The organism is Pseudomonas sp. 300 (assembly GCF_055803035.1).
In genome coordinates this window covers 150,445-204,630 of the sequence record NZ_JAVLRV010000002.1, presented here as the reverse complement: position 1 = coordinate 204,630, position 54,186 = coordinate 150,445, and the positions used below count along the sequence as shown (strand labels likewise).

44 protein-coding genes are annotated in these 54,186 nt (G+C 60.7%); 24 read left to right on the top strand and 20 right to left on the bottom strand.

From position 1 onward, the window contains the following. Nucleotides 1-204: 204 nt before the first annotated feature. The 5 genes from Q7W83_RS06975 to Q7W83_RS06955 form a co-directional block, all read right to left on the bottom strand. Nucleotides 205-429, bottom strand: coding sequence for an MbtH family protein (locus Q7W83_RS06975; RefSeq protein ID WP_150632186.1), 225 nt, complete (start codon nucleotides 427-429; stop codon nucleotides 205-207). 81 nt (nucleotides 430-510) lie between these two features. Further along, nucleotides 511-1,923, bottom strand: coding sequence for a diaminobutyrate--2-oxoglutarate transaminase (locus Q7W83_RS06970; RefSeq protein ID WP_473655831.1), 1,413 nt, complete (start codon nucleotides 1,921-1,923; stop codon nucleotides 511-513). A gap of 76 nt (nucleotides 1,924-1,999) precedes the next feature. After that, nucleotides 2,000-2,485, bottom strand: coding sequence for a GNAT family N-acetyltransferase (locus Q7W83_RS06965; protein WP_150635809.1), 486 nt, complete (start codon nucleotides 2,483-2,485; stop codon nucleotides 2,000-2,002). Nucleotides 2,486-2,604: 119 nt separating this feature from the next. After that, on the bottom strand, nucleotides 2,605-3,930 hold the full coding sequence (locus tag Q7W83_RS06960) for an ATP-binding protein (RefSeq protein ID WP_150635811.1): 1,326 nt from the start codon (nucleotides 3,928-3,930) through the stop codon (nucleotides 2,605-2,607). Beyond that, a complete protein-coding gene (locus tag Q7W83_RS06955) occupies nucleotides 3,927-4,610 on the bottom strand; it encodes a response regulator (RefSeq protein ID WP_017339966.1) in 684 nt (227 codons plus the stop codon). Before Q7W83_RS06955 ends, Q7W83_RS06960 begins: the two co-directional genes overlap by 4 nt. 153 nt (nucleotides 4,611-4,763) lie before the next feature. Here Q7W83_RS06955 and dsbD point away from each other — a divergent pair, with 153 nt between their 5' ends. The 3 genes from dsbD to dsbG are packed head-to-tail and all read left to right on the top strand — an operon-like array spanning nucleotide 4,764 to nucleotide 8,112. Beyond that, nucleotides 4,764-6,500: a protein-disulfide reductase DsbD gene (gene dsbD, locus Q7W83_RS06950; protein WP_473655830.1), complete on the top strand. Its 1,737-nt coding sequence runs from the start codon at nucleotides 4,764-4,766 to the stop codon at nucleotides 6,498-6,500. Further along, nucleotides 6,500-7,366: a TlpA disulfide reductase family protein gene (locus tag Q7W83_RS06945; RefSeq protein ID WP_150632191.1), complete on the top strand. Its 867-nt coding sequence runs from the start codon at nucleotides 6,500-6,502 to the stop codon at nucleotides 7,364-7,366. Before dsbD ends, Q7W83_RS06945 begins: the two co-directional genes overlap by 1 nt. Beyond that, complete coding sequence (gene dsbG, locus Q7W83_RS06940) at nucleotides 7,342-8,112, top strand: thiol:disulfide interchange protein DsbG (protein ID WP_150632192.1); 771 nt, start codon at nucleotides 7,342-7,344, stop codon at nucleotides 8,110-8,112. Before Q7W83_RS06945 ends, dsbG begins: the two co-directional genes overlap by 25 nt. A gap of 115 nt (nucleotides 8,113-8,227) precedes the next feature. Here dsbG and Q7W83_RS06935 read toward each other — a convergent pair whose 3' ends face one another. Further along, nucleotides 8,228-9,040, bottom strand: a complete 813-nt coding sequence (locus Q7W83_RS06935; RefSeq protein ID WP_150632193.1) for an alpha/beta fold hydrolase — start codon at nucleotides 9,038-9,040, stop codon at nucleotides 8,228-8,230. A gap of 181 nt (nucleotides 9,041-9,221) precedes the next feature. Next, the gene (locus Q7W83_RS06930) at nucleotides 9,222-22,220 is read right to left on the bottom strand and encodes a non-ribosomal peptide synthetase (RefSeq protein WP_473655829.1); all 12,999 of its coding nucleotides are present in this window, start codon (nucleotides 22,218-22,220) and stop codon (nucleotides 9,222-9,224) included. A gap of 386 nt (nucleotides 22,221-22,606) precedes the next feature. On the opposite strand from Q7W83_RS06930, the gene Q7W83_RS06925 reads away from it, so the two are divergent. Next, nucleotides 22,607-23,155, top strand: a complete 549-nt coding sequence (locus Q7W83_RS06925; protein ID WP_150632195.1) for an RNA polymerase factor sigma-70 — start codon at nucleotides 22,607-22,609, stop codon at nucleotides 23,153-23,155. A gap of 159 nt (nucleotides 23,156-23,314) precedes the next feature. Here Q7W83_RS06925 and Q7W83_RS06920 read toward each other — a convergent pair whose 3' ends face one another. The 3 genes from Q7W83_RS06920 to Q7W83_RS06910 all read right to left on the bottom strand — a co-directional run bounded on the left by Q7W83_RS06920 (nucleotide 23,315) and on the right by Q7W83_RS06910 (nucleotide 25,935). Next, nucleotides 23,315-24,319 carry a GNAT family N-acetyltransferase gene (locus tag Q7W83_RS06920; protein WP_473655828.1) on the bottom strand — a complete coding sequence of 335 codons (1,005 nt, stop codon included), beginning with the start codon at nucleotides 24,317-24,319 and terminating at the stop codon, nucleotides 23,315-23,317. 101 nt (nucleotides 24,320-24,420) lie between these two features. Beyond that, nucleotides 24,421-25,215, bottom strand: coding sequence for a substrate-binding periplasmic protein (locus Q7W83_RS06915; RefSeq protein WP_191623699.1), 795 nt, complete (start codon nucleotides 25,213-25,215; stop codon nucleotides 24,421-24,423). A gap of 93 nt (nucleotides 25,216-25,308) precedes the next feature. Continuing rightward, entirely contained in the window at nucleotides 25,309-25,935 is a 627-nt protein-coding gene (locus Q7W83_RS06910; RefSeq protein WP_150632198.1) for a TetR/AcrR family transcriptional regulator, read from the bottom strand. 190 nt (nucleotides 25,936-26,125) lie between these two features. Here Q7W83_RS06910 and Q7W83_RS06905 point away from each other — a divergent pair, with 190 nt between their 5' ends. From Q7W83_RS06905 to ppnP, 8 genes are all read left to right on the top strand, one after another. Continuing rightward, nucleotides 26,126-27,916 carry an acyclic terpene utilization AtuA family protein gene (locus tag Q7W83_RS06905; RefSeq protein WP_473655827.1) on the top strand — a complete coding sequence of 597 codons (1,791 nt, stop codon included), beginning with the start codon at nucleotides 26,126-26,128 and terminating at the stop codon, nucleotides 27,914-27,916. Nucleotides 27,917-27,928: 12 nt separating this feature from the next. Continuing rightward, nucleotides 27,929-28,798, top strand: coding sequence for an SDR family oxidoreductase (locus tag Q7W83_RS06900; RefSeq protein WP_473655826.1), 870 nt, complete (start codon nucleotides 27,929-27,931; stop codon nucleotides 28,796-28,798). A 3-nt stretch (nucleotides 28,799-28,801) separates the two neighbouring features. Next, nucleotides 28,802-30,418: a geranyl-CoA carboxylase subunit beta gene (atuC, locus tag Q7W83_RS06895; RefSeq protein ID WP_150632201.1), complete on the top strand. Its 1,617-nt coding sequence runs from the start codon at nucleotides 28,802-28,804 to the stop codon at nucleotides 30,416-30,418. Between the two features lie 24 nt (nucleotides 30,419-30,442). Continuing rightward, nucleotides 30,443-31,600 (top strand): citronellyl-CoA dehydrogenase, encoded by a 1,158-nt coding sequence (gene atuD, locus Q7W83_RS06890; RefSeq protein WP_150632202.1) that lies wholly within the window; start codon nucleotides 30,443-30,445, stop codon nucleotides 31,598-31,600. Continuing rightward, a complete protein-coding gene (locus Q7W83_RS06885; RefSeq protein ID WP_150654648.1) occupies nucleotides 31,597-32,394 on the top strand; it encodes an enoyl-CoA hydratase/isomerase family protein in 798 nt (265 codons plus the stop codon). Before atuD ends, Q7W83_RS06885 begins: the two co-directional genes overlap by 4 nt. A gap of 63 nt (nucleotides 32,395-32,457) precedes the next feature. Then, nucleotides 32,458-34,419, top strand: a complete 1,962-nt coding sequence (locus Q7W83_RS06880) for an acetyl/propionyl/methylcrotonyl-CoA carboxylase subunit alpha (protein WP_458377165.1) — start codon at nucleotides 32,458-32,460, stop codon at nucleotides 34,417-34,419. 71 nt (nucleotides 34,420-34,490) lie between these two features. After that, entirely contained in the window at nucleotides 34,491-35,033 is a 543-nt protein-coding gene (locus Q7W83_RS06875) for a 3'-5' exonuclease (RefSeq protein WP_150632205.1), read from the top strand. Between the two features lie 69 nt (nucleotides 35,034-35,102). Next, nucleotides 35,103-35,387: a pyrimidine/purine nucleoside phosphorylase gene (ppnP, locus tag Q7W83_RS06870; protein ID WP_010461229.1), complete on the top strand. Its 285-nt coding sequence runs from the start codon at nucleotides 35,103-35,105 to the stop codon at nucleotides 35,385-35,387. A 72-nt stretch (nucleotides 35,388-35,459) separates the two neighbouring features. On the opposite strand, the gene Q7W83_RS06865 is transcribed toward ppnP, so the two are convergent. Both Q7W83_RS06865 and Q7W83_RS06860 read right to left on the bottom strand, forming a co-directional pair. Beyond that, nucleotides 35,460-36,266, bottom strand: a complete 807-nt coding sequence (locus tag Q7W83_RS06865) for an MOSC domain-containing protein (protein WP_150635831.1) — start codon at nucleotides 36,264-36,266, stop codon at nucleotides 35,460-35,462. Nucleotides 36,267-36,468: 202 nt separating this feature from the next. After that, nucleotides 36,469-37,404, bottom strand: coding sequence for a chemotaxis protein CheV (locus tag Q7W83_RS06860; protein WP_150632207.1), 936 nt, complete (start codon nucleotides 37,402-37,404; stop codon nucleotides 36,469-36,471). Between the two features lie 462 nt (nucleotides 37,405-37,866). Here Q7W83_RS06860 and Q7W83_RS06855 point away from each other — a divergent pair, with 462 nt between their 5' ends. From Q7W83_RS06855 to Q7W83_RS06845, 3 genes are all read left to right on the top strand, one after another. Next, on the top strand, nucleotides 37,867-38,337 hold the full coding sequence (locus Q7W83_RS06855; RefSeq protein WP_473655825.1) for a hypothetical protein: 471 nt from the start codon (nucleotides 37,867-37,869) through the stop codon (nucleotides 38,335-38,337). Between the two features lie 337 nt (nucleotides 38,338-38,674). Beyond that, nucleotides 38,675-39,568: a sensor histidine kinase gene (locus Q7W83_RS06850; protein WP_150632245.1), complete on the top strand. Its 894-nt coding sequence runs from the start codon at nucleotides 38,675-38,677 to the stop codon at nucleotides 39,566-39,568. Beyond that, nucleotides 39,565-40,224 (top strand): response regulator, encoded by a 660-nt coding sequence (locus tag Q7W83_RS06845; protein WP_473655824.1) that lies wholly within the window; start codon nucleotides 39,565-39,567, stop codon nucleotides 40,222-40,224. The genes Q7W83_RS06850 and Q7W83_RS06845 overlap by 4 nt, the downstream gene beginning before the upstream one ends. On the opposite strand, the gene yegS is transcribed toward Q7W83_RS06845, so the two are convergent. Continuing rightward, nucleotides 40,208-41,125 carry a lipid kinase YegS gene (gene yegS, locus Q7W83_RS06840; protein WP_150636413.1) on the bottom strand — a complete coding sequence of 306 codons (918 nt, stop codon included), beginning with the start codon at nucleotides 41,123-41,125 and terminating at the stop codon, nucleotides 40,208-40,210. The genes Q7W83_RS06845 and yegS overlap by 17 nt on opposite strands. A gap of 232 nt (nucleotides 41,126-41,357) precedes the next feature. On the opposite strand from yegS, the gene Q7W83_RS06835 reads away from it, so the two are divergent. Then, nucleotides 41,358-41,666, top strand: coding sequence for a hypothetical protein (locus Q7W83_RS06835; protein WP_150632210.1), 309 nt, complete (start codon nucleotides 41,358-41,360; stop codon nucleotides 41,664-41,666). A gap of 66 nt (nucleotides 41,667-41,732) precedes the next feature. On the opposite strand, the gene Q7W83_RS06830 is transcribed toward Q7W83_RS06835, so the two are convergent. Further along, on the bottom strand, nucleotides 41,733-42,959 hold the full coding sequence (locus Q7W83_RS06830; RefSeq protein WP_473655823.1) for a molybdopterin molybdotransferase MoeA: 1,227 nt from the start codon (nucleotides 42,957-42,959) through the stop codon (nucleotides 41,733-41,735). Next, nucleotides 42,943-43,482: a molybdenum cofactor biosynthesis protein B gene (gene moaB / locus Q7W83_RS06825; protein ID WP_150632212.1), complete on the bottom strand. Its 540-nt coding sequence runs from the start codon at nucleotides 43,480-43,482 to the stop codon at nucleotides 42,943-42,945. The genes Q7W83_RS06830 and moaB overlap by 17 nt, the downstream gene beginning before the upstream one ends. An 81-nt stretch (nucleotides 43,483-43,563) precedes the next feature. Between moaB and mobA the strand changes: the two genes are divergently transcribed. Together mobA and Q7W83_RS06815 are read left to right on the top strand one after the other, a co-directional pair. Beyond that, nucleotides 43,564-44,166, top strand: a complete 603-nt coding sequence (mobA, locus tag Q7W83_RS06820) for a molybdenum cofactor guanylyltransferase MobA (RefSeq protein ID WP_150632213.1) — start codon at nucleotides 43,564-43,566, stop codon at nucleotides 44,164-44,166. Between the two features lie 76 nt (nucleotides 44,167-44,242). Beyond that, complete coding sequence (locus Q7W83_RS06815) at nucleotides 44,243-44,464, top strand: YgdI/YgdR family lipoprotein (RefSeq protein ID WP_150632214.1); 222 nt, start codon at nucleotides 44,243-44,245, stop codon at nucleotides 44,462-44,464. Between the two features lie 70 nt (nucleotides 44,465-44,534). On the opposite strand, the gene Q7W83_RS06810 is transcribed toward Q7W83_RS06815, so the two are convergent. The 3 genes from Q7W83_RS06810 to Q7W83_RS06800 all read right to left on the bottom strand — a co-directional run bounded on the left by Q7W83_RS06810 (nucleotide 44,535) and on the right by Q7W83_RS06800 (nucleotide 46,219). Further along, on the bottom strand, nucleotides 44,535-45,425 hold the full coding sequence (locus tag Q7W83_RS06810; RefSeq protein WP_473655822.1) for a pseudouridine synthase: 891 nt from the start codon (nucleotides 45,423-45,425) through the stop codon (nucleotides 44,535-44,537). Between the two features lie 71 nt (nucleotides 45,426-45,496). Further along, nucleotides 45,497-45,817 (bottom strand): transcriptional regulator, encoded by a 321-nt coding sequence (locus Q7W83_RS06805; RefSeq protein ID WP_150632216.1) that lies wholly within the window; start codon nucleotides 45,815-45,817, stop codon nucleotides 45,497-45,499. A 165-nt stretch (nucleotides 45,818-45,982) separates the two neighbouring features. Further along, a complete protein-coding gene (locus Q7W83_RS06800; RefSeq protein ID WP_150632217.1) occupies nucleotides 45,983-46,219 on the bottom strand; it encodes a glutaredoxin family protein in 237 nt (78 codons plus the stop codon). 210 nt (nucleotides 46,220-46,429) lie between these two features. Here Q7W83_RS06800 and Q7W83_RS06795 point away from each other — a divergent pair, with 210 nt between their 5' ends. Next, nucleotides 46,430-48,142, top strand: coding sequence for a cation:proton antiporter (locus Q7W83_RS06795; RefSeq protein ID WP_150635838.1), 1,713 nt, complete (start codon nucleotides 46,430-46,432; stop codon nucleotides 48,140-48,142). A 1-nt stretch (nucleotide 48,143) separates the two neighbouring features. Here the strand turns inward: Q7W83_RS06795 and Q7W83_RS06790 are convergent, their stop codons facing one another. After that, entirely contained in the window at nucleotides 48,144-49,352 is a 1,209-nt protein-coding gene (locus tag Q7W83_RS06790; protein ID WP_150632219.1) for an ammonium transporter, read from the bottom strand. 306 nt (nucleotides 49,353-49,658) lie between these two features. Between Q7W83_RS06790 and Q7W83_RS06785 the strand changes: the two genes are divergently transcribed. The 5 genes from Q7W83_RS06785 to Q7W83_RS06765 all read left to right on the top strand — a co-directional run bounded on the left by Q7W83_RS06785 (nucleotide 49,659) and on the right by Q7W83_RS06765 (nucleotide 53,489). Further along, a complete protein-coding gene (locus Q7W83_RS06785; RefSeq protein ID WP_008030332.1) occupies nucleotides 49,659-49,973 on the top strand; it encodes an ElaB/YgaM/YqjD family protein in 315 nt (104 codons plus the stop codon). 2 nt (nucleotides 49,974-49,975) lie between these two features. Continuing rightward, nucleotides 49,976-50,365 (top strand): phage holin family protein, encoded by a 390-nt coding sequence (locus Q7W83_RS06780; RefSeq protein WP_150632220.1) that lies wholly within the window; start codon nucleotides 49,976-49,978, stop codon nucleotides 50,363-50,365. Continuing rightward, nucleotides 50,362-50,703, top strand: coding sequence for a hypothetical protein (locus Q7W83_RS06775; protein ID WP_150635841.1), 342 nt, complete (start codon nucleotides 50,362-50,364; stop codon nucleotides 50,701-50,703). The genes Q7W83_RS06780 and Q7W83_RS06775 overlap by 4 nt, the downstream gene beginning before the upstream one ends. Before the next feature lie 124 nt (nucleotides 50,704-50,827). Beyond that, nucleotides 50,828-51,991: an EAL domain-containing protein gene (locus tag Q7W83_RS06770; RefSeq protein WP_150632222.1), complete on the top strand. Its 1,164-nt coding sequence runs from the start codon at nucleotides 50,828-50,830 to the stop codon at nucleotides 51,989-51,991. 169 nt (nucleotides 51,992-52,160) lie between these two features. Next, nucleotides 52,161-53,489 carry a deoxyguanosinetriphosphate triphosphohydrolase gene (locus Q7W83_RS06765; protein ID WP_150632223.1) on the top strand — a complete coding sequence of 443 codons (1,329 nt, stop codon included), beginning with the start codon at nucleotides 52,161-52,163 and terminating at the stop codon, nucleotides 53,487-53,489. Between the two features lie 248 nt (nucleotides 53,490-53,737). On the opposite strand, the gene Q7W83_RS06760 is transcribed toward Q7W83_RS06765, so the two are convergent. Then, nucleotides 53,738-54,186: calcium-binding protein (locus Q7W83_RS06760; RefSeq protein ID WP_473655821.1), on the bottom strand; the 449-nt coding region annotated here is incomplete at its 5' end.

Below are 54,186 nucleotides of genomic sequence, written 5' to 3'. Positions count from 1 at the left end.
GCCAGCTCCCACAGGGGGTCCGGGTACATCCGCAAGAACATGTCGGCTGTCAGGCCGCCATCGCGGGCAAGTCGGATCGCCGCACCGCCGCTCCCACAGGGATCGAGGCTTGCTCAGAAAACACGCCTCCAGCCAACACAACGTACAAAGCAAAAAAAGCCCGCTGACCTTACCGGTCCAGCGGGCTTTTCTTTGCGCGAATCTTTAGTGAGCCGCAGCCTGCTCTTCCATCTTCTTGCGCAAGCTCAACGGACGCATGTCCGTCCAGGTTTCTTCGATGTAAGCCAGGCATTCCTTCTTCAGCCCGCTCTTGCCCACGGTGCGCCAGCCTTCAGGTACCGCTTTGTAGTCGGGCCAGATCGAGTATTGCTCTTCGTGGTTGACCACGACCTGAAAGAGGATGTCCTCGCGGTCGAATACTGACGTCATGGTGTCTCTCCATCGCTGTTAGGTTCGCTGCACTGCGTGCGCAGCCGTTATGTAGAAAGAACGTTCCGGGACCCGGAAAATTTAGAGGCTGGCGGTGGCGGCGGCCATGGCCCGACCAAAAATCTCCGCCACCCGATCAATTTCCGCAGCGGTAATCACCAGCGGCGGCAGGAAACGCACCACGCCACCATGACGGCCACCCAACTCCAGAATCAGTCCACGTTTCAGGCATTCACGCTGCACCAGTGGCGCCAGACGAGCGAAGATCGGTGGATGACCTTGCGCATCCGGCGCGCCAGTCGGGTCAACCAGCTCGACACCCAGCATCAAGCCACGACCGCGAATATCACCCAATTGCGGGAAATCCCGCTGAAGAATGCGCAGGTGTTCGCTCAAGCGCTCGCCCATGGCCGCAGCGTGTTCGCAGACCTTGTGCTCAACCAGATAACGCATCACCGCAGAGCCCGCCGCCATGGCCATTTGGTTGCCACGGAAGGTCCCGGCATGCGCGCCCGGCAACCAGGTGTCGAGCCAGTCGCGATACACCACCACCGCCAGCGGCAGGCTGCCGCCGATGGCTTTGGACATCACCACCACGTCCGGAATGATCCCGGCGTGCTCGAAGGCGAACATCTTGCCGGTGCGGGCGAAACCGCTCTGGATTTCGTCGACGATCAGCGCCACGCCCGCCTTTTCAGTGATACGTCGCAGTCCGCGCAACCAATCGAGATCGGCCGGGATCACCCCGCCCTCGCCCTGAACGGCTTCGACAATCACAGCGGCCGGCAATTGCACGCCGGCCTCGGGATCGTTCAGCAGGTTTTCCAGGTAGTTCAGGTTGACCTGCACGCCTTGTGCACCACCGAGGCCGAACGGGCAACGGTAATCGTAGGGGTACGGCATGAACTGCACGCCACTACTGAGCAATGCGCCCAAGGGCTTTTTCGGCCCCAGGCTGCCCATCAGGCTCAACGCGCCCTGGCTCATGCCGTGATAAGCGCCCTGGAACGACAATACGGTGCTGCGCCCGGTGGCGGTGCGCACCAGCTTCAGCGCGGCTTCCACGGCGTCGGTGCCGGTCGGGCCGCAGAACTGGATCTTTGCTTCAGCGGCGAGCGCCGGCGGCAGCAGACCGAACAGGTCCTGGACAAACTGGTCCTTGACCGGGGTGGTCAGGTCGAGGGTGTGCAGCGGCAGTTCATCGGTCAGCACTTGCCGGATCGCTTCGATCACCACCGGATGGTTATGCCCCAGGGCCAACGTCCCGGCGCCGGCCAGGCAGTCAATGAAACTGCGGCCTTCAACGTCTTCGACATAAATGCCCTTGGCACGCTTCAGGGCCAGGGGAATGCGGCGCGGGTAGCTGCGGGCATTCGATTCCTGCTGGTTCTGGCGCGCGAGCAATGGCGATTCGTTGAACTGATAAAGCGTTTCGGCCGGCGCCGGAGCGATCCGGGCCGACTGATCTTCCATAAGGCTGGTAGCGACTGACATCTCTCGACCCCTCAATAAGGTTTTCCTGTTCTGGAAACGCTTCGGCGCACCGAGGATTTAGACCCTTGATCAGCTTTTATGAAGGTGGCGTCAGCGCCTTGTGCATGGGGATGGCATGGAGTCCGGCGACGGTGAACGTTTCAGCACAGGGCTGATAACCCAGATGACGGTAAAAGGCTTCGCTGGTTCGGGTGCTGTTGAGTCTGACTTGAGCCAGACCGTTATCGATCAGCCAGCCTTCGAGATCGCGCACCAGCGCTTGCCCGGCACCCCGGCGAAACCATTCCGGTTGCACGTAACAGAACGCGAGCTTGCCGCTGATCGCCGCCATCGCAACGCCGACCGGTTTGTCCTGCAACAGGGCAATGTTCAGGTACAGCCGTTGGTCAGTCAGCCACGGTTGAATGTGTTCGATGGTTTTGTTGTGAGTCCAGATGGCGACGGTTTGCGGGTTGTTGCGGTGGTCGAGCGCACAACCGACGCGGATGGAACGCTCGACGATCCGGCTGATGATACCGGCGTCGGCAGGGGTTGCCTTGCAGATGTACAGGGGTGCATCCATAGCGCTGTGACCTCAATCCATTGAGAAAAAGCTGCCGGGGACGATAGCGTTGGTGGTCGTCGGAATGCCAATGGAGAGACGTTACATTTGATGTGCAACACAACCTCCCTGTGGTGTGCTCAGACCGGTTGCAGCGGCATGGTCAGCTCAACCCGCAAGCCATCCGGTCGGCTGTCGAAATGCAGCGTGCAGCCACAACGCTGAACAATCGCCTGGACAATCGCCAACCCCAGACCGCAGCCGGTGCTCTGGCCATTGCGCCAGAAGCGTTGGGTCAGGTGTTGCAGATCGTCTTCGGCAATGCCCGGGCCATGGTCGCGCACCACGAACTGCACACGGCTGCCGGTGGTCTCCAGACTCAGTTCCACCGGTCCGTCGTTCGGGGTATGGCGCAGGGCGTTGTCCAGCAGGTTTCGCAGCGCGGCAATCGACAGTACGGCGGGCATTTGCACCGGTGCGTGAGAGAGCTTCGGCGGCAACTTGAATTTGATCCGCTGACGATCACCGCTGGCGGCATCCTGAATCGCCAGTTTCGCCACTTGCTCGGCGCTGCATTGCACACCGTCGTCGAACGACAGGCTGCCCTCGACCCGCGCCAGCAACAACAGTTGCTCAAGGGTACGGTGCAGACGGTCGGCGCCCTCTTCCGCCCGGGCCAGGGATTGATCCCGTGCCGCGCCATCGGTCATGCGTGCCACTTGCAGGTGAGTCTTGATCGCCGTCAACGGGCTGCGCAGTTCGTGGGCCGCGTCACCGGTCAGCCGGCGTTCGCGCTCGATGGTCTTGCCGATGCGCTGAAACAATTGGTTCTGGGTATCCAGCAACGGTTGCAATTCGCTGGGCAGCGGCTGGATCTGCAAGGGTTCCAGCGAGTCGGCACTGCGGCGCATCAAGGCATCGCGCATGCGGTTCAGCGGCGCCAAACCCTGGCCGATGCCAAGCCACAGCAGGCACAGGCAACCGAGCAATGCCACGCCCACCGGCACCGATGCCGCCAGCAAAATCGACATGTTCAACGCTTCGCGCTCGATCTGCCGATCCGCTGTGGTAATGCGCAGATCGCCACGGGCCAGGGTGAAACTGCGCCACGGCGCACCGTCGATCATCTGATCGTGGAAGCCCATTTTCTCGGCCTCCAGAGTTTGCTGCGGATCGGTGTGACTGCGGGCCAGGATTTCGCCGCGCAGCGAGCTGACCTGACACGCCATGCCGCCCGGAATGTTCAGTTGTTCCGCGCTGAAATGGGTGCCCTCGCCCTTGGTCGGCAAGGCGGGCAATTGCTCCATCAGGCCGGCGACCATGCGCGCCGACGCCACCAGTCGCTGGTCGAGGGAAAACATCATCTGGTTGCGCAGGTCGCTGAGCATCCAGGCCGCTGCCAGGGCCCAGATCAGCGCAAATGCGGCACCCAAGGTGAGGCTCAGGCGCAAACGCAGGCTCATCACTTTTTCAATTCCTCTGCGCCATCGGCCGGCCCCAGGCGATAGCCCAGGCCGCGCACGGTCTCAACAATGCCATTACCGAGTTTGCGCCGCAGGTGATGGATATGCACGTTGAGGGCGTTGCTTTCCAGCTCGTCGTTGAAACCGTAGACGCTGTCTTTCAACTGCTCGGTCGACAGCACCCGGCCACGGTTGTGCAACAGCGCTTGTAACAGCGACTGTTCGCGACGGGAAAGGTCCACCGGTTGGCCGGCGAGCGTGGTTTCGCGGCTGCTCGGGTCGTAGGTCAGGGCGCCATGCTCGATCAGGTTGACGCTGCGCCCCGCCACCCGTCGCAACAGCGTGTGCAGGCGTGCGGCGAGTTCGCGCAAGTCGAATGGCTTGAGCAGGTAATCATCGGCCCCCGCTTGCAGGCCGTCGACACGATCGGTGACCGAATCTCGCGCGGTGAGAATCAGCACCGGGATTTCCAGACCGTTGTGGCGAAGCTGCTGCAACAGCTTCAGGCCGTCCTCGTCGGGCAGGCCGAGGTCGAGCACCATGACGTCGAACTCGGCGACCTTGAGCATGGCGCGGGCAGCCGAAGCCGTGGCCACGTGCTCGACCGTCAGGCCTTGAGCGGTGAGACCGGCGACAATCCCGCTGGCGATCAGCTCGTCGTCTTCGCAAACCAGTACGTGCATGGTCAACCCTGTTGAAAAAAGCTGATTAGGCCGGTGGCCGATTAAGCGGACATTATGCCGCAAGCGCCACGTCCACAAGGTTATCGCGGTTAATCATCGGTTAATCGCCGCCTCCCATTGTGCACCTCACTTGCAAAGGGATAAGGCTTACCCATGCGTCGTCTGTTTTTGTTTTTTGTTCTCTTGATCTCGGGTGTGGCCCAGGCAGGGACCAATCCGTTCGAAACCAAACCTGAATTCCTGCCGGTGGAAAAGGCGTTTGTCTTCACCTCCGAGCGCCTCGAATCAGGTGAAACACAGCTCTATTGGCAGATCACCGACGGTTACTACCTTTATCAGAAACGCCTGAAGTTCGATGGGTTGCCCGCCGAGCTGCATCCTGTGTTACCCGAAGGCGAGTCTCACAGTGATGAATTCTTCGGCGAACAACAGGTTTATCGCCAGGGCCTGGAACTGAAGATTCCGGCGGGCGCGACCGGCCAGATCAAGGTCGGCTTCCAGGGGTGTGCCGATGCCGGGCTGTGTTATCCGCCACAAACCCAGGTCGTGGATCTGGGTGGCAGCGCTGTCACTTCGGCGGCCAATGAAGCGCCAGATCAAGCCCTGGCCAGCGGCCTGCAACAACGGGCACTGGGCTGGAGCTTGCTGGTGTTCTTCGGTCTGGGCCTGCTGCTGGCCTTCACCCCTTGCACATTGCCGATGCTACCGATTCTCGCCGGTTTGATCGTCGGCAGTGGCGCTACGCCCAAACGTGGATTTGCCTTGGCTGCCAGCTACGTCGTGAGCATGGCGCTGGTGTACGCGGCGATGGGCGTTCTGGCGGCGCTGCTCGGCGCAAACTTGCAGGCGCTGCTGCAAAACCCATGGTTGCTGGGCAGTTTCGCCGCCGTGTTTGTGTTGCTGGCGCTGCCGATGTTCGGTTTCTTCGAGTTGCAACTGCCGGTGGCGGTGCGGGATCGGCTGGAGAACGTGTCGCGTAATCAACGCGGTGGCAGCCTGATCGGCGCGGGTGTGCTGGGCGCGCTGTCCGGCCTGTTGGTCGGTCCGTGCATGACCGCGCCGCTGGCGGGCGCCCTGCTCTACATCGCGCAAAGCGGCAACGCGCTCCACGGCGGGTTGATTCTGTTCGCCATGGGCATCGGCATTGGTGTGCCGCTGCTGTTGCTGGTGACGGTCGGCAATCGCTTCCTGCCCAAACCCGGCGCCTGGATGAACCTGCTCAAAGGCGTGTTCGGCTTCCTGTTCCTCGCCACCGCGTTGCTGATGCTGCGGCCGGTGCTGGATGAATCGTTGTGGGTCGGCCTGTGCGGTGCGTTGTTGCTGATTGCCGCCTACAGCGCCTGGAAACAGTCGGAAGGTTTCGGGCGTGTCGCGCATCTGTTCGGTGCCAGCTCATTGTTGCTCGGCGTGTGGGGCAGCCTGTTGATGATCGGTGCGGCGGGTGGCAGTGATGACCTGTTGAAACCGCTACAGGTCTATAGCACCGCCAATGCGAGCAATCTCGTCCGCCCGGTTGGCCACGATGCCTTCACCACGATCAAGGACCCGGCCGCACTGCAACGGGAACTTGACGCGGCAAAAGCTCAGGGGCAATGGGTGCTGCTGGACTACTACGCCGACTGGTGCGTGTCGTGCAAGGTCATGGAAAAACAGGTGTTCGGCCAACCCCGCGTGCTTGACGCCTTGAACGACGTGCGCTTGCTACGGCTCGACGTCACCGCCGACAATGCCGCCAGCCGTGAACTGCTCGGCCGTTATAAAGTGCCGGGACCACCGAGTTTTCTGTGGATCGGCGCCGACGGCGAAGAACGTCGCAGCCAGCGCATCACCGGCGAGGTCGATGCCGACACCTTCCTGCAACGCTGGACCACCACCCGAGACGCCCGTTAATGCTGACTTTTACCCTCGGCACGTTTGCCATCGCGCTTAACCACCTGCTGCTGATCAGTGCCCTGGCGCTGGCGACGTTTGTCGGCTGGCGGGCGGCCAAGCGTGGCGGCGAAAACCCCGAGTCAGCGCTGTTCAGCCTGTTCCTGGTGGGCATGCTGGCGGCTCGAATCAGTTTCGTCGCGCTCTACTGGAAGCATTATCGTGACGATCCGTGGCAAGTCATCGACCTGCGCGACGGTGGCTTTCTCGCCTGGCCGGGTGTGATCGCTCTATTGCTTGCCGCGGTGTATCGAGGCTGGCGTCGCCCGGGTTTGCGTCGCCCGCTGGGCTTTGGCGTAGCCAGTGGTTTGGCCTTCTGGCTGCTCGCGACGTTCTCCCTGAGTATTTATGAGCAAGGCACGCGCCTGCCGGACATCACCCTGCGCAATGCCGCCGGTGAAACCGTGAAACTGGCCGACTACAAGGGCGGGCCTCTGGTGATCAATCTCTGGGCCACCTGGTGCCCGCCGTGCCGCCGGGAAATGCCGGTGCTGGAAAACGCCCAGCAACATCGTCCGGACCTGACCTTCCTGTTCGTCAATCAGGCGGAAAGCATGCAAAGTGTCAGCACCTTTCTGGAAACCCAGGGCCTGAGCCTGTCCAACGTGCTGTTCGACGGCGGCGGTCGATTGGGTCAGGCGGTCGGTTCGATGGCATTGCCGACTACGCTGTTCTATAGCCCTGACGGTCGCCTGCTGGGCAGTCATCTGGGCGAGTTGTCGGACGCCAGCCTGGCCCGCGCCCTGGAAAACTTTGACACCCCTAATCCGGCCACACCTTCCACTTCTTCAAGGAAACTGCCATGCCCCGCCTCCGCCATCTGCTGACGCTGACCCTGGGCGCTGCCCTGCTGCACCTGCCGTCGGTACAGGCTGCCGAAGAACTGCCCGAGGCGATCAAGAAGATCGAAGCCAAGGGCGCGAAAATCGTCGGTCAGTTCGATGCCCCCGATGGCTTGCGCGGTTACGCGGCGCAGTACCAGAACCGCGGCATGGCGCTGTACCTGACGCCGGATGGCAAGCATGTGTTGCTGGGCAATTTATACGACGCCGAGGGCAATGACCTGAGCAGTGCGCCCTTGCAGAAACTGGTTTACGCGCCAATGGCCAAGGAGATCTGGGGCAAGATGGAAGCCAGCAACTGGATCGGTGATGGCAACAAGGACGCACCGCGCGTGGTGTACCTGTTCAGCGATCCGAACTGCCCTTACTGCAACCTGTTTTGGGAACAGGCGCGGCCATGGGTGAAGGCCGGCAAGGTGCAGTTGCGGCACATCATGGTCGGCATCATTCGTGAAGACAGTCCGGGGAAATCCGCGGCATTGCTGGCCGCGAAGGATCCGCAAAAAGCCCTGCAAGACCACGAAGGTGCCGGCAAGGCCAGTACGCTCAAAGCACTGAAAGAAGTACCGCCAGCGATTCAGGCGAAACTGGCGGCGAACATGCAGTTGATGGAAGACCTGGAACTGCAGGCCACGCCGGCGATTTTCTACATGGACGACAAGGGTGAACTGCAACAACAGCAAGGCGCGCCTTCGCCGGACAAGTTGGTGAAAATTCTAGGGCCGAAGTAGTTTCTTTCAGAGGTTTAGTGAGCTCATTGGCCCCATCGCGAGCAGGCTCGCTCCCACATTGGAATGCATTCTCCTGTGGGAGCGAGCCTGCTCGCGATGGGGCCAGTCAAAACAACTAATTTCTCTCAGCCAGAAACTTCAGCAAAGCCTCAGTCACAAACGACGGATTCTCCAGATTGGAGATATGCCCCGCTTCCGGCACCAGCACACACGGGCAACCAATCAACCCGGCCATTTCCTGCGCCTCCGACGGCGGTCGCGGCTTGTCCTGATCGCCACACATCACCAGCGTGGCGTCAGCCTTCAACTCGCCCAGACGCGGCAACAGATCATCCCGACCAAACGTGATCCGGCCCATCGGCACAATGCTTTGACGCAGGCGCTCCGGCGGCAGCGCAGCCAGTTTCGCGCGGAAATCCTGATACAGCGCCGACTGCGCATCGATGCCCGGACGGAAGAAGATCGGCACGACGATGTCGAGCAACTGCGGGGCAATCACGCCGGTGTCTTCGATCTGTTTGAACAGTGAGAAATAATACTGGCGGGTCGGTTCCGGTTCGACGCCGACGTAGGTGTCCATCAGCACCAGGCCGTTGATTCGTTGCGGAACTGACAGCGCCAGACGCACCCCCCACATGCCACCAACCGACAGACCGACCAACGTGACCCGGTCGATGTCCAGATGATCGAGCAACGCCAGTGCCTGGCGGGCAATGTCATCCAGCGATTGCGTGCCTTCGGGTAGCGGGCCTGATTCACCGTGCCCCCACAGGTCCAGGGCGATGACCCGGTATTGCTGCGACAGCGCGGCGATCTGCGGCGCCCACATGGCCTGGTCCCAGAGGTAGCTGCCGGCGAGCAGCACGGCGGGACCGGTGCCTTGATCGATGAAGTGAAGGGGTTGTCCGTCAATCGTAACGAGGGGCATTGACTGTTTCCTTTGTGAAAACTGGAGCAGGGAGACTGTGCTGCTGTGGTTCCACAGTCAACCTTGTGGTGCTTTAAGAGGCTCCATCGCCAGCAGGCTGGCTCCCACATTTGTCCTGCGAACACAGTTCAAATGTGGGAGCCAGCCTGCTGGCGAATAGGCCCTTACAGACGCTGGAGAATTAAAGCCCCTCCAACTCCGCCATCAAGTCATTCAACCGATCAACCTTGTCCTCGGTGATATCACTCGCCGCCAACCCGTCGATGTACTCCGCCAACTCTTCCACCGTGCTGCACTCGAACATCGCCCGCAACGGCACATCCCGTTGCAGCGATTTCTGCACACGCGACGCAATCTGCGTCGCCAGCAGCGAATGCCCGCCCAGCTCGAAGAAGTTGTCGTGAATCCCCACCTTCTCGACCTTCAACACCTCGGCCCAGATACCCGCCAACGTCTGCTCCAGCTCATTGCTCGGTGCCAGGTAATCCTGGCTCTGCCACTGGCCGATCTCCAGCGCCGGCAGTGCCTTGCGATCCAGTTTGCCGTTGGCGTTGAGCGGCATCCGCTCCAGCCACAACCAGTGCAGCGGCACCATGTATTCCGGCAGCTCGGCGCGCAGGCGTTGCTTGATGCGCTCCAGTCGTTCGCCCGGATTCAATGCCGAATCCGCGGCTACCAGATAGCCAACCAAGTGTTTGCCGTTCACGCCTTCCTGCACCCCGACCGCCGCTTCGCGCACTTCGGGTTGCTCGTGCAGACGCGCTTCGATTTCACCCAGTTCGATGCGGTAGCCGCGAATTTTCACCTGATGGTCGATCCGCCCGACGTATTCCAGCACGCCGTCACTGCGACGGCGCGCGAGATCGCCAGTGCGATACAAACGATCCCCCGGCTCGCCAAACGGGTTCGGCACAAACACCTGTGCGGTGCGCAGCGGATCGCTGACATAACCACGCCCGACACCGGTGCCGGCCACGCACAACTCGCCGACCGCACCCAACGGCACCAGGTCCAGCGCGCCGTCGAGCAGGTACAAACAGTTGTTGTCGGTCGGCGTCCCAATCGGCAGATAGCTGCCGCGGGTCGAGGCCATGTCGACACGGAAGAACGCCACGTCGTCCGAGCATTCCGCCGGTCCGTAAGCATTCACCAGCCCGATGTCCGGGTAGCGCAGCAACCATTGGTGTGCGAGCTCCGGCGGCATCGCTTCGCCCGTCGGCAGCATCCAGCGCAGGCCGTCGAGGCTCATGCGTTCCTGGGCAAGCATGCCCTGAATCAGCGACGGCACGCTTTCCAGCACGGTGATGCCCTGGGCCGACACATGCGCCAGCAAACCCTGTGGATCGTGGGCGATGGTGTTCGGCACGATGTCCACCCGCGCGCCAAACAACGGGGCGGCGAGGAACTGCCAGACCGAAATGTCGAAGCTTTGCGAAGCGGTCTGGGCGATCACATCGGTGTCGCTGAGGTTCAGGTACGGGACCTTGCTCAACTGGTTATTGAGCATCCCGCGCTGTTCGACCATCACACCTTTGGGCAACCCCGTCGAACCCGAGGTGTAGATGACGTAGGCGAGGTTATCCGGACCGCTGTAGAGGCCCAGATTCGCCACCGACACATTGCTCGCCTGCACCTCTTCCCACACCAGCAACCGTGGCCGATTGGCGCAACCGAATTCCTCCAGCAGCGCGACAGCCTGTTCACGACAGGACTGCGTGCACACCAGCAACGGCGTGCGGCTCAGGTCGATGATCCGGCTCAGACGCTGACTCGGCAGCCCCGGATCCAGCGGCAGATAACCCGCGCCCGCCTTGAAGCTGCCGATGATCATCCCGAGCAGGTCGAGGTTACGTTCGGCCAGCAACGCCACCGGTTGATCCAGCCCGACACCGGCCGCCGTCAACGCATGACCGAGACGGTTGCTGCGCTGGTTCAGCTCGACGTAACTGTGTTGCTGATCGAGGCAACGGGCGGCGATTCGTTGTGGATGCAGCGCGACCTGCGCTTCGAACAACGCGACGTAGCTCTGCTCCAGCGGGTAAGCGTGTTCGCTCTGGTTACAGCCGTGGATCAGGAAGTCCTGTTCCTCGGTACCGAGCAATGGCAAGTCCGCCATGTCGCCATGGAAACCTTCCACCAGCGCCAGCAACAAACGCTTGAACTCGCCGAGCATGCGCTCAACGGTCGACTCGTCGAAATAGCGCTGGTCGTAAGACAGGTGCAAGCCCAGGTCATCGCCCGGATAACACACCGCCGTCAGCGGGAAGTTGGTGTGGGTCCGTCCCGAATCCGAGGTTGCATTGAGGCTTTGCGCGCGGTCCAGCACCGAGACTTCCACCGGGGCGTTTTCGAACACGAACAGGCTGTCGAACAGCGGTTGGCCCTTCGGCAATTCGCTGTTTTCCTGGAGGCTCACCAGCGGCAGGTATTCGTACTCGCGCAGTTGCATGTTGCTGTCGAGTAAATCGCTCAGCCACTGGCGAACGCTGCAACGCTGATCGTCCTCGGGCATTTTCACCCGCAGCGCGATGCTGTTGATGAACAGCCCGACGGTACGTTGCATCTCCGGCATTTCCACCGGTCGCCCGGCCACCGTGACGCCGAACAGCACGTCGCGATCACCGCTCAAGCGACGCAGCACCAAGGCCCACGCCGCTTGGGCGAAGGTGTTGATGGTCAGTTGATGGGCCTGCGCCAGTTCACGCAATTGCGCACCGTCGCGGGCATCGAGACGGGTGTAGCGGTCGCCGACAATCATGCCGCCGCTGTCGCCGGCATGTTCACGCAGGAACGGCCGGTCACTCGGGATCGGCGTGGTCCGTTCGAAGCCTTGCAAGTTGGTTTTCCACCACTGCCGTGCCTCGGCCAGGCTCTGGCGTTGCAGCCAGCCGATGTAGTCGCGGTAGCGCGGCGGCACAGCCAACCGGGCTTCGCGACCTTCACCCAACGCGGTGTAGATTTCGAAGAAATCGTTCATCAGCAACGACCGGCACCAGGCATCGATGAGGATGTGGTGGTTGCTCATCATGAACCAGTAGCGCGCCTCGCCCACCCTGATCAAACGCAGGTGGAACGGTGCCTGGTTGAGCAGATCGAACCCGGCTTCGCGCTCGCTTTTCAGCAGTGCTTGCAACTTCGGCTCTTGCTCGGCCTCGGCGATGGCGCTCCAGTCCAGATACTCGATCGGCGTGCTGCCCGGCTTGTGGATAACTTGCAGCATGTCCTCGCCGACGTTCCAGCAGAACGACGCACGCAAGGCTTCGTGACGGGCAATCACCGCTTGCCAGGCCTCGGCGAAACGCTGCGGATCGAGCGCGCTGTTGATGCGGTAGCGGTCCTGCATGTAATAGAGGCCGGTGCCCGGTTCGAGCAAGGTGTGCAGGAGCATGCCTTCCTGCATCGGCGTCAGCGGGTAGACGTCTTCGATGGCGGCGGCCGGGATCGGCAGTGCATCGAGTTGCGCCTGGGTCAGCTTCGCCAGCGGGAAGTCCGAAGGTGTCAGGCCGCCCGCCTCGTCACGCAGGCAATGCTCGATCAGGCTCTGCAATTCCCCGAGGTAGGCGTCCGCCAGCTCGCTGATGGTTTGCGTGTCGTGACGTTCGGCGCTGAAGGTCCAGCGCAGCACCAGTTCGCCGCCATAGACCTGACTGTCGACACTCAGCTCGTTGGGCAGCGGCGCACGCGGGTCGTGGGCGGCGCCGACGGCTTCATCGAGCGGTCGGAACAACGCGTCTGCGCCGAAGCTCTGGTCGAACTGACCGAGGTAGTTGAAGGTGATCGGCGCCACCGGCAACGCGGCCATGGCTTCACGGCACGGCGCATCGGCGAGGTAACGCAACACGCCAAAACCCAGGCCTTTGTGCGGCACGCCGCGCAGTTGTTCCTTGATCGCCTTGATCGAGGCGCCCTGGCCGGCGGCTTCTTCGATGTTCTGCGGGGTCAGGCGCAGCGGGTAGGCGCTGGTGAACCAGCCGACGGTGCGGGTCAGGTCGATCTCATCGAACAGCGCCTCACGACCGTGGCCTTCGAGTTGAATCAACGCCGACTCATCACCGCTCCAGCGGCACAGCACGCGGGCCAACGCCGTCAGCAGCAGATCATTGACCTGCGTGCGATAGGCGCTCGGTGCCTGTTGCAACAACTGTCGGGTGTACTCGGCGTCGAGGCGCACGCTGACGGTTTGTGCATGGCGATTCTGCCGCCCGCCCTGAGGACGCTCGCACGGCAGCCCGGCGCTCGACCCCGCCAGCTGCGATTGCCACCAGCTCAGCTCTTCGCGCAGGGATTCGCTGCCGGCATACGCCTGCAAGCGGGCCGCCCAGTCCTTGAAGGCGCTGGTTTTTGCCGGCAGTTTCACCGACTGTTCAGCCGCCAGTTGGCGATACACCGTTTGCAGATCGTCCAGCAGCACACGCCAGGAAACGCCGTCCACCACCAAGTGATGGATCGCGAAGAACAGCCGTTGCTGGCCTTCGGGACCATCGACCAGCAGCACCCGCATCAACGGCCCTTGTTCGAGGTCGAGGCTGCGCTGGGCATCGGCAAACAGTGGGGCGCATTTATCCATCGTCGACACACGCACCTGCCACAACACCGGGGCATCGGAGACCTTCTGGTGTGTGGCCGACCATTGACCCGCAGTCTGGGTGAAGCGCAGGCGCAAGGCGTCGTGCTGTTCGATCACCGCCAGCAACGCCTGCTCCAGCCGATGAGGTTCCAGCGCAACGGTCGGTTCCAGCAACAACGCCTGATTCCAGTGCTGACGCTCGGGCATGTCGGTGTCGAAGAACCAGTGCTGGATCGGCGTCAAACGCGATTCACCGGTGAGCAAGCCTTGCTCGGCCGTAACCTGCTCGGTGCGGCTGGCCACCGCCGCGAGGGTCTGCACGGTCTGGTGCTGGAACAGGTCACGCGGAGTGAAGTGAATGCCCTGCTGCCGCGCACGGCTGACCACCTGGATCGACAGGATCGAGTCGCCGCCCAGTTCGAAGAAGTTGTCATTGAGGCCGACCTGGGCGACGTTCAGCACTTCGCACCAGATCTGCGCCAGCGTCAGTTCCAGCTCGTTGCTCGGCGCCACGTAGTGCTGACGGCTCAGCTCTGGGTCCGGCGCCGGCAGTGCGCGGCGGTCGAGTTTGCCGTTGGCGGTCAGCGGCATGCTTGCCAGCAGGATCAGGTGCGTCGGCACCATGTATTCCGGCAGTTGCGATTTCAGGTGAGCCTTGAGGACTTCGCGCAATTCGGCTTGTTGTGCTTGGTCCTGCCCGGCCACTTCGGTGACCAGATAGCCGACCAGTTGTTTGCCGCTTGGGGCGTCGAGCGCCAGCACCACCGCTTCACGCACAGATTCATGGTCCAGAAGACGGGTCTCGATCTCGCCCAGCTCGATGCGGAAACCGCGAATTTTCACCTGATGGTCGATGCGCCCAAGATATTCCACCAGCCCGTCGGCGCGCTGCCGCACCAGGTCGCCGGTGCGATAAATCCGCCCGCCATCCGCTGTAAACGGGTTGGCCACGAAACGCTCTGCGGTAATGCCCGGACGGTCGTGATAACCCTGGGCCAGACCGGCACCACCGACGTACAACTCGCCGGTCGCGCCTTGCGGCACCAGTGCCAGATCGGCGTCGAGGATGTACGCCACGCGAGCACCGATCACACTGCCGATCGGCACGCTGCCCATGCCCTCTTCAAGCTGCTCGGGCGCGAGACTGGCCAACGGCATGACCACGGTTTCCGTCGGACCGTAGGCGTTGAAGAACAGGCTCGGCTTGAACGCGGCGCGAATCCGCTGCAGATGTTCGCCGGTCAGGGCTTCACCGCCGGTGATGCACATCCGCACCGGCAGGGTTTCGCCCTGCGTCGCCAGCCACTGCGCCAGTTGGCTGCCGTAGCTTGGGGTAAAACCGAGGATGTTGATGGAGTGTCGACGGATCAACCCGCAGATTTCTTCCGCGTCCCACTGGCCCTGAGCACGCAGGACCACTTGCGCACCGCTCAGCAATGGCACCAGCAGACGTTCGGTCGCGGCGTCGAAATTGATCGAATAGAAGTGCAGCTCACAGTCGTCCGGGCGCATGCCGAAACGCTCGATCACGGCACGGCAGTGCATGGCGATTTCACCGTGGGACACCACCACGCCTTTCGGCTTGCCGGTGGAGCCGGAGGTGTAAATCAGGTACGCCTGATGCTGCGGCAGGCTGATGAACGGCAGCTCGGTGGCCGGGTAGTTGGCCAGTTCCGCGGCGTCATCTTCCAGGCACCAACGGGCCACGGTTGGCGGCAAATCACCGAGGGCGTTGAACATCGCCGCATCGCTGAGCAGCAAACCGACGCCGCTGTCTTCGATCATGTAATGCAGGCGATCGAGCGGGTATTCTGGATCCAGCGGCACGTAGGCGCCCCCAGCCTTGAGGATCGCCAGCAGGCCGACGACCATTTCCAACGACCGCTCAAGCGCCAGGCCGACGCGAACCTGCGGCCCCACCCCACGCTCGCGCAACATCCAGGCCAGGCGATTGGCGCGGCTGTCGAGCTCGGCGTAGCTCAAGGTTTCACCGGCGAACGTCAGCGCCGGCGCATCTTTGCGCACCAGTGCCTGTTCGCTGAACAGGTGATGGATGCACTGATCCAGCCGGTGTTCGCCCGGCTCGACGCCGAGGCTGTCGAGCAGGTTTTGCTGTTCCGTGGCTTCGAGCAACGGCAGTTCACTGAGGCGCTGTTGCGGATCGGCCAACAGCGCTTCCAGCAGATTGCGCCAGTGCCCGGCCATGCGCGCAATGCGCGGTTCATCGAACAGATCGGTGCTGTAAGTCAGGCAGCAACCCAACCGATGATCGAGGTCGGTGACTTCCAGGTTGAGGTCGAATTTGGTCGCCCGCGCATCGTTCGCCAGGTATTCGACAGTCATGCCGGCGAGCGTGCGGCTTTGCTGGAATTCCCAGCGCTGCACGTTGCACATCACCTGGAACAGCGGGTTGTATGCGGCGCTGCGCGGTGGCTGCAACGCTTCAACCAAATGGTCGAACGGCAGGTCCTGATGGGACTGGCCTTCGATCACGGTGTGACGCACCTGCTCGAACAACTCGCCGACCGACATCTGCCCGTCGAGCTGGCAACGCAGCACTTGGGTGTTGAGGAACGCACCGATCAGCCCTTCGCTTTCCGGGCGAATGCGGTTGGCGACGGGCGCGCCGATGCGCAGGTCGGTCTGGCCGCTGTAGCGGTAAAGCAGCACGGCTAGCGCGGCGGTCATGGTCATGAACAGGGTCAGGCCGTTTTGCGCGTTGAAGGCGCGAACCCGTGCGGCGAGGTCGTCGCCCAGGTCGAAACGGAACAGCTCGCCCCGATGGCTTTGCACGGCTGGACGCGGACGGTCGGCGGGCAATTCCAGCAGCGGATGTTCGCGTCCCAGTTGCGCGGTCCAGTAATCGAGCTGGCGCTGACGCTCGCCGGACTCCAGCCACTGACGCTGCCAGACGCTGTAATCGAGGTATTGCACCGGCAGCGGCGCCAGTGGCGATTCGCGGTCATCGACGAACGCTTCGTAAAGCGCACTGAGCTCCCGGGCGAAAATGTCCATCGCCCAGCCTTCGGTGACGATGTGGTGCAGGGTCAACACCAGGTAATGTTCCTGCTCGGCGGTCTTGACCAGACAGGCACGCAACAGTGGACCGGTTTCCAGATCGAAGGGCTGATGCGCTTCGCTTTCGGCCAATGCCTGAACCCGCTGTTCGCGCAAGTCGGTGTCCAGCGCGGAGAAATCCTTCCACTGCATACGCATCCCGGTTTCCGGGTGCACGCGCTGTTGCGCTACGCCGTCGATGCTCGGGAACGTGGTGCGCAGGGTTTCGTGACGCATGATCAGCGCCTGCAAAGCCATCTCGAAGCGCCCGACATCCAGCACCCCGCGCAACCGCGCCATACCACCGACGTTGTAGGCCGGACTGTCCGGCTCCATCTGCCAGAGGAACCACATACGCTGCTGGGAATAGGACAGCGGCACCGGTTGGCTGCGGTCGACCTTTTCAATCGGCGGTTGTTTGTTGGTGTGGCCGCCGGCCTGAATCTGTTGAACCTGTTCGGCGAATGCGCCCAGTTCACTGTTTTCAAACAACGCGCGCAGCGGCAATTCGACGTCACAGGCCTGACGGGTGCGGGAGATGATTTGCGTGGCCAGCAGCGAATGACCGCCGAGGGCGAAGAAGTCGTCGCGCAGGCCGATCTGCTGCAGGCCCAGCACCTCACGCCAGATTGCGGCGATCTGCTGTTCAAGTTCAGTGACCGGCTCAATGTGTTCGCGTACCTGCCAATGCGGTTCCGGCAAGGCGCGGCGGTCGAGTTTGCCGCTTGGGCTGAGGGGCATTTCGTCGAGGCGCATCAGTTGCGCCGGGACCATGTATTCCGGCAGCTCGGCCGCCAGCGCGGTGTTCAGGCGTGCGGTTTGAGTGTCTTCGGATTCACGGGTATCGGTGACGGTGTAGTAGCCGATCAATTGCCCGCCAGCGGCAGTTTCACGCACCAGCACCACCGCTTGTGCGACACCGTCCTGCGCCAGCAGGCGCGCTTCGATTTCTTCCGGTTCGACGCGGAAGCCGCGCAGTTTGACCTGCTGATCGAGACGGCCGAGGTATTCGATCACGCCATTGGCAGTCCAGCGTGCACGGTCGCCGGTACGATAAAGGCGTGCGCCCTGCTCGCCCAATGGATCGACGACAAAGCGTTCAGCCGTCAGGCCCGGACGCCCCAGATAACCACGGGCCAGGCCGATGCCGCTGATGCACAACTCGCCGGGCACACCGGCCGGCACCGGGTTGAGCTCGCTGTCGAGCACGCGGCAGATCACATTGCCCAACGGACGGCCAATCGGCGAGCGCTCGCCATCGGCCGCGCTGCACTGCCAATGGGTGACGTTGATCGCGGTTTCGGTCGGACCATAACGGTTGTGCAGTTGCACGGCCGGCAGTTGTTCCAAAACGCGGTTGCGCAGTTCCGCCGGCAGGGCTTCGCCGCCAGAAAATACGCGGCGCAGGCTGGTGCATTCGGCGGTGAGCGGTTCGTCGATGAACAAGGCAAGCAACGGCGGCACAAAGTGCAGCGTGGTCACGCCGTATTGCTGAACAAGCTGGGCAATGCGATGCGGATCGCGGTGTTCACCGGGACCGGCAATCAGCAAACGTGCCCCGGTGATCAGCGGCCAGAAGCATTCCCACACCGACACGTCGAAACTGATCGGCGCCTTTTGCATCAGCACATCGGTGTCGTTCAGGCGATAGGTGTCCTGCATCCATTGCAGGCGTTCGGCGAGCGCCGCGTGGGTGTTACCGACGCCCTTCGGCTGACCGGTGGAGCCAGAGGTGTAAATCACGTAAGCGAGGTTGTCGCCGTGCACATGCAGGCCCGGCGCCTGGCTTGACCAATTCTCCAGATGCAGCGCATCCATGGCGATCACGCTGACGCCATCGGTGGCCGGCAGCCGGTCGAGCAATTGGCTTTGCGTCAGGAGCAACTCCACGCCACTGTCGCTGAGCATGTAGGCCAAGCGTTCGGCGGGGTAATCCGGGTCCAGCGGCACGTAGGCACCGCCGGCCTTGATGATCGCCAACAGACCGATCAGCAACTGCGGCGAGCGTTCGGCGGCGATGGCCACGCACACGTCCGGGCCGACGCCTTTGTCGCGCAAGTAATGCGCGAGGCGGTTGGCCTGGGCGTGCAGTTCGGCGAAGTCGAGGTTGCCGCCGTCCCACATCAACGCCGTACGTTCCGGGGTCCGGCGGGCCTGTTCGCCGAGCAGTTCCGGCAGCCATTGGCTGGCCGGTGTGCACGGTGCGGCGCTCCAGTTTTCCTGCTGATCGTGCTCGCTGGGCGCCAACAATTGCAGGTCGCCGACGGCCGTTTTCGGTTGCTCGCAGATGGCGCGCAGCAGGTTACTGAAATGCTCGGCCAACCGCTCGATGGTGCTGGCGTCAAACAGTTCGCTGGCGTAGTCGAACGACAGGCTCAGGCGACCGTTACGGTCTTCCTCGCTGTGCAATTGCAGGTCGAACTTGGCTTCGCGGCTGTGCCACGGCAATTCTTCGGCGAGCAGACCGGGCAAGCGGCGCAATGCGCTCAAATCCCGTTGCTGGTGGTTGAACATGACCTGGAACAAGCCTTGTTCGCGAGCCTGCGGGAACGCTTCCAGCAGTTGTTCGAACGGCAAGTCCTGATGCGCTTGGGCACCCAAGGCCGCCTGACGGGTTTGCGCCAGCAGTTCAACGAACGGCAACCGCGAATCCACTTCGGCGCGCAGCACCTGGGTGTTGATGAAGAAGCCGATCAGGCCCTGGGTTTCCAGGCGTGGTCGGTTGGCGTTCGGCACGCCGATGCGAATGTCGCGTTGGCCACTGTAGCGGTGCAGCAGGCTCTGGAACGCCGTGAGCAACAGCATGAATGAGGTGGAATCGTGGGCCTGGGCAGTCTGGCGAATCGCCTCGCCAAGGGGGGCGGCCAAACGCACGGTATGGCGTGCGGCGCTGTGCAGGTGTTGCGCCGAACGCGGATGATCGGTGGTCAGGCTCAGGGTCGGATGCTCATCGCCCAACTGCGCTTTCCAGTAGACCAGTTGCCGTTCGCCCTCGCCTTGCGCCAGCCATTGGCGCTGCCAACTGCCGTAGTCGGCGTACTGGGTCGGCAATGGCGCGAGCGTTGCCGTTTGCCCTTGGGACGCAGCGGCATACAGGCGCGAGAATTCGTCGATCAGCACGTTCAGCGACCAGCCGTCGGCAATGATGTGGTGCAACGTCACCAGCAGTTGGTGATTCTCATCATCAAGGCGTACCAAAGTCACCCACAACAGCGGGCCTTTCTCCAGATCGAACTGGGTACGCGCTTCGTCCTCGCGGATTTGCTGCGCGCGGGCTTCACGCTCGGCGACGGGCAAATCGCTGATGTCGATCAGTTGCAGGTTGAATTCGCCAGCGGCATCGACCTGTTGCAGCGCCACACCGTCACGTTCGAAGAAGCGTGTGCGCAGGGATTCGTGGCGTTCGATCAGTTGCTGGAAACTGGCGCGCAAGGCGTCTTCGTCCAGTTCACCGCGCAAACGCAAGGCACCGGGAATGTTGTAGGCGCTGCTGTGCGGGTCGAGCTGCCAAGTGATCCACAGACGGTTTTGCGCGAGGGATTGCGGCAGCGCTTCACTGCGCGACAACGTGCCGATCGCGCCTTGGGCCAGGCCGCCGTCCTGTTGTTGCTGCGCGACCGCGGCGGTAAACGCGCCGAGCGTTGGCGCTTCGAACAACAGGCGCAGGTTCAGCTCCAGACCGAGTTCTTCGCGCAAACGCGCCACCACCTGAGTGGCGGCGATGGAGTTGCCGCCGAGCAGGAAGAAGTGGTCATCGGCGTTGACCTGCTTGACCTGCAACTGCTCAGACCAGATCTGGCCGATCAGGGTTTGCAACTCGGAAGCCGACTCGGTTGTTGCTTGGTTTTCAGGGGTCGCCGACGGGAACACCGCGTAGCTGTCGAGACTGCCCTCCGCCAGGCGATTACGGCATGCCGAGCGTTGCAGTTTGCCGCTGGAAGTCTTGGGCAATGCCCCCGGATTGAGCAACACCACCACGCTCGGCGCTTCCTGATACACCTCGGCCACAGCTTGGCGAATGGCTTTGATCAGCGCTTCGGGCGGGAGGATTTTCTGCACGCTGCGGCTGATTTCCGTGGCGATACCGATGCCTTCCTGACCGTCGATGTTCACGGCGAACGCGGCGACACGACCTTTGCGCACCACTTCCACTTCACGCTCGATGGTCTGCTCGATGTCTTGCGGGTACAGATTGTGCCCGCGAACGATCAGCATGTCCTTCAGGCGACCGGTGATGAACAGCTCACCGTCGCGCATGAAACCCAGGTCGCCGGTGCGCAGCCAGGTTTTTCCGGCGTGCTGGACGAAGGTCTTGGCGCTGGCTTCGGGGTTGCGCCAGTAGCCGTGGGCGATGCTCGGCCCGGAGGCCCAGACTTCGCCGACCGCGTTGTCGGCCAGCTCGGTAAGCGCCGACGGATCGACAATCAGCACCGAGTGATCCGGCTGGCTGATGCCGCAACTCATGATCGCGCTGCCTTCGCCCGGTTCGGCGCGATGTTGCGCCAACGCCTGATCGTCCACCCGCAGATTTCCGATGCCTTCGCCACGCGGTGTGCCGGCGACGAACAACGTGGCTTCCGCCAAACCGTAGGACGCCATGAAACTGTCCGGGGTGAAACCGCAGGTCGCGAACTTCTCGGCGAAGCGGTCCAGAGTGTCGAGACGAATCGGTTCGGAACCGGAATACGCCACGCGCCAGGCGCTGAGGTCGAGGCGCTCCAGCGCCGATTCGCTGACCCGCTCGCTGCACAGTCGATAGGCAAAATCCGGCCCGCCGCTGATGGTCCCGCCGTACTCGCTGATCGCTTCGAGCCAGCGCAACGGCCGGCCGAGGAAGTACACCGGCGACATCAACACGCACGGCACGCCGCTGAAAATGGGTTGCAACAGACCGCCAATCAAACCCATGTCGTGGTACAGCGGCAGCCAGCTGACGATCACGTCATCCGGGTTCAGGTCGATGCCGAAACCGTGGCGGATCAGCCGTTCGTTGGCGACCAGGTTGCCATGGCTGACTTGCACGCCTTTTGGCAACGCGGTCGAGCCGGAGGTGTATTGCAGGAAGGCGATGTGATCGCCTTCGAGATTTGGTTCGATCCACTTTGTGGCCAGTTCACCGTCGAGGGTGTCGACGCACAGCAGCGGTGGCGCGCCTTCGATGTGCAGTAACGCGTCGCGCAGGCCGGCGCTGGTCAATAGCAGACGCGGTTCGGCGTCGCTGATGATCGACAGCAGGCGATCCTGATGGTGGCGCCTGGCCGATTCCGGCGGATAGGCCGGCACCGCAATCACGCCCGCATACAGGCAACCAAAAAACGCCGCGACGTAATCCGGACCGCTGGGAAACAGCAGCACCGCACGATCGCCGAAATCAGTTTCGGCCTGCAACGCGCCGGCAATGGTGCGCGCCCGTTGATCCAGTTCGCGATAGCTGAGTACCACCGACTGATCCGGGGTTTCGGCGAGAAAACGCAAGGCCACCCGATCCGGCGTCAGGGCCGCGCGGCGCTGAAGGGCTTGGACCAGTGTGCCAGGTATTTCGAACGCGTCGGTCATGAGGTTTCCTGCCTGAATTCGGCTTGCAAGTGGAATCGGTTTTCTGACGTCACGCCCCTTCAGGGGCATGCAGGACGCGGTCTTCGCCGACCGCGCAAGGCATTGGGAATGCTGTTTTGGCCGGGGCTTGCGCCCGGAGCCATTCACCAATGAGAACGGATGACGTCTTGAAATAATTAGTCGACGGGCTGGATCGTCAACGGGGGCGCGGCTGCGGCAAGCGGGCGCGACAGCGTGTCGCAGTTCTCACTGCGCACCTTTGAAGAGCATTACTTCTCTTTCTCAATTGACAATCATTATCATTCAGAATAATTTGGCGCTCGATGTGTAGGACGGCTCCGCTCCTCTTGCCGTCCCACGACCCTATTTGCAGCAAGGTGATTTCCATGACGGAACAAGTATCCACAAGCAGGTGCGATTCACCGCTACTTCAGGCATTCGTGGACAATCGACTGATTCTGGTCAAGATTGCCGCCCGTATTACCGGCTGCCGGTCACGTGCCGAAGATGTGGTTCAGGATGCGTTCTTCCGCCTGCAATCGGCGCCGCAGATCACGTCCTCGATCAAGGCTCAGCTCAGCTACCTGTTCCAGATCGTGCGCAACCTGGCGATCGATCACTACCGCAAACAGGCGCTGGAGCAGAAGTATTCGGGGCCTGAAGAGGAAGGGCTGAACGTGGTGATTCAAGGCGCATCGCCGGAAACCTCGCACATCAATTTCTCGACCCTGGAAAACATCGCCGACGCGCTGACGCAGCTGCCCAGCCGCACCCGTTACGCCTTCGAGATGTACCGCCTGCACGGTGTGCCGCAAAAGGACATCGCCAAGGAACTGGGTGTTTCGCCAACCCTGGTGAACTTCATGATTCGTGATGCGCTGGTGCATTGCCGCAAGGTGTCGGGCAGTCGGGCGGATACCTTCGCCCGTCGTTGAAAGCTGAAATCGAATCGCCCCCATCGCGAGCAGGCTCGCTCCCACATTTGATCTCTGCCTTTCACACATTGTGTGATCACAGAAGATCCCATGTGGGAGCGAGACCGGCTTGCCGGCGATGACGGACCCAAGACCGGTGCAGGTCTTGAGCCTTATTTATCAAGCCAAATCACACCGCTCGAAAAACCGCTCCCGCCCCAACACCATCAACGCCGCGCGCTTGTGCGGGAAGTCGAACTCTTTCTCGCAATGAAACCGCTGCCCCTGCATGTACCCGATCATCTTCGCGTTGTCCGCACGCGGCTCGGCGACCACTCGCCGGGTGCGTGGATCGTCGAGCAACAGGTAATGCGTCAACGCCGATAACCAGCTCGCCACCTTGTGCGGACCGCGGTGATTTTCCTCGCCGACCAGCATGTGAATGCCACGGTCGTAATCGTCGACATCGTAGAACGGCGCAATGCGATCCTCCTTGGCCCAATAGGCTTCGAAATAGGCAAACGGCTGATCATCGAAACAGCCGATCAACGTCACGGTGTGAGGATCGGCGTCGAGTTTGCTCAGGTATTCACGATGCTGTTCAAGGCTGCCCTCCTCCTGCCAGAAACTCGCCACCCGCGCACTGTTCTGCCAACGATTGAACCGCGCCAGGTCCAGGTCGATGTCCAGCGTTCGCAGGGAAATCCAGGCACCCAGGCGCGCATCAAAACGCCGATAAACCTCACCGCGCGGTTTGACCGGGCGCAACGGGTGACGCTTGCCCCCGCTGATCACCATTTGCTGTGGGTAGCTGCTGGTCAGCGACGTGCCCAGCCAAGGCTGCGGCAACTGCCAGAACAGCGTGCGCTCGCAGCGATACTGGCCAGCGAGTCCGTTCGGCACCAGCAAACCGCTGAGCAAGGCTTCGGCGGGGGCTTCATCAAGGTGCCAGGTCAGGCGCTGGCAGGCCGGGTCACGGGCAAACAGCCAATAACCGGCAGCCCACACGGCCTGAGTGTCGACGCGCGCCTCGACGCGCACCTGCAACTCCGGCTCACGGGTCAGTTGCAGCGTAATCAGCAGCTGTTCGTCAAGACTCAGGCTCAGCCGGTTTTCGGTTTCATCCGCGACAAGGCGGCTGCCTGTCGGCAAGGCCAGGGCAGTCAGGTCATTCAGATTGGGCATGGGTCGGGCTCGCGATAATCGTCGACAGTTCAACGAAGTGACGTGAGCCAGTGCGGAAAATTTAAGGGCAGTCGGCCAATACGCTGCCGGGCGACGCGAACTCAGTTGCCCGGAACCGGTACCACGGCGATCTTGTACGGATCGAAAATCTTCAGCATCTGGCCGTTGTCCCGCAACCCTTGCAGCAACTTGCCGAAGGCAACACCACTGATGGGCGCCGCCGGGCGGAGAATGGCGTAGTGGTGATAGACCTGATCGACACGCTCGGACACCAGCAGTTGATCGGCGACTTTCTCGTTGCGCAGCAGGTAATCGCTCAGGTAGGAGCGCGTCACCAGGGCAATGTCGGCGCGCCCGCGCAACACCATCAGCAGGTTGCTGTCATGGGAATAGGTCAGCGTAGCGTTGTAGTTTTGCGCGAGGGCTTTGGGGTCGGCATTGAAGTTGGCGAATTCATAGTGGTAGCCGCTGAACAGTGCCAGACGCTTGCCGGCGAGTTCGGCGAAGTAGTTCTGCTGACGATTGGGAATCCGTTGCGCGACAAAAATCTCGGCATCTTCCAGCCCCATGTCGACGCTGATGTGGGGAATGTCCTTCCAGCCCCAGTTCGGGTTCTCGAAAATGGCCATGTCCACCCGGCCTTGCTTGAAGTCACCGAAGCGCCGCGGAATGGACGTCGGCACCAGCACAAACTGATAGTCGGTTTGCAAGGCATTGAGCGCCTCGACCAATTGCGGCAACAGGCCGGTGTCGGCGCCGGATTCAGGGCGTACGGTGTAGGGTGGAAAATGCGCGGCACCGACCCGCACCAGTTGCGCCGCCGGGGAGGGCAATACCCAAAGCGCTGCAAGCGCCGCGAGAAGAAGCCGTGAGGCCGTCCGAATTGGCGAAGACATCAAAACAACCCACTCCCCAAAAAAATACTCATCAATGCATTCAAGCTAGGCGGTTTCGGCCACTTAGCCAGTTTCCTGCGGCTGCGGGCAACACTATTGTTTTTCTTCAAGCACCAGAGTCAATGCCTCATCGGCCAATTGATCGAGATTCATGCTTCCATCCGCGCGATACCACGTCGTGGTCCAGGACAGCGCACCGGTCAGAAAACGCCGGGTAATGAACACATCCCCGCGGATGAATCCCGCGTCCTTGGCCTCCCCCAGCACCTGCAGCCAGAGGTCTTCATAGATGTCGCGCAGCGCCAAGACCTTCGCCTGCCCGTCCTCGGACAGCGAACGCCATTCATACACCAGCACCGCCATGGCCTCGCCGCTGCCGCCCATGATCGACTGCAACTCACAGCGAATCAGCGCCAGCACCCGCTCGCGCACGTTTTCGGCTTCGGCGATCGCGGCCCGCATCAACGCGGTGTTGTAGCAAATGGTTTCCTCCATCACCGCCCGCAGGATCTCGTCCTTGCTTTTGAAGTGATGAAAAATACTCCCCGACTGAATGCCCACTGCGCCGGCCAGATCACGCACCGTGGTGCGCTCATAACCTTTGTTGCGGAACAGGTGAGCGGCCACTTGCAGCAGTTTTCCACGGGCGCTGTCCGGGTCGGTCAACTGGCCGCTGTCGACCAGTTCGCGCATTACCCTCAGGGCTTTTTGCTCGTCCACCCGTTCTCTCCTACAGTCGATCAGTCATATGCACCGCTCTGCGCTAAAACAGTGGGGTTGCGCGGGCAATTTAAGCTGGCGAAGACAACCAAGCAAGCGCTCGGGCCGAAGATATTTAAGACGTTTACAAACCAAGCGCTTGCTTGGTAGTCTCGATGCACGTCTATGGGAGGTGGCTATGGAAAGGGCTGTGCCTGAAACTGTTCGCATCGGTTGCGCCAGCGCCTTCTGGGGCGACACCTCGACCGCCGCCGCGCAACTGGTGGAAGGTGGGCATCTGGATTACCTGGTATTCGATTATCTGGCCGAAATCACGATGTCGATCATGGCCGGGGCGCGGATGAAAGATCCCCAGACCGGCTACGCCAGCGACTTCATCGAAGTCCTCAGCCCGCTGCTCACGCAGCTCGCCGCGCAGAACATTCGCGTCATCAGCAACGCCGGCGGCGTCAACCCACTGGCCTGTGCCGCGGCCCTGCAAGCGGCCTGCGACAAGGCTGGCGTGGCGCTGAAAATCGCCGTGTTGCTGGGCGATGACCTGCAACCGCAGTTCAAACGCCTGAGCACCGGCGGCCTTCAGGAAATGTTCAGCGGTGCGCCCCTGCCGCCGATGTGCGTTTCAACCAACGCCTACCTCGGTGCACCCGGCATAGTCGAAGCCTTGCGCCTGGGCGCGGACATCGTCATTACCGGGCGCGTGGTCGACAGCGCCGTGGTCAGCGCCGCGCTGGTGCATGAGTTCGGCTGGTCCTGGCACGATTACGACAAACTCGCGCAAGCCGCACTCGCCGGTCACCTCATTGAATGCGGCGCCCAGTGCACCGGCGGCAACTTCACCGATTGGCGCGACGTGCCCGACTACGAACACATCGGTTTCCCCATCGTCGAAGTCAGCGCCGACAGCCAGTTTATCGTCAGCAAGCCCGAAGGCTCCGGCGGCCTCGTTACGCCACTGACCGTCGGCGAGCAGATGCTCTATGAAATCGGCGACCCGCAGGCCTATCTCCTGCCCGATGTGGTCTGTGATTTCACCCGGGTCAAACTTCAGCAACAAGGCAAGAATGCAGTTCACGTGCATGGCGCCAAAGGCTTGCCGCCGACCGCTCAATACAAGGTCAGCGCGACGTATCCGGACGGTTTTCGTTGCACCGCCAGTTGCCTGATCGCCGGGATCGACGCGGTGGACAAGGCGCGACGCGTCAGCGAAGCGATCATCAACAAGACCTCGGAAATCTTCAGTCAGCGCGGGTGGGCACCCTACAGCGAAGTCAATATCGAACTGCTCGGCAGCGAGGCCACGTACGGTCCCCATGGCCAGCGTCAGGACAGTCGCGAAGTGGTGATCAAACTCGCCGTGCGCCATCCGAATAAACAGGCGTTGATCGTGTTCTCCCGGGAAATCGCCCAGGCCGCCACCGGCATGGCGCCGGGGCTGACCGGGATCGTCGGCGGACGGCCGACGGTGTATCCGCTGATCCGGCTGTTCTCGTTCCTCATCGACAAAAGCGCCTGCACGCTGGACATTGATCTCAACGGGCAACGCCATCCATGCGCCCTGCCCACCCTCGACGCGCTTGCCACCGCGGACTTGCCGGTACCGATCGACCCACCGAAACCCACCGGTCGCGCCGATGCCAGCGTGGCGCTGATCAAACTGGCGGTCGCCCGCTCCGGTGACAAGGGCAATCACAGCAACATCGGCGTCATGGCCCGCGAGCCCGAATACCTGCCATGGATCGCCGAGGCCCTGACCCCGGCCGTGCTCGTCGACTGGATGCGCCACGTGCTCGACCCGGTGCACGGTCGCGTCGAGCGCTGGTATTTGCCGGCCACCCACAGCCTGAATTTTTTGCTGGAAAACGCCCTTGGCGGTGGTGGCGTGGCCAGTCTGCGGATCGATCCGCAAGGCAAAGCCTTCGCTCAACAATTGCTGGAGATCCAGATTCCGGTGCCGCAGCGCATCGCCGACCAGGTCAACTAGAGGACTGCCGCCGTGGCCTACGATTCGATTTTCAAAGCCGATCTGTTTGCCGGCCAAACCATCATCGTCACCGGCGGCGGCAGCGGCATTGGTCGCTGCACAGCCCATGAACTGGCGGCCCTTGGCGCCCATGTGCTGTTGATCGGACGCAAGGCCGACAAACTGAAAGGTGTCGCCGCCGAGATTGCCGAAGACGGCGGCAAGGCTGACTGGATGACCTGCGATATCCGCGAGGAAGAAGCGGTCACGCATCTGGTCAGCGAACTGATCCGTCAACACGGGCCGATTCACGGATTGGTCAACAATGCCGGCGGGCAATACCCGTCGCCGCTGGCTTCGATCAATCAGAAAGGTTTCGAAACGGTGATGCGCACCAACCTGGTCGGCGGCTTCCTGATGGCCCGGGAAGTGTTCAACCAGTCCATGAGCAAACACGGCGGCGCCATCGTCAACATGCTCGCCGACATGTGGGGTGGCATGCCCGGCATGGGTCACTCGGGCGCCGCCCGCTCGGGCATGGACAACCTGACCAAGACAGCCGCGTTCGAATGGGGTTATGCCGGGGTGCGGGTCAACGCCGTCGCGCCGGGCTGGATCGCCTCCAGCGGCATGGACACGTATGAAGGCGCGTTCAAAGCCGTGATTCCAACCCTGCGCGAACACGTGCCATTGAAACGCATCGGCACCGAGTCAGAAGTCAGCGCGGCGATCGTGTTCCTGCTCAGCCCGGCCGCGGCGTTTGTCAGCGGTAGCACCTTGCGCATCGACGGCGCCGCGAGCCTGGGCGGTCGGGCGTGGCCGATCCACAAAGCGACGAACAGTGAGTCGTACAACGGTTTCCACCGCGCTTACTTACCCGACGTGCTCAAGGACAAGGAATAAGCCATGCCGGTGATTCAGTCGCAAGTCGACCCGAACAGCGAACAGTTCGCCCGGAACCGTGCCGCGATGCTGGCCGGGATCGAGCAGGTCCGTCAGCTCGAACAAAACCTGCTGAACAAAGCGGCCGAAGCCAAACCGAAGTTCGACAAGCGCGGGCAATTGCTGCCCCGTGAACGCCTCAATCTGTTGCTCGACCCCGGTGCGCCGTTCCTCGAACTGGCGAGCCTGGCCGGCTACAAACTGCATGACGACAAGGACGGCAGTTCGGCGGGCGGCGGCTTGATCGCCGGGATCGGCTATGTGTCCGGCGTGCGGGTTCTGGTGGTGGCGAACAACAGCGCGATCAAGGGCGGGACGATCTCCCCCAGCGGCTTGAAAAAATCCCTGCGCCTGCAACAGATCGCCATGGAGAACAAACTGCCGGTGATCACCCTCGCCGAAAGCGGCGGCGCCAACCTCAATTACGCCGCAGAGATTTTTGTCGAAGGCGCGCGCAGCTTTGCCAATCAGGCGCGGATGTCGGCCATGGGTTTGCCGCAGATCACCGTGGTCCACGGTTCGGCCACGGCGGGCGGCGCTTATCAGCCAGGTCTGTCCGACTACGTGGTGGTGGTGCGTGGCAAAGCCAAACTGTTTCTCGCCGGCCCGCCGTTGCTGAAAGCCGCGACCGGTGAAGTGGCCACCGACGAAGAACTGGGGGGTGCCGAAATGCACGCGCAAACCGCCGGCACCGCTGAATACCTGGCCGAAAACGATGCCGATGGCGTGCGCCTGGTGCGCGAGATTGTCAGCCTGTTGTCATGGAATGAGCAGTTGCAGTGGGTCCCCGAACGCCGCTATCAAGAACCGCTCTACCCCATCGAAGAACTGCTCGGGCTGATCCCGGACGACCCGAAAAAACCCTATGACGTTTGCGAAATCATTGCGCGAATCGCCGACGGTTCGAACTTTCTCGAGTTCAAGGGCGAGTTCGATCAACAGACCGTCTGCGGCCATCTGCAGATTCAGGGTCGCGCCTGCGGATTCATCGGCAACAACGGCCCGATTACGCCCAAAGGGGCAAGTAAAGCCGCGCAATTCATCCAGCTCTGCGATCAGAGTCAGACGCCACTGCTGTTCTTTCACAACACCACCGGGTTCATGGTCGGCACCGAGTCGGAACAGCAAGGCGTGATCAAGCACGGCGCAAAGATGATTCAGGCGGTGGCCAACGCCCGCGTGCCAAAACTGACCATTGTCGTCGGTGGTTCCTATGGCGCCGGCAACTACGCGATGTGTGGCCGTGGCCTCGACCCACGCTTCATCTTTGCCTGGCCCAACAGCCGCACGGCGGTGATGGGCGGCGCACAGGCCGGCAAGGTGCTGCGCATCGTCACCGAGGCCAAGCAGCTCAAGGACGGTTTGGTGCCCGACCCGAAAATGCTCGACATGCTGGAGCAGGTCACCGCGCAGAAACTCGACAGCCAGTCCACCGCGCTTTATGGCAGCGCCAGTCTGTGGGACGACGGACTTATCGACCCACGGGACACCCGGACCCTGCTCGGTTACTTGCTGGACATCTGTCATGAGGCCGACGTGCGGCCGCTGCAAACCAACAGTTTTGGCGTAGCCCGGTTCTGAGCCGGCCAGAGGAGAACAATAAAAATGATCTTCACCCAGGAACACGAAGCACTGCGCCGTACCGTTCGCCAATTCGTCGAGCACGAGATCAATCCGCACGTCGAAGAATGGGAAAAGGCCGGACGCTTTCCCATCCACGAGATCTTCCGCAAGGCCGGTGAACTCGGCTTGCTGGGGATTTCCAAGCCGGAAAAATTCGGCGGCATGGGGCTCGACTACAGCTATTCGATTGTCGCCGCCGAAGAATTCGGCACCATTCATTGCGGCGGCATTCCGATGTCCATTGGCGTGCAGACCGACATGTGCACCCCGGCACTGGCGCGTTTCGGTTCCGATGAACTGCGTGAAGAATTTCTGCGCCCGGCCATTACCGGCGAACAGGTCGGCTGCATCGGCGTTTCCGAAGTCGGCGCCGGTTCCGACGTGGCCGGGCTGAAAACCACCGCCCGCAAGGACGGCGACGACTACGTGATCAACGGCAGCAAGATGTGGATCACCAACTCGCCAAGCGCCGATTTCATTTGTCTGCTGGCCAACACCTCGGACGACAAACCGCACATCAACAAGTCGCTGATCATGGTGCCGATGAACACGCCGGGGATCAGCCTCAGCTCGCACCTGGACAAGCTCGGCATGCGCAGCTCGGAAACCGCCCAGGTGTTTTTCGACAACGTGCGCGTACCGCAACGCAACCGCATCGGCCATGAAGGCGCCGGGTTCATGATGCAAATGCTGCAGTTTCAGGAAGAACGCCTGTTCGGCGCGGCGAACATGATCAAGGGCCTGGAATACTGCATCGACAGCACCATCGAGTATTGCAAGGAACGCAAAACCTTCGGCAATGCGCTGATCGACAATCAGGTCATCCACTTCCGCCTCGCCGAATTGCAAACCGAAATCGAATGCCTGCGGGCGCTGGTCTATCAGGCCACCGAGCAATACATCAAAGGTCAGGACGTCACGCGTCTGGCCTCAATGGCCAAACTCAAGGCCGGGCGGCTGGGCCGCGAAGTCAGCGACAGTTGCCTGCAATATTGGGGCGGTATGGGCTTCATGTGGGACAACCCGGTGGCCCGCGCTTACCGCGATGTGCGGCTGGTGTCGATTGGCGGCGGCGCCGACGAAATCATGTTGGGAATCATCTGCAAACTCATGGGCATCCTGCCGGGGAAAAAGAAATGAGCACCCTGCCGGTTTGCCAGACGTTACTGCTCGAACCGCATAACGGCGTGCTGCACATCACCCTCAACCGCCCGGAAAGCCGCAACGCCATGAGCCTGCTGATGGTCGCCGAACTGCGCGCGGTGTTGTTGGCTGTGCGCGACGACCGTGCGATTCGGGCCTTGGTGATCGGCGGTGCCGGTGGACATTTCTGTGCCGGTGGCGACATCAAGGACATGGCCAACGCCCGTGCTCAGGGCGCGAGCGCCTTTCGCGATCTGAACCGCGCATTCGGCGCGCTGCTGCAAGAGGTGCAACACGCGCCGCAAGTGGTGATCACCGTGCTGCACGGCGCGGTGCTGGGCGGCGGTTTGGGGCTGGCCTGCGTCAGCGATGTTGCCCTGGCGGATCACCAGGCGCAGTTCGGAATGCCAGAGACCAGCCTCGGCGTGTTGCCCGCGCAGATCGCGCCGTTTGTGGTCCAGCGAATCGGTCTGACTCAGGCCCGGCGCCTGGCGCTGACGGCGGCGCGGTTCGATGGCACCCAGGCGCGGCGCATGGGGCTGGTGCATTTTGTCGAGCATGACGCGCAAGCTTTGGCCGAGCGTCTCGGTGAAGTTCTGGCCCATGTGCTGTGTTGTGCGCCGGGGGCCAATGCGACGACCAAAAAGTTGTTGCTGGCGAGTGCCGGACAGCCTTCGGAGGCGTTGCTGGATGAAGCGGCCGAGTGGTTCAGCGAAGCGGTGACCGGGGCGGAAGGCGTTGAGGGGACCATGGCTTTTGTGCAAAAGCGTAAACCGGGGTGGGCCATTTAAAAGCTGCGCGGGCAAGCCCGCGATGAGGCCATCACTTTCACCGCAATCCCAAGGGAATAAACCATGCCCGCCCTGAAAAAAATCCTGATCGCCAACCGCGGTGAAATCGCCTGCCGCATTCAGCGCACCGCCCAGGCTTTGGGCTACCGCACGGTCGCCGTGTTCAGCGACGCAGATGCAGACGCCCTGCACGTGCAAATGGCCGACGAAGCCGTCAACATCGGCCCGGCCCCGGTGCAGCAGTCGTACCTGAACATCCCGGCCATCCTCGACGCCGCCCGACGCACCGGTGCCGATTCGATCCACCCCGGCTACGGCTTCCTCTCGGAAAACGCCGAATTCGCTCGCGCCTGCCACCTCGCCGGCCTCACCTTCATCGGCCCCAGCCCCGAAGCCATCGAGCTGATGGGCAGCAAACGCCTGTCGAAACTCGCCATGCTCGAGGCCAATGTACCCTGCATCAAAGGCTATCAAGGCACCGGGCAGGACGACGCGACCCTGAGCCGCGAAGCCGCGCGCATTGGCTTTCCGCTGATGATCAAGGCCAGTGCCGGCGGTGGCGGACGCGGCATGCGTCTGGTGCACGATGCAGGGGACTTGCTCGCACAGATCCGCACCGCGCGCTCCGAGGCATTGCACGGGTTCGGCAGCGGCGAACTGATCCTCGAACAAGCGCTGATCGATCCGCGTCACGTTGAGGTTCAACTGTTCGGCGACCAACACGGCAACCTGATCTACCTCGGCGAACGCGACTGTTCGATCCAGCGCCGCCATCAGAAAGTCATCGAAGAAGCGCCCTGCCCGGTCATGACCGCCGAACTGCGTCAGGCCATGGGCGAAGCGGCACTCAAGGCCGGTCGCGCGGTGAATTATGTGGGCGCCGGCACTGTGGAGTTTTTGCTGGATGCGCACGGGCAGTTCTACTTTCTGGAAATGAACACACGGTTGCAGGTGGAGCACCCGGTGACCGAATTGATCACCGGTCTCGACCTGGTGGCCTGGCAACTGCACGTCGCCGAAGGATTGCCGTTGCCGCTGCGCCAGGAACAGGTGCACCTCAACGGCCACGCCATGGAAGTGCGCCTGTATGCCGAAGACCCTGCCCAGGGATTCCTCCCTCAGACCGGGCGCATCACCACCTGGGAACCGGCCTTGCAATGCGGCGCGCGGATCGACCATGGGCTGATCGAAGGTCAACAGGTCAGCCCGTTCTATGACCCGATGCTGGGCAAGATCATCGCCCACGGCGCTACCCGTGAAGAAGCCCGGCGCAAGTTGTTGCGCGCGGTGCAGGACAGCGTGCTGTTGGGCCTGCCGAGCAATCAGCGCTTGCTCGCCAGCCTGCTGGAACATCCAAGCTTCATTAGTGGCGAGTTCAGCACCGGGTTCATCCCGTCGCATTTCGCTGACCATCCCTGCCTGCATCCTCATGTACCCAGCGCCACAGAGCTGGCGATTGCAGTGGCACTGTTCTATCAGGCTTGCGCGCAGGTTCATCCCGCCGCGCTGGCCGGTTGGCGCAACAACGCCAGTGTGCCGCTGCACTATCGCATCGGCCTGGGGGATCGGGACTGGCTGGTGCAATTGAACGCGGTGCCGGGCGAACCCTACCGGATTGAAGTCGCCACACAGACCTTCGAACTGGACGTCATCCAGTGCGACGGACGCTGGGCCACTCTGGAGATCGACGGCATCCGCCAGCGTCATGCCTATCGTCTGGAAGCCGGACAACTCTGCCTCTTCACCCGCCCCGGCAGCCTGCGCCTGGAGGACCGCACGCAAGCGCTGGTCAACGGCCAGGCCAGCGTCAGCTCCGGCACGCTCAAGGCGCCGATGGACGGCGCGATCGTCGACGTGCTGGTCGCGGAAGGCAGCCCGGTCAGTAAAGGCCAACTGCTGGTAGTGCTGGAAGCAATGAAAATGGAGCATCCGCTCAAGTCCGGCATCGACGGCGTGCTTAAACGCTTGCAGGTCAGGGTGGGCGATCAGGTAAAAAATCGTCAGATTTTGTTGGAGGTCGAATAAGCCGCTAGGCGGATCCGTCGGGTTTGGCTACGCTCAAGCCCTATCAGGATGCGGATACCGGGAACCCTTCAATGCCTCACTGGCTGGTGATTGATCTGGAAGCCACCACCGATGAGGGTGGCTGGCCAGTTACGGAAATGGAAATCATCGAAATCGGCGCCACACTGGTGGACCGAAAAGGGCGTGAACAGGACCATTTCCAGCGCTTCGTGCGACCGTTGCGACGGCCCCTGCTCACGCCGTTTTGTCGCGAGCTGACCCACATTACCCAGGCCAATATCGACACCGCGCAGCCGTTGACCGAAGTCTGGACTGCCTTCGAACGCTGGCTCGCGCAGCATCACTCGCGCCTGGAAGGCTGGGCCAGTTGGGGCGATTACGACCGCAAACAACTGTTGCAGGAATGGCAGAAGTTGCAACTCGACAGCCAACTGAGCCGCGTGCCCCACATGAACCTCAAGCAACGCTTTGCCAAGGCCCGGCGGCTGGAACGCCCGCTGGGCCTCAACGGCGCCCTGCAACTGGCGGGCATGCAGTTCACCGGCCAGCAACACCGGGCGCTGGAAGATGCGCGCAATACAGCACGTCTGTTACCGCTGATTCTCCCGCTCTAGAGAGGTGACGGCGCCAAGGGCCTTGTGCATACTGGCCGGCCCTTTTTAGCCCTTTTCGAGGAATCGCCCATGTTTAAAGTCAACGAGTACTTCGACGGCACCGTCAAGTCGATCGCCTTTGGCACCGCTGAAGGTCCGGCGACCATTGGCGTCATGGCTCCGGGCGAATACGAATTCGGCACCAGCCAGCGTGAAATCATGCACGTGGTGACCGGCGCCCTGACCGTCAAACTGCCAGACAGCACCGACTGGGAAACCTTCGCCGCCGGTAGCCAGTTCAACGTGCCAGCCAACAGCAAGTTCCAGCTGAAAGTGGCCGTCGACACCGCTTACCTGTGCGAATACCGCGGCTAAAACCGCGGGCTTGCACCGCGCAAAAAAATGCCCGTGTCCTTTTGGATACGGGCATTTTTCATTTCAGGGCGCTTACTCCAGGATCGTGACCGGCATGCCGACTTCGAGTTGGCCGTTGCCGTCATTGACCAGATTCTGGCCGAACATCGCACCATCTTCCTGGGCGCGATATTTCTGCAAGGTTGCGAGGGGCTCACGATCATCGCTGCGTTCGCCGGTTTGCGGATCGATGGTGGTCAGAATGCAGCGCGAGCACGGCTTGACCACGCGGAACTCGACGTCGCCGATACGGATGCGCTTCCAGCCATCCTCGGCATAGGCGTCGCTGCCCTCGATCACCAGATTCGGTCGAAAACGCAGCATCTCCAACGAACGCCCGACTCTTTGCGAAAGATCCTCAAGGGATGCCTGCCCGATCAGCAACAACGGGAAGCCATCGGCGAAGGCCACCTTGTCGTCGTCCTTGCCATAACCTGCCTGTGTGGTCCGTGCGCGATCAACCGGCACTTGCACCAGGCGAGTCGGCTTGCCAATGAATTCACTGACCCAGGCCCCGGCCGCATCGCCGGCATCAGGCACACGCAAGGTGTCGCGCCAGATGGTCACGCCACGCAGTTCAGCGTCGCTGGCAGGCAAGGCAATATCGATCGGCGTATGGCCGGGAGCGCTGAGGGTCAAGCCACCTTGGGTATTCCACAACGCCGACAGCTGACTCATCTGCGCCACCGCACGCTGGGTCAGGAAGCGCCCGCTGGCCTCGTCCACCAGCATCCAGCGTCGATCCCCGTCCAGCCCCAGTGTGTCGAGGCTGACCTGTTGCAGGGACTCGCCCTTGCCGGATTTCAACGGATAACGATAAAGCGCGCTCAGACGCAGCATGACCAGCTCCCTGGAGGACAAAAACGCCACCCTATACGAGCTTTCTCATTGAATCAAAGGCTGAAAGTTGGACACCAGGCCCCTGTGGGGGCGGGCTTGCCCGCGAAGGGGGGATCACTTCCAGCATCAATGGCGACTGGTCTAGCGCTATCGCGGGCAAGGCCGCTCCCACAGGTCGGTTGTTTGCAGCCTTTACGGATTATCAGGCAGGCACTTCATCGAGCATCAGGCGCTGACGCACCACGTCGACCAGTTTGTCCGGCTGGAACTTGGAGAGGAAGTTGTCGCAGCCGACCTTCTTGACCATCGAGTCGTTGAAACTGCCGGACAACGAGGTGTGCAACACCACGTAGAGTCCGCGCAGACGCGGATCGTTGCGGATCTCGGTGGTCAGGCGATAGCCGTCCATTTCCGGCATCTCGGCGTCGGTGAAGATCATCAGCAGTTTGTCGGTCATGTTCACGCCAGTATCCGCCCAGCCTTTGAGCATGTTCAGCGCTTTCAAACCATCGCTGGCAATGTGCATCTTCACACCCAACTGGCCGAGGGTGTCGCGCAACTGCGAGAGCGCCACGTTGGAGTCGTCCACCAGCAGCACTTCACGGCCACGGGCGCGTTCCAGCACCGGATCGTCAAGCTTTTCGCGGGACACCTTGGCGTTGTACGGAACGATTTCGGCGAGGACTTTTTCGACGTCGATAATCTCCACCAACTGATCATCGACCTTGCTGATGGCGGTCAGGTAATGCTGACGGCCGGCGCTGGTCGGCGGCGGCAGAATGGCTTCCCAGTTCATGTTGACGATGCGGTCCACGCCGCCAACGAGGAACGCCTGCACCGAACGGTTGTATTCGGTGACGATGATCGTGCTGGTCGGACTTGGCACCAGCGGACGCATACCGATCGCCTGGGACAGGTCGATCACCGGCAACGTCTGGCCACGCAGGTTGACCACGCCGCAGACGAACGGATGGCGCTGGGGCATCAGGGTCAGCTTCGGCAGTTGCAGCACTTCCTGCACTTTGAAAACGTTGATCGCAAACAATTGCCGCCCCGCCAGGCGAAACATGAGAATTTCCAGGCGATTCTCACCCACCAGTTGCGTGCGTTGGTCTACCGTGTCGAGAATGCCGGCCATCAATGACTCCTGGTCTTGTTCTGATGAATTCACTAAAGAGGGTTATCGGCTGTTTTTTCCGGACCTTGACCCCGATGCAAAATGCCACGTTCAAGCATTGATGTCACATTAACATCATGCTTTACTAGCCCCATCACTTCATCTGCTTCATTCCCTGCGGCGCGACCACGTTTCGTCCGTTAGGTTCCCGTGCGTAAGGGATTCCCCTAGTAACAATCAGGCCCGACCTGATATTCGCAATATCCAATAGCCATTAATGTGACGCCATTCTCATTGCATGAACGGAGTCAGGCTTTTGTGTGCGATCGCAGATCAGTGGCCATCCACCCTCTCGAACTCCCCAGCCTGCAGACAGCCCGGCTGGGCCGCGATCTCACGACGGCACGGCAACGCCATGGCGCCGATCATCTTCACCGACGCACACGACATTCCCTCAATTGACATGACGTTGTGGAGATAAGCATGCCGAACGACCGTAAAGAGTGGGCACAGCGACTCCCTGAGTTTCTCGTCGAAGCTGAAACGCTCCTGGCCAAATCCGAGGAATGCCTGAGTCATTTGCAACTGATCAGCAATGACAAAGACGCCATTGAATGCATGCTCAGCACCCTGCTCAAGTTGGCCAACAAGGCCGATGCCCTTGCCCTGGTCGCCGTTTCGGAGTTTTCGCTGCACATTCATGGCCTGCTGAACCATGCCCAAAACCACGTTGACCTGCACGCTCAGGCGCTGGATGCCTTGAAAGACTGTTTCACATTGATGGCCTGGCAACTCGAACTGATCGATCAGACCACGGGTCAACTCAGCCTTGATGGCAGTGAACAGACCTCGTTGATCGAAGCCTTTGCCTACCAGGTCGGGCAAAACCAGTTTCAGCCACCGGTTAATTCAAAACCGTTCCGACTCGTGTCCTTTTCGGAACGGCAAGCTTAATTTCACCCGCTAACTACATCGTGGTTCGTATTCATATTGCACGATGCCATTCTGTAACTTGAGCACGCTCATGTCGCAATTGAATACTTCATACCTGTCAACGACAGCCTGATACAAACAACTATTTCCCGCCGAACTTTTCCATTGTGGAACTACCGTCCCAAATCTCTATTTCCTGACTGTATAGACATATATACCGAACGCGACCAACGGTATGTTAAGTGGTATTATGCCGACCATTAGTTGACGTCAATTAATGGCAGAGTGACTCAGACAGTGACCCGTCAATCAATTGGACCGGTCTGCCCGCAGCGAACATCCATTGGCTCCATCCGCTATGTACGCCAGCCTCAAGTCAATCACCATGTGGCCCCCCTCCCGAGTAAACGCACGTCGGTTCACGCTTTTGCTGTGTACCTGCTCGGCGCTCGGCAGCCTGCTGATCTATGGCCTTTCCACGCGTTTGCCGCTAAGCCTGCTGGTGCTCAATATTGCAGCGCTGACGTGCGTCTGGGTACAGCATCGCCTCTCGCGCAAGTCGATAAAGTTCGAGCCTCAAGAGCTCGCCGACCGCTTATTGAAGGTTCAGGAAAACGAGCGCCATCGGCTCAGTCGTGAACTGCATGACGATATTGGCCAGTTATTGACGGCGGCAAAACTTCAAAGTGAATGGCTCAAACGCCGAATGCCCGAAGAACTGCAAGAGCAATGCGCGGTGCTCTGCGACACGTTGGAAGAAACCCTGACCAAAGTGCGGGACGTATCGGCCATCCTCAACCCCAGACAGCTGACCAGCCTCGGGCTGGAAGCCAGTCTGCGTGCACATTTGCTCAAGACACTGGGCAACACGCCGGTGCACTGGAGCCTGGAATGCCATTCACGCTTGACCGGCATCCCCGAAGAAATGGCGGTGGCCGCCTTTCGAATTACTCAGGAAGCGGTGACCAACATACTGCGCCACGCCGAGGCGAAAAACCTGTTGGTCCGCCTGCAGCGCCAGCCTCAAGGCTTGACGCTGTTGATCAGCGATGACGGCCTGGGGTTCGCGCCGGCAACAGATCCGGGTCGTGAGGGGCAGCGCGGAATGGCCGGGATGTCGGAACGTATCGATCAGTTGGGCGGCACACTGACCGTCACCAGCGAACCGGGCAAAGGCACTCAAATCGAAGCTCTCTTCCCCTGGGCGCCACGTGCGCTCGAACGGGCCAGTACGAATAAGGTTAGGCGTTGACTTGTAACTTACTTCTGGTGGATGACCACTCGCTTATCAGGGCTGGCGTGCGCGCTCTGGTGCTGGATATTCCCGGCTATGCTGTCATCGGCGAGGCCAATGACGGCTCGCAGCTGCTCGAAATGGTCGAACTGCTGTCTCCGGACATTGTGCTGCTGGATATTTCCATGAAGGAAACCGGTGGCCTTGAAGCCTTGCAACGCCTCAAGCGCGTGCGCCCGCAAAGCAAGGTGCTGATTCTGTCGATGCACACCGATCCGGCGCTCATCATGCAGGCTCTGGAATCCGGCGCCCATGGCTACCTGCTCAAGGACACCACGGCCACCGAACTCGAACACGCCCTGGATGCCCTGCGCAATAACGAGCGCTACTTGAGCCCGGCCATCGCCCATACAGTTATCAACCAGGCGCTGACCCGGAACCAGAAACATCAGCCGGAACCCGCTGACTCGCACAACCTGACGGCACGTCAGCTGGAAATCCTGCGGCTGATTGTCCGCGGAAAATCCACCCGGGAAATCGCCAATGGCCTGGGCCTGAGCATCAAGACAGTAGAAACGCACCGCTCGCAAATCATGAAACGCTTGCAGATTTACGACGTGGCGGGTCTGGTGCTGTTCGCCGTGCGTGAGCAGATTATCAGCCTGGACGATTGATCGTTGCCGGAACGCTCAGCAGCGGTGAGTCCTCGGGCAAATGCACCCGCAGTGCTGCCGGGCGCGCCGAGAAGCGCAAGCTGTCGCCTTCCAGTGGTTCACCATCGAGATTGATGTAGAGACCTTCCGAGACCTTGATCTCGACCCATGGCAAACGGGCGCGCACGAACATATTGTCGATACCGAAGCCTTCAGCGAGCAAACTTTTCAACGTTCCGACCACTTCCTGCGGCGCAGGTAGAATGCTGATATCCAGCAGACCGTCGTCCGCCAGCGCCTGTGGGCACAGCACGTGACCACCGCCCGCCTGGCGCCCATTGCCGATGCCCAGCGCCAACAGTTCGCCACTCCACTGAAAATCCGGGCCATGCAGCTCGCCATAGGCTGCATGCAACTCGCTGAAACGTGACAAACCCGTGAACAGGTAGGCGGCGCCTCCGAGCACTTTCTTCAAGTCCTCGGAGGTATTGGCCGTGACCTGACTGCCGAAGCCGCCCGTGGCCATGTTCAGAAACACCTGCCCACCGACTTCCCCCAGATCAATGGCCCTTGGTTCAGTGTCCAGAAGATTCAAGGCTTGGGCGGGTTCCAGAGGTACGCCGGCAGCGCGTGCGAAATCGTTGGCCGTTCCCAACGGCATCAATACCAGACTGGCCTGCGTCGACTGCGCAGCCATGGCCTCGGCAATATCACGCAACGTTCCATCACCCCCTCCGGCGATGACCTGCCTATAGCCCGCCGCCAGCGCCTCATCCACCAAGCGCCGTGCGTCACCAGCCTCCCAGGTCAATCGAACTGCCAACTCCCAACCTTGTGCGCGCTTACCTTCGACCGCCGCACGGACCTCCTCGTTGACCGCCTGCTTGCCATGCAGAATCAACAGCGCCTTGCGTTCGCTCATTGTGATCACTCCCATGTTTGCATTCCGTATGGGGGATGTTGACCGCGATGCGCCCCATAAAAGTCGCAGGAAAAAGAATTATTTCAAAGAGACCGGGATTGCGGTCCTACAAGGCGGGATTTTTTCTTACAAAATCTGAGGAATCGGCTCAATTGACCCACCCGTTTGATTGGTACACCTTGGTGGCTGCGGTTTATCAGCCATCCATCAGCAGGAATTACAGGGACGTACCATGCAAAGCCATGACATCAGGTTACCGGGCATTCCGGTTGTACCACACGTAGAAAGACGGGCCAAACAGCAAGCCGAATCCAATAAAAGCAGAAACCCCACTGGAGAAGTTGAAATGGAACCTCGTGTCATTGAACTGGAAACGCATCTCGAATACATCCGAAGAGACATGGATGAAGTACGCAATGACGTCAAATCAATCAAACACAGGCTTGCCTATTCAGCCGGTGGCACCGCCGTGGTGCTCGGCCTTCTGGGCTGGATCGCCAACAGTCGTTTCGACCAGGTCGCGGCGCTTCTCGCACATTGAGCGTCAGCCAATAACGCAAAACCCGGTTCGATCAACCGGGATTACGTGGTCAGCGCGAGGCAAGTATCAGCCCAGAACTTCGCTCAGCGGGATGAAATACACGCTGTCACCGTCGATCAGCGTGCGATCCTCCAGCACTTCAACCAGACCATCAGCCCAGGCTGCGCTGCGCAGTACACCTGAACTCTGGTTCTTGTAGATGATCGCCCGGCCGTTTTCCAGACGCCCACGCAAGTACTCGCGTCGACTGCCGGCTTTGGGCCAATCAAACCCTGCCAGTACCTGAAATTTCAGCGGTTCAACCACTTTTACGCCCTGACGGCGCAGAAGATAGGGCCTTGCCAACAAGGCAAAGGTCACCAGGGTCGATGCCGGGTTGCCGGGCAATCCAATGACCGGAACCCCACGAAAATGCCCGAAGGTCAGCGGCTTGCCCGGTTTGATAGCGAGTTTCCACAATGTCAGCTCGCCCTCCTCCCGCAAGGCAATGCCCAGAAAATCGGCCTCACCCACCGATACGCCACCTGTCGAGAGGATCAGGTCGACGTCTGTCAAACCGGCAAGACGGGCACGAGTGGTCTCCAGGTTATCCGGAAGAATACCGGCATCGATCACCTCACAACCCAAACGCTGCAACCAGCTACAGAGCAACACTCGATTGCTGTTGTAGATCTGGCCGGGGCCCAACGCTTTACCCGGTTCAACCAATTCATCACCGGTGGACAGTACGGCGACACGCACTTTGCGAATCACCTCCAGCTCTGCGCATCCCAGTGAAGCCGCCAAGCCCTGCTCTATTGGCCCAAGCCGCGTGCCGGCTGGCAGAATCAGTTCACCGACGGTGGTTTCCTGGCCTTGTGGACGGATGTTTTGTCCTGGCGCCAAGGCTTCGGTGAAACGGACTCGTTCATCCGCCTGGACTTCGGCGTTTTCCTGCATCTCGACGCAGTCGGCCCCAGCAGGAACTGGCGCACCGGTAAAGATTCGCGCGCAGGTTCCGGGCCTCAAGGGCTCCGGTGCGATGCCCGCAAATATTTTTTGGCTGACCTCCAGCGGTTCTCCCGTCCAGTCAGCCATCCGCAAGGCATAACCGTCCATTGCACTATTAGGCCACGGAGGAAGATCAAGCGTCGAGACCAGGTCATCGGCCAGAACACGGCCCTGAACCTGCGCCAGAGGCAAGCGCTCACGTTCACGAATTGGCGCGGCCTCAGCCATTTCCAGCAAGCGCGCCAGTGCCGCTTCGACAGGCATCAGGCTGCCTGTCTTGCCTGGCTTACCCACGGGATTCACAGGGTGCAGCCTGTTTCAGATGAGGCACGAAATTGCATGGGCGGTGCCGCGAATCCAATTGTTCAGCGAGAATACCGTCCCAACCGGTTCGCACAGCGTTGGTCGAGCCGGGCAAGCAGCAGACCAATGTCCCATTTGCCAAACCGGCCAAGGCGCGGGACTGGACAGTGGAGGTGCCAATATCCGCCACCGATATTTGCCGGAAAAGCTCGCCAAAACCATCGACCTGTTTATCCAGCAGGCAACTCACCGCTTCGGGTGTGCTGTCGCGCCCGGTGAATCCCGTGCCGCCCGTGATCAGGACAACCTGTACCACATCGTCGGCAATCCAGTTGGCGACTTGCGCACGGATTTTGTAGAGGTCATCTTTGAGCAGAACCCGAAAGGCCAGGTTATGGCCAGCAGCGCTCAAACGGTCAACGAAGACCTGGCCTGACGTGTCGGTTTCCAGAGTTCGGGTATCGCTGACAGTCAGCACCGCGATGTTGAGCGGTGCGAAAGGTACATCAGCCTTGGCTTTCATAGGCTCGTCCAGTTGTAGGAGAAACAGCCCGGTGTTATATCACAGCGCCTCCTTTTTTCGCCGCCCCCATGGAGACCTGCCATGACCTCGAATACACATTTACCCCCCTGTTCCATTTTGCTCCTGGCGGGAGGGCGCGGCCAACGTATGGGGGGTCAGGATAAGGGGCTTATCGAGTGGCACGGCGAGCCATTGATCGCGCATCTACATCGCAAGACTCGTCTGCTGAGCGATGACCTGATCATTTCCTGCAACAGGAACCTTGAAAAGTATGCGCCCTACGCCGACCAGTTGGTCCATGACGAAGACGGCGACTTCCCCGGTCCGTTGGCCGGCATGCGTGCGGGCCTGAGGGCCGCTCGTCATGCACATCTGCTGGTATTGCCTTGTGACGTTCCACGCATCGATGCCACGCTACTGCATAGCATGCGCGAAACCGCCCGCCAGCATCCGGACAAACCGCTGATGCTGCGCCATGGCGAACATTGGGAACCCTTGCTGTGCATCATTCCTGTAGCGCTGCGCGAAGCGTTCGAAAGTGCCTGGAATGACGGCGAACGCAGCCCGGGTCGCCTCATGCGCAAACTGGGTGCTACCGCGCTGCAGTGCCCCGACAACGATCCTCGCCTGGCCAACCTCAATACACCGGAACTGTTAAGTGCCCACAACACTGTGTCAGACTGACACGAGAATGAACTTGCGCGTGTCGCAAACGTCTCAAGCTCAGTTACTAAAAGAATTCATATTCGGAGACACACTCATGACTCAACGGACCCTCGCCGCTTTCATGCTCGCACTCGGCATCGCTACCCTTGCCGGTTGCGCATCGCCTGCAGTGATCACCTTGAATGACGGGCGCGAAATCCAGGCTGTCGACGCGCCAAAATACGATGATGAATCGGGTTTCTACGAGTTTGAACAGTTGGACGGCAAACAAACCCGCGTCAACAAGGATCAAGTTCGTACCGTCAAAGAGCTGTAATCTTTGGGGCACCCACCGGATACAGAAAAGCCCGCTTTATGCGGGCTTTTTCGTGGCTGAAGAATGACCATCACCATTGCAGGGTGATAGCACTTTCGAAGTCTCTTTCCTCCCCCGTGACCGGGTCCAGAAACCGCAGTCCTTGTGCCAGCAACTTCAAGGGATTGGCATAATCGTCGTCGACGTCCTTGAGCACTTGCGGATAAAAGGGGTCATTGCAGATGCTGGCACCCAAAGCCGTCATGTGCACCCGCAACTGATGCTTTTTGCCTGTCACCGGGTAAAGCGCATAACGCCAGAGATCACCGTTCATCTCCCTGACCTCGACAGCCGTCTCGGTGTTGCTGACGCCCGGCCCTTCCTGCATGCGGAAAAAAGGCTCGCCATCTATGAGCCGACTCTTATGGACCAAGGGAAAGGCCAGTTCCGGTAATGCCCTGGCAATGGCCTCGTAGCGTTTTTCGATCTGCCGCGTTGGAAACAACGACTGATACGCAGAACGGCTCTGAGGGTTGGCTGAAAACAGCACAAGCCCCGCCGTATGCCGGTCAATGCGATGCAACGGCACAAGGTGCGGGTTATCCAGCCGACGGATCAACCGCCGCAACAGCGTCTGCTCGACATATTCACCGGCCGGGGTTACAGGCAGGAAATGCGGTTTGTCTGCCACCACCAGATGTTCGTCCGCATACAGAATCGACTCGATCACAGGGATCGGCTTTTCGTCCGGCACTTCCCGAAAATAGTGAATCCGCAGGCCTTCCTTGTAAGGAAGATCAAGAGCGATTGGCGCACCGTGCCCATCGAGGACACGACCCCGGGCGATTCGATCCAGCCATTGCTCGCGACCGATGGCGCTGAAGTGTTCGCACAGGCAATCGAGTACGGTCTGCCACGGGCCAGGCGGCAAGTAGAGCGTACTGGCCTGGCTGTGTGCAGCAGAAAAAGATGAAGTGGACATACGGAAGTTCTGACCCTCAATGCAGGGCGGTATTATCCAACAGTGGCCGGACCGAACCTAGCAGAGAATCCTCAGGCCGGGATCGACTGCGTGCGCGCCGCCGCTTCGGTGAACTCCTTGAGCCAGCGCAACACATCTACCGCCTCCCAGCGACCCGGATCATAAATCGCGTACAACAAGCCCTGATAGCCCACGACGTCCAGCTGCCGGTGATAACCCGCTCGTTGGAACAGCGCTTCGATTTCGGCGAAACAGGTATTGAAATGCAGCTTGTTGAACGGGGTTTTTCCTTCCGTAACCAAGCCATCCAGACGCAATTCGAGGACGGCCTCACGCACTACATCCACCGACATCCGGTTCACGCTGTTCTTCAATTGTTCGACATTGACCAAGATTCATCCCTCTGACTTCCGGGATCACCTGCCTGAATCCGCAATCAAGAGAACACGACAGGTGATCGGCATAACTGTATGCACATACAGTAACCGAATAACCTCAATTTGGCCAACGACCGAAACGGCAACAGCGACGGGCGGGAATCGCGAAACCTGTCAAGGTCAGCGCAGGAACGCCACAACCTGGTCGGCACTGAATGGCCAGCCCAGATCAGCGCCGGTATCGACTCGCCGTAACACCGGAATACGCAGGCTGTAGGCTTCGAACCATGCTTCATCGTCAGCGATATCCACCAGTTCGACCAGCAGACCGCGCTCGACAAACTCCATCAGCATGGCTTCGGCCACTTCGCAGAGATGGCACCCAAGGGTGCCGAAAAGCTGACATTCAGGAAGCATGAGCTCAAGCCCCGATAAAGTAAGCGTTTATTCTAGGCCCGCTATCAGGAGCAGTCGAGCCAATGAATCAGACGCCCAGGCAACGGCGCATTTCAAAAGTTTTCGGCAACTCCCTGACTCAAATCATTCAAGCGCAATGTCATTTGCGCGATGCTCGCGGCTTTTTTGCCTCTACGCTTGAGTCATTCGCACCCTGACCGGAGTTTCTTTGTGTTCGCCAACCTGTTGATCATCCTCGCCTCCTCTCTGGTGGTAATTGCACTGTTCCAGCGCCTGCGCCTGCCACCGGTGCTGGGTTACCTGTGCGTAGGGTTGATGATCGGACCGACCGCATTCAACTGGGTCAATGAAAGCGAGGAGTTGCCTGACCTCGCCGAACTGGGCGTGGTGTTCCTACTGTTCTCCCTCGGCCTGGAGTTCTCCCTGACAAAAATGCTCGCGTTGCGCCACGTGGTGTTCCGGCTGGGCGGCCTGCAAGTACTGGTCACCGCGATACTGCTTGGGGGGGTGCTGATGTTGCTCGGCATGTCGGCAACCCCTGCGCTGCTGCTCGGTGCCGGTCTGTCGCTGTCTTCCACCGCCATTGTCAGCAAGGAGTTGGGCAGTCTCGGCGAAATTTTCAGCAGCCATGGCCAGAATGCCATTGCGGTGCTGCTATTCCAGGACGTAGTGGCGGTATTGCTGCTGACCCTGGTGCCGGTGTTCGCCGGCAATAGCGATCAGCCTTGGTATTGGGCGCTGCCTCTGACGCTGGGCAAGACCATTGTGCTGTTCGTCGGGCTGTTGCTGGCCAGTCGCTGGTTGCTGCCTCGGCTGTTCCATGAAGTGGCGGAGGCTCGTTCCGCCGAACTATTTGTACTGTTGGCGCTGGTCATTGTGTTGCTGACCGCCTGGCTGACGCACCTGCTCGGCCTCTCCCCTGCCCTGGGGGCGTTTCTCGCCGGCATGCTGCTGGGGGAGAGCCATTACCGCCATCAAATAGAAGCCGATATCCGTCCGTTCCGCGACATTCTGCTCGGGGTGTTTTTCGTCAGCATCGGCATGTTGATCGACTTGCAGTTGTTTGCCAGCCACGGCCTGCTGATCCTCGGTCTGACCCTCGGTTTGCTGCTGATCAAAGGCTGCGTGGTCGCGCTGCTGGTCAAATGGCGCGGCAGCGATCGCGAGACCGCCTGGCGCAGTGGCCTAGCTTTGGCCCAGGGCGGCGAGTTCTGCTTCGCGTTGATGGCCCTTATGCAACAGAACAAAATGATGCCCTCCGATCTCGGGGGGCTGCTGCTGGCCGCGACCTTCTGCTCGATGCTGCTAACGCCGCTGTTGCTGCGCGCGGCGCCCAACATCGCGACACGTCTGCACCGCAAACCCAACGAAGAAGCCAAACTCGAGGAAATAAGCACGCTGAACGCCGGTTTGCACAGCCATGTTGTGATCTGCGGCTACGGTCGCGTCGGTCAGTCGATCGGGAGAGCACTACGCAATGCGCTGCAGCCCTATATCGCGCTGGACACCGATCCGGTGCGTGTCCAGGAAGCCGCAGCGGGTGAAACCTGTGTGCACTATGGCGACTCACGGCGCGGTGAACTGCTGCTGGCGGTCGGGCTGGTGCGCGCCAGGCTGCTGGTGATTGCCGTGGACCAGGCCGATATCGCGTTACTGATTCTCAAGGAGGCGCGCCGATTAAACTCGACCGTTCCAATCCTGGTACGCACTCGGGACGACAGCCAACTGGCCGAGTTGAAAGCAGCCGGCGCCAGCGAAGTCGTGCCCGAATTACTCGAGTCGAGCCTGATGCTCGCCTCCCACGCGTTGATCATGCTGGGTTTACCCGCGCATCAGGTCCAAGAGCGGGCCAACCAGATACGGCATGACCGCTATCGTCTGCTGCACGGTCTTTATCCCGGCACCGACGATGAAGAAACCTGACTCAGTCCTGACTCACGGCGCCGATCTTGTGCACCGACAAGTCCGCGCCGTAATACTCTTCTTCCTGACTCAGGCGCAGACCATGGAACGCCTTGATCACGCCATACACTGTGAAGCCACCGGCCAGCGCCACGACCACTCCCAGGGCGGTTCCGATCAACTGACTGATCAGGCTCACCCCACCCAGACCACCCAATGCACTCTGACCAAAAATGCCGCAGGCGATTCCGCCCCAGACACCGCACAGACCATGCAATGGCCACACACCCAATACGTCGTCGATGTGCCATTTGCCCTGAGCGGCGGTAAAGCACCAGACAAACAGCGCCCCGGCGATGGCACCGGTCACCAGCGCGCCTACCGGGTGCATCAGATCGGAACCGGCGCAAATCGCCACCAACCCGGCCAGTGGACCGTTATGCAGAAAGCCCGGGTCATTGCGCCCGACGATCAGCGCCGCCACAGTGCCGCCAACCATCGCCATCAGCGAGTTGACCGCGACCAACCCGCTGACGCCCTGCAAGGTTTGGGCGCTCATCACGTTAAAACCGAACCAGCCCACAATGAGAATCCACGACCCCAGGGCCAGGAAGGGAATGCTCGAAGGGGCGAACGCCACCAAGCGTCCATCGCGATAGCGACCTTGCCTGGGGCCGAGCAACAACACCGCAGCCAGCGCCAGCCAGCCACCCATGGCGTGGACCACCACCGACCCGGCGAAATCATGGAAACTGGCGCCAAAGTGCGCCAGCAACCAGGCCTGCAAGCCAAAGTTGCCGTTCCAGATCATGCCCTCGAAAAAGGGATAGATGAATGCCACGATCAACGCCGTCGCACACAACTGCGGAACGAACCGGGCGCGCTCGGCGATGCCGCCGGAAATGATTGCCGGTATCGCTGCGGCGAACGTCAGCAGAAAGAAAAACTTAACCAGGCTATAACCATGATCGGCATTGATCACCGCCGCCGGTTGCATGAAGGTGACACCGTAGGAAATCCAGTAGCCTATAAAGAAGTAGGCGAGGGTCGAAATGGCGAAATCGCTGAGGATCTTCGACAAAGCGTTGACCTGGTTCTTTTGTCGAACCGTGCCGACTTCGAGGAAGGCAAAACCGGCGTGCATGGCCAGGACCATCACGGCACCGATCAGAATGAACAACGTATTGGAGCTGTGGACCAGACTGGCCACAGCGCTTTGCAGATTTTCCATGAGGTTGGCAGACCTGAAGGCTAAAAAAAGCACCAAATCGGTTCGCGCTGACAATTCATGCACCAAGTTGCAACTTCGACGAATCAGTCCATTGATCCCGTTGAGCCACTTTGGCGCACAAGGTTGGAACCTTTGCGCGGGTTTTCATAATTTGAGATAAGGTTTTGCCCGATTCTTGCCCAGCAACAGCGCAAACACGCGGGCTAACGCACCACGACATAGCAAAAGTTGTACCAGTCATTTGTACTGAACCTTCGCGCAAGGCTCATACTCGAACGCAACAGAAGCCACTTACGGAGATCACCAATGGCCAGCATCAAGGCAAAGACTGCTCAAGAAATCCTGATGAACGACTTTCAGACTTTGGTCAGCGACACCGAGCGGTTGCTGGAACACACCGCCACATTGGCCGGCGATCAGGCGGATGAGTTGCGCGAGCAGATCCACGACAGTCTGCTGCGTGCACGCGAAACCTTGAAACTGACTGAAGACTCTTTGCGCGAACGTGGCAAGGCCGCAGTCACCGCCACTGAAGACTACGTTCAGGCCAACCCATGGCAATCGGTCGGGATCGCGGCCGGCGTGGGTTTCCTGATTGGTCTGCTGGCAACCCGGCGCTGATTATGGCGATCGGCGAATCCGGCTCGTCCGCGACGGGCCCAAACTCCTCACCGCGGCGCCTGGGTGCCGCTTTCCTCGGCCTGCTGCACAGCCATGTCGAACTGTTCGGCATCGAATTGCAGGAGCAAAAAGCCCGCACCGTCAGCCTGCTGCTGTTCGCAGGCCTGGCGCTGGTGTTTGCCTTGCTGTTGCTGGTGGGATTGTCGACGCTGGTGTTGATCCTGTTTTGGGACACCTATCGTCTGCCCGCCATCATCGGGCTCTGCGTGTTCTACACCCTCGCGGCCATCTTCTGCGCGATGCGTTTGAGAGCAGCGATTTTCGATGAGTCCTCGCCCTTCCATGGCACCCTGGAAGAACTGGCCAATGATCGGGAGCGCCTGCTGCCATGAGCCTGCCTGAACTGCCTCACAACAGCTCGCGCACGGAAATGCGCAAGGCGCTGATCCGCCTGCGCATGGAAATGCATCGCCAGGAAATCCGTCACGAATCCGCGCAACTGCTACAACCCTTGCAACGTATGCGCGGGATGACGCAAAACCTGCAAGACGGCTTCGGCATCAAGCATGCCCCGCTCTGGGGCGTGGCGGCCGTGACTCTGCTGGGCTTTTTGACTGGCAAGGGCGCCAAGAGCGGTGGCGCAAGCAGCCTGACTCGCCTGGTTCGTCTAGGCACCACGCTGGGGCCGCTGATCAAGCTGGTTCTGCAAGGCGACTCGCGCAAACACTGAAGCCACTATCTGGCTGCATTCTTGCAACATCGCCGGGATGAACCTCTTTATCGAGGGGTTCAAACCTGCGCGTCTACCGGGCCATCAGGTTTCATCCAGAACAAGACCTTACTAAGGAGGCCTCGTGATCGACGGGCAACCGCTCGCCTGCTTTCAACCGTTCATCGATACCGCCACCGGCCGTATCGCCGGCGTCGAAGCACTGGGCCGACTGCGTCAGGCCGATGGTCAATTGGCCTCGGTAGGCCCACTGTTCGCCGACCCGAGGACTCCCGCCATCGCCCTGCGTCGTCTGGATCGCCAGATCCGCGATAACGCCCTGAGCCGTTTGCATGAAGCGCCCTCAGAGTGGTTTCTCAGCCTGAACATGTCACCACGCTGGATCAGCCGCTTGCGCCCGGACCAGGCATTGCCGAGCCTCAAGCAACTGAGCCGGCATGGCGTCGACCCGCAGCGAATCGTTTTCGAAATCACCGAACTGGGCGGCGACATCCAGCGTCTGGCCGACGTGGTAGCGAGATACCGGCTCGCCGGCGCGCGAATTGCCATCGATGATTTCGGTGCCGGTTATTCGCAGCTCGATCGTGTGCTGGCCCTGCAACCGGACATTCTCAAGCTCGACATGCGGCTGTTCCAGGCTGCAGCGTTGGGCGGCCCCAGCAGCGACGTGGTCAAGGCCCTGGCGCAAATGGCGGAAAAAACCGGGTGCTGGATCATTGCCGAAGGGGTGGAAACCGACACTCAACTGAATTTTGCCCTTGAGTGCGGATCGCGCTATGTCCAGGGTTTTCTGTTTGCCCGCGCGCAAGCAGACTTCTTCGCCACAGACGCCTTTGTCGAGCGCTTCGCCCAGCTGCGTCAGCGCTATGTACAGCAGAAACTGGCTGAACGCGGTCGCCTGATGATCATGCGCCAGCAACTGTGCGAGCTGATGGCGATTCTGCAAGCCTGGGCCCAGGCTTGCGCGCCGTTAAGCGCCTTGCCACAACTGGATGCCTTTCCCTGGTTATTGCGCTTCTATCAATGCGACCGCCACGGCACGCAACTGACACCCAACCTCGAGTGGCGCAACAACGCCTGGAAAGCCGACGGTCGTTACCTGGGCCACAACTGGTCATGGCGCCCGTACTTTTATCATCTGCTGGCAGAGGGTTGGGATGAGCGCCGACTGACACTTTCCAACACTTACCGCGACGCCACCAGCAACCAGTACTGTCTCACTGCCGGGCAGTTTTTCGCCGACGGCGAGCGACTGCTGCTCATCGATATCGACGCCGCGGGGCTGTAGGAATCGAGCTTGCTCGCGATGATGGCAGTTCACTCGATATTGCAGTGCCTGACACGCCGTCATCGCCGGCAACCCGTGCTCCTGAAGTCGTGCGTATGTTTTTCCCTTGCAGCCCATGGCGCGAACCGGGAAGCTTAAGGCATCAGTCACCTGACGGAGAGATACAGCCTTGGATTGGCAAACCCTGCTCACCCGCGAACGCCTCGGAAAGCCTCTGCACAGCCCGGAAGAACTCGGCCGCAGCCCTTTCCACAAAGACCACGACCGCATCATTTTCTCGGGAGCGTTTCGCCGTCTCGGCCGCAAGACCCAAGTCCATCCGGTCACCAGCAACGACCACATTCACACGCGCCTGACCCACTCGCTGGAAGTCAGTTGCGTTGGCCGCTCGCTGGGCATGCGCGTTGGCGAAACCATCCGCAATGCCCTGCCCGACTGGTGCGAACCCAGTGACCTGGGCATGGTGGTGCAATCGGCTTGCCTGGCCCACGACATCGGCAACCCGCCCTTCGGTCACTCCGGCGAAGACGCGATCCGTCACTGGTTTCAACAGGCTGCAGGCCGTGGCTGGCTGGATGCAATGAGCGAAGCTGAACGCAATGACTTCCTCAATTTCGAAGGCAATGCCCAAGGCTTCCGGGTGCTCACCCAGCTTGAATACCATCAGTTCGATGGCGGTACCCGGCTGACCTACGCCACGCTGGGTACTTACCTGAAATACCCATGGACGGCCATGCACGCCGATTCGCTGGGTTACAAGAAGCACAAGTTCGGTTGCTATCAGAGTGAACTGCCATTGCTGGAGCAGATCGCTCATAAACTTGGCCTGCCCCAACTCGAGGAGCAGCGCTGGGCCCGCCATCCGCTGGTCTATCTGATGGAGGCCGCCGATGACATCTGCTACGCGCTGATCGATCTGGAAGACGGTCTGGAAATGGAGTTGCTGGAGTACGCGGAAGTCGAATCCCTGTTACTGGACCTGGTCGGCGACGATCTGCCGGAAACCTATCGCCAGCTCGGCCCGCAGGATTCGCGGCGACGTAAACTGGCGATCCTGCGCGGCAAAGCCATCGAGCACCTGACCAACGCCGCCGCCCGTGCTTTTGTCGAGCAACAGGATGCGTTGCTGGCTGGCACACTGCCCGGTGATCTGGTGGAGCACATGCATGGACCGGCCAAGCGCTGCGTACTGAATGCCAAGGACATGGCGCGCAAGAAAATCTTTCAGGACAAGCGCAAGACCCTGCACGAAATCGGTGCCTATACCACGCTGGAAATCCTGCTCAACGCCTTCTGCGGCGCAGCGCTGGAACAGCACAACGGGCGCACGCCTTCATTCAAGAGCCGTCGCATCCTCGATTTGCTGGGTAACAACGCGCCTGACCCTCAAGGGCCGTTGCACACGTCATTCTTGCGCATGATTGACTTCATCGCCGGCATGACCGACAGCTATGCCAGCGAAATGGCCCTGGAGATGACCGGTCGTTCGAGCCACTGATGAGAGCAGCTTGATCAGCCATTCCGCGGCGTGAAATGGTTGATCAGCGTCCCACCTGTTTTTGAATGAAAAACGCCCGATGCGATGCATCGGGCGTTAGGGTGAAACAGGGGTAAACCTATTTCAGGACTAGACACTTATTTAATTCGTTTGGCGATTTCAATCTCCTGATGACCGGGTTGGAGGGTTTCCAATTATCGAATGGCCGGCAGCGCATCGGCGCCGCCGTCATTCTTGACAGCCCTGGCTTAGAGCAACAGGTCCGCCGCGGTCAATGCAGTGACGCCCATCAGCTTGATCGAGAAATCAGCCGTGTGGTCGGTGTTGCTATTGCCGTAAAGCACCACATAGCTGCCTTGCTCGTCCGAGCCGGTTTCGTAACGAAGTTCTTTGGCCGCACCGGTGAAATCGTCCGCTTCGCCCACAAACTTGTAGCCCTTGAGTGCCGAGAAGTCGAGCTTGTCGCCGCTCCCCGGTTGAACGGCATCTGTGGTGAATTTGTAGATTTCATCTTGCTTGGCACCCAAACCCATTTCGTTGAGGGCATTGAACTTGAAGATGTCGACCCCGGTGTTGCCCATCAAATGGTCGGTGCCGGTCCCGCCGTTCAGAATATTGATGCCACCCACGCCGGCATAGAGATTGTCGTCTCCCGCACCACCGTTGAGGGTGTTGTTGCCGGCATTGCCGGTGATGG

What these genes read in the sequence shown, in the direction of transcription:
- Q7W83_RS06975 (WP_150632186.1), bottom strand. Translation starts at nt 429, where the DNA reads ATGACGTCAGTATTCGACCGCGAGGACATCCTCTTTCAGGTCGTGGTC.
- Q7W83_RS06970 (WP_473655831.1), bottom strand. Translation starts at nt 1,923, where the DNA reads ATGTCAGTCGCTACCAGCCTTATGGAAGATCAGTCGGCCCGGATCGCT.
- Q7W83_RS06965 (WP_150635809.1), bottom strand. Translation starts at nt 2,485, where the DNA reads ATGGATGCACCCCTGTACATCTGCAAGGCAACCCCTGCCGACGCCGGT.
- Q7W83_RS06955 (WP_017339966.1), bottom strand. Translation starts at nt 4,610, where the DNA reads ATGCACGTACTGGTTTGCGAAGACGACGAGCTGATCGCCAGCGGGATT.
- dsbD (WP_473655830.1), top strand. Translation starts at nt 4,764, where the DNA reads ATGCGTCGTCTGTTTTTGTTTTTTGTTCTCTTGATCTCGGGTGTGGCC.
- Q7W83_RS06945 (WP_150632191.1), top strand. Translation starts at nt 6,500, where the DNA reads ATGCTGACTTTTACCCTCGGCACGTTTGCCATCGCGCTTAACCACCTG.
- dsbG (WP_150632192.1), top strand. Translation starts at nt 7,342, where the DNA reads ATGCCCCGCCTCCGCCATCTGCTGACGCTGACCCTGGGCGCTGCCCTG.
- Q7W83_RS06935 (WP_150632193.1), bottom strand. Translation starts at nt 9,040, where the DNA reads ATGCCCCTCGTTACGATTGACGGACAACCCCTTCACTTCATCGATCAA.
- Q7W83_RS06930 (WP_473655829.1), bottom strand. Translation starts at nt 22,220, where the DNA reads ATGACCGACGCGTTCGAAATACCTGGCACACTGGTCCAAGCCCTTCAG.
- Q7W83_RS06925 (WP_150632195.1), top strand. Translation starts at nt 22,607, where the DNA reads ATGACGGAACAAGTATCCACAAGCAGGTGCGATTCACCGCTACTTCAG.
- Q7W83_RS06920 (WP_473655828.1), bottom strand. Translation starts at nt 24,319, where the DNA reads ATGCCCAATCTGAATGACCTGACTGCCCTGGCCTTGCCGACAGGCAGC.
- Q7W83_RS06915 (WP_191623699.1), bottom strand. Translation starts at nt 25,215, where the DNA reads ATGTCTTCGCCAATTCGGACGGCCTCACGGCTTCTTCTCGCGGCGCTT.
- atuC (WP_150632201.1), top strand. Translation starts at nt 28,802, where the DNA reads ATGCCGGTGATTCAGTCGCAAGTCGACCCGAACAGCGAACAGTTCGCC.
- atuD (WP_150632202.1), top strand. Translation starts at nt 30,443, where the DNA reads ATGATCTTCACCCAGGAACACGAAGCACTGCGCCGTACCGTTCGCCAA.
- Q7W83_RS06885 (WP_150654648.1), top strand. Translation starts at nt 31,597, where the DNA reads ATGAGCACCCTGCCGGTTTGCCAGACGTTACTGCTCGAACCGCATAAC.
- Q7W83_RS06880 (WP_458377165.1), top strand. Translation starts at nt 32,458, where the DNA reads ATGCCCGCCCTGAAAAAAATCCTGATCGCCAACCGCGGTGAAATCGCC.
- Q7W83_RS06875 (WP_150632205.1), top strand. Translation starts at nt 34,491, where the DNA reads ATGCCTCACTGGCTGGTGATTGATCTGGAAGCCACCACCGATGAGGGT.
- ppnP (WP_010461229.1), top strand. Translation starts at nt 35,103, where the DNA reads ATGTTTAAAGTCAACGAGTACTTCGACGGCACCGTCAAGTCGATCGCC.
- Q7W83_RS06865 (WP_150635831.1), bottom strand. Translation starts at nt 36,266, where the DNA reads ATGCTGCGTCTGAGCGCGCTTTATCGTTATCCGTTGAAATCCGGCAAG.
- Q7W83_RS06860 (WP_150632207.1), bottom strand. Translation starts at nt 37,404, where the DNA reads ATGGCCGGCATTCTCGACACGGTAGACCAACGCACGCAACTGGTGGGT.
- Q7W83_RS06855 (WP_473655825.1), top strand. Translation starts at nt 37,867, where the DNA reads ATGCCGAACGACCGTAAAGAGTGGGCACAGCGACTCCCTGAGTTTCTC.
- Q7W83_RS06850 (WP_150632245.1), top strand. Translation starts at nt 38,675, where the DNA reads ATGTACGCCAGCCTCAAGTCAATCACCATGTGGCCCCCCTCCCGAGTA.
- yegS (WP_150636413.1), bottom strand. Translation starts at nt 41,125, where the DNA reads ATGAGCGAACGCAAGGCGCTGTTGATTCTGCATGGCAAGCAGGCGGTC.
- Q7W83_RS06835 (WP_150632210.1), top strand. Translation starts at nt 41,358, where the DNA reads ATGCAAAGCCATGACATCAGGTTACCGGGCATTCCGGTTGTACCACAC.
- moaB (WP_150632212.1), bottom strand. Translation starts at nt 43,482, where the DNA reads ATGAAAGCCAAGGCTGATGTACCTTTCGCACCGCTCAACATCGCGGTG.
- mobA (WP_150632213.1), top strand. Translation starts at nt 43,564, where the DNA reads ATGACCTCGAATACACATTTACCCCCCTGTTCCATTTTGCTCCTGGCG.
- Q7W83_RS06815 (WP_150632214.1), top strand. Translation starts at nt 44,243, where the DNA reads ATGACTCAACGGACCCTCGCCGCTTTCATGCTCGCACTCGGCATCGCT.
- Q7W83_RS06810 (WP_473655822.1), bottom strand. Translation starts at nt 45,425, where the DNA reads ATGTCCACTTCATCTTTTTCTGCTGCACACAGCCAGGCCAGTACGCTC.
- Q7W83_RS06800 (WP_150632217.1), bottom strand. Translation starts at nt 46,219, where the DNA reads ATGCTTCCTGAATGTCAGCTTTTCGGCACCCTTGGGTGCCATCTCTGC.
- Q7W83_RS06790 (WP_150632219.1), bottom strand. Translation starts at nt 49,352, where the DNA reads ATGGAAAATCTGCAAAGCGCTGTGGCCAGTCTGGTCCACAGCTCCAAT.
- Q7W83_RS06785 (WP_008030332.1), top strand. Translation starts at nt 49,659, where the DNA reads ATGGCCAGCATCAAGGCAAAGACTGCTCAAGAAATCCTGATGAACGAC.
- Q7W83_RS06780 (WP_150632220.1), top strand. Translation starts at nt 49,976, where the DNA reads ATGGCGATCGGCGAATCCGGCTCGTCCGCGACGGGCCCAAACTCCTCA.
- Q7W83_RS06775 (WP_150635841.1), top strand. Translation starts at nt 50,362, where the DNA reads ATGAGCCTGCCTGAACTGCCTCACAACAGCTCGCGCACGGAAATGCGC.